The following is a 57,671-nucleotide window of genomic DNA, read 5'->3' on the forward strand; positions in this document are numbered from 1 at the left end:
CGTAGATGAAGCAGAAGATTGTGCACAGGTGACGTGGACGGTTCAGCCGGGAGCGGAAACGGGCGTTCAACTCGTTATGGCAAATCCTGGAAGATTGGGACTTGATGCACAGATGCTGGTTTTCTATGCGGACAAAAACGGCGTTGACTTCGCGGGATATTTGCCAGTGGCAGCTGATTCAACGAGTCCAGGCCGCTTTCGGGTAGTCGGCAACGATGCCTACGGGAAGTGGGAGCGCATATACGCTTTCAAGGATCGTAAGTTAAGTATTGCGCAAGAACTGATCTTGATGCAGTCGGGAAGTGTGTGTTTGGAACGTAGCGGAATCGCAAAGATGAATCTTCCATGTGTCGGATCGACGACTAAGGCAAGCCGCAAAAAGCCTGTCTGCGTCATTCAGCGCGATGGCAGGGCGAAACTGGGCGCACTGCGTGCCTGCGCGTCACTCACGGTGCAGAGGTGACGACATGCTATACCATATCGAAGCGGAATATGACCAAGCTGCGTTATGCCTTGAGCCTCTTACGGACTATGGGCTTGACAGGCGCTGCTTCTTCGGTCGGCGAAGGAAAAAAGGATGATTGACACAGTACTTTCTCCGATCTTCATCGGTAGGATGAATGTCTCGGTTGTCGCGATCGCCCCCTCTACCAAGGGTAGGCTACCGCGTTCTGTATGCAGATATGGGCCTGCCAGGTTGCTCCATCAGTCTCAAAGACTTTTACGGCGGCCATGTTGAAAGCGGAGCTAATAACAATGCGTGGTATTGGACTGATAAACCACCAGTTCGTAGCACCCTTGGTCCTCGCCTATTGATTGAGTTCGCCTGTGGTCAGGCTAATGAGGGGTACGCGGACGCTCAAGACAAAGCGCAAATGTACGGCGCGTCGTGGGACTCAACGAAGGGATGGGCGCCATACTACGTAGACGATTCTGAAAAGAAACTGCTTTCTCCCGTTACACGAATTTATCAGTTGAAGTCCGAGAATTCGAATGGCTTTATACGGACGAGAGATGATATTAACGGAGAGGAACGGCTGCGGGTCCGCTCATATAAATATTGCCTTTTTCACGACGACAAGGCGATTTGCGGAGCGGGACAAACCATGCGCCTTAGTAAACCTGCGCAGGACTATCTACCCTTGATCCTTCGCATTTTGCGCAGCGTCAGATTCGTGGATGTCCCTTCTTCCGAGGACAAGCGAAATGATTGACTTCATCCGACTCAATGACACCACCGACCACGGCGGCGAAGTCATCACCGCTTCAGACACGATGCGCTACGGCGGGCGACGCGTAGCCCGGGCAGACGATCTTGTGAAATGTCCGCTGCACCTTGAGCATCGAACCCAATGCGATTCTTGAGGGCGACAGCAGGATTACCGATCATGGTGTGCCCGTCGCGCGTCACGGGCATCTCACTACGTGCGGTTGCCGGCTGGTTTCCAGTCTGCTCGGCAACGCGTCAAGTTTCGATACAATGCAGGCACCAAGCGCCAGCGTGTGATCGAATCAGTCTGCCGGTCCACGTACAGGGGCTTACACAAGCACCGCTGACGGCGATCCTCCCAGGCCTTCATGCCGGTATGAAATGAGGCGGACTAGCACCTGCAAAGGAAAAGGGCGCGAGTAATCGCGCCCTTTGTCATTCGGCAGTCAGGAGTTCAATCAGCCAGCAGTTCGCGGTCGCCGCCTGCTCGCGCCCGTCAGAACAGTATCGCGCACGTCCTCGTTGAACAGACGCCTGTTACCGGTCGCAATGACGGAAAACACAATGTCATCCACGTTCGCGCTTCGCTCGAACTACTCGACGTACGAGCGAAGGGTCGCCGAGTTGCCGATCGACACTCTGATCCGGCTCATCCAGACGCCGCACCAGCAGCCGTCGATGGTGCTCGCGCCGCCGCCCACTTTGGTGGTGCGCGCATCGACCGGGCCGCGGCGGCTGAAATGAATTTGCAGGGTGATCAGCAGAAAATGCTGTGATCGCCGCAAAAAAACGGCGTGCGCACCACCGGCGCCTCGATTGGCAATTTCATCGATTGCGCTAGAGGCGTAGCATCGATCCATCAATCGACGCGCGTACGCGGCCGCGTGCCTCGCTACGTCAAGGGCAACCTGAAGGAGCAACCGAATGTCTCTCGCATTGACACGCAATGAACTGATTCGCTCGCAGAACCTGATCGACGGAGCATGGACCGGCGCCGCCGACGGCGCCCGCTTTGCCGTCACCAACCCGGCCACCGGCGAGACGATCGTCGAAGTCGCCGACAGCGGCGCCGCCGACGCGCGTGCCGCCACCAACGCCGCAGCTAGCGCATTCCCCGCCTGGCGCGACAGGCTGCCGCGCGAGCGCGCCGAGATTCTGCGCCGCTGGCATGCGCTGATCGTCGCCAATACCGACGACCTCGCGAAGCTGATGTCGATGGAACAGGGCAAGCCGCTCGCCGAGGCCCGCGGCGAAGTCGCTTATGGCGCGTCGTACGTGGCCTGGTTCGCCGACGAAGCGACCCGTATCTACGGCGATCTGATTCCGCAGCAGCAGCGCGGCAAGCGCATGAGCGCGGTGAAGGAGCCGGTCGGCGTGGTCGCGGCGATCACGCCGTGGAATTTCCCGCTGGCCATGATCGCCCGCAAGATCGCGCCCGCGCTCGCGGCGGGTTGCACCGTGGTCGCCAAACCCGCCGAAGACACGCCGCTCACCGCGCTCGCCCTCGCCGCGCTCGCTCAGGAAGCCGGTTTGCCGGACGGCGTGCTGAACATGCTGTCGGCGTCGCGTGAACAGGGCATTGCCGCCGTTGCCGACTGGCTCGCGGACGCACGGGTACGCAAGATCACCTTCACGGGTTCGACGCCGGTGGGCAAGCATCTCGCGCGCGAATCCGCGGGCACGCTGAAAAAGCTCTCGCTGGAATTGGGCGGCAACGCGCCCTTCATCGTATTCGACGACGCCGATCTCGACGCGGCCGTTACCGGCCTGATGGCGGCGAAGTTCCGCAATGGCGGCCAGACCTGCGTGTGTCCGAACCGCGTGTATGTGCAAGCCGGCGTCTATGAGCGTTTCGCCGATCTGCTCGCGAAACGCGTCGGCGCGCTGAAAGTTGCGCCTGCAACCGACCCGCAAGCGCAGATCGGCCCGATGATCAACGAACGCGCGATCGAGAAAATCGCCCGTCACGTGGAAGACGCCGTCAAACATGGCGCGAAGGTGCTAGTGGGCGGCAGGCGCCTGACGGAACTCGGACCGAACTACTACGCGCCGACCGTGCTGACGGACACGAAGGACGGCATGCTCGTCTGCTGCGAAGAGACCTTCGGCCCGGTTGCGCCGCTGTTCCGTTTCGACGACGAAGCCGAAGCGATCCGTCTCTCCAACGACACGCCATTCGGCCTCGCTGCCTACTTCTATACGCAGGACGTGCGGCGTATCAACCGCGTGGCCGCGCAACTCGAAGCGGGCGTGATCGGCATCAATGAAGGCGCGGTGTCGAGCGAAGCGGCGCCGTTCGGCGGCGTAAAGGAATCGGGCTATGGCCGCGAAGGGTCGAAGTATGGGCTCGACGATTACATGTCGATCAAGTACATGTGCCAGGGCGGGCTGGATTGACGGGCCGCCCTCCCGCAAGAGCCTGAACACCTGAACACCCGAACACCCTGCCGCCGAACGCCATCGCTTCCCAGTTGTGAGAAGCGCTCCGCCGAGGCGGCAGTTCTCATTTTGCCCGCAATAAATCCAGTACTTCGCCAGACCCAACGCGTTCGCCTCTCAACAGAACGCAGCCCCCTCGCCGCAACACCCCTCGCGCGAAATACCGTAACCGTCATGCACACGATTCATGACGGCCATTTTTGGCCTGAATTTGACCGCCTATTTCCGCGGTCATATTGTTCGGCCATGCCTGCCGGGCTCGTTTCGCCGCTCCTGCCGAACACCATGACAAGAACGCGCGACCCTCCACATCGTGACCCTCCATCTGCCATGACCCGCCATGAATTCTGACGCGACAGCCGCTCTGACACCTCTGCCCGCAACCCGGCCCACCAGCAAGGTTCGTCGCGCAGTGACGACCGCCGTGCTCGGACAGGTCCTCGAATGGTATGACTTCTTTCTTTACGGCACCGCCGCCGCGCTCGTGTTCGGCAAGCTGTTCTTTCCCGTCGGCAGCGATCCGTTGACGGGCACGATCGCCGCATTCGGAGGCTTTACGGTGGGCTTTATCGCGCGGCCTATCGGCGGCGTGTTGTGCGGCCATATCGGCGATCGCTACGGCCGCAAGACGGTCATGATGCTGACGCTGCTCGTCATGGGCACGGCCACCGTCTGCATGGGTCTGCTGCCGACCTATCAACAGATCGGCCTCGCGGCGCCCGTCTTGCTGGTGCTGTTGCGCATTCTTCAAGGTCTCGCCGCCGGCGGCGAATGGAGCGGCAGCATCCTGCTGATTCACGAAAGCGCGCCCGCCTCGCGGCGTGGCGCACTCGCCGCCTGGAGTCCGTGCGGCGCGGCGTTCGGCTTCGTGCTGTCCACCGCCGCGTTTCTGCTCGTGCAAACGCTCTCGCCCGCCGACTTCCACAGCTGGGGCTGGCGCGTGCCGTTCCTCTGCAGCGCCGTGCTGGTCGCACTCGGTCTGTGGATGCGCCGCTCCGTCGACGAAAGCGCGGAGTTCGCCGCCGTCAAGGCGACGCGCCGCGACGCCCGCATGCCGATCGTCGAAGTACTGCGCCAATGTCCCCGTCAGGTGCTGACCGTGTTCGGCCTGCGCTTCGGTGAAGGCGCGGCGTCGTACATCTTCTTCGCGTTCTCCATTGCGTACGGCCAGTTCATCGGCCTCAAATCGAGTTGGGTGCTAGGCGGCCTGACCGTGTCGATGCTGATGATGATTCCCGTATCGCTGTTGATGGGCCGTCTCACGGACCGCGTCGGCCGCAAGCCGGTTTATCTCGCCGGCGCCGTGGCGATGGTGCTGGTCGCCTATCCGTATTTCACGTTGCTCGGCTCAGGCGTGCTGTGGAAAGTCGTCGCGGCGCTCGTGCTCGCCAACAGCATCACGCTCGGCATTCTGGAAGGCGCGCAGCCCGCTTTCATCAGCGAATTGCTGCCCGTTCATCTGCGCTTCTCGGGGCTCGGCATTGGCCGCGAGATTTCGTCGGTACTCGGCGGCGGCCTCTCGCCGATGGTGGCGACCGCGCTGCTCGCGCATTACCGCAGCGCCGCGCCGGTGGCGATCTATCTCGCCGTGCTCGGCCTGATCACGGTCCTCGCGACCTGTCTCGCGCCGGAAACCTTTCCCAAAGCGCTACGGCTTCAGGCGAAAGCCAAAGAGCACGCCGGGCACGAAAGCGTCTAAGCCCGCTTCTTCCGCACCCATTCACTTTCTTTCGAAGCCGTCATCATGCAAAGCCTTCAGATGAGCACTCTTTCGACTTACGCCTACGAACCTCGTGCGACCGATCACGCGGATCCGTATCCCGACTACACCGGCCCGCTCACACTCGATGCGCTGATCGGCGAGATCGAACGCCGCCGCGACGAGTTCGATCAAATCTCGCATGTGCCGCGCGACATGATCGCGAAGATGAAGCGCGCCGGCATCTTTCGCGCGAGCACGCCGCAGCGCTTTGGCGGCGACGCGCTGCCGCCGGCGCAATTCCTGCGGATGCTCGAACGCATCGCAAGCGCCGACGGCTCCGCCGCGTGGGTCGCGGCGTTCGGCTCGGCGAATACCTACCTCGCCGCTTTGCCGATCGAAACGCAGCAGCAGATTTACGCTGCCGGCCCCGACCAGGTTTTCTCGGGCGGCCTCTATCCGCTGCAACCCGCGACGAAAGCGCCGGGTGGCTTCGTGGTCAGTGGGCAGTGGCGCTTCGCGAGCGGCTGCAAGGGCGCGGACTGGATCGGCGTCGGCATCGGCGGCACGCCCGCCAATTCCGGCGATGCGGGCGCGGGCAAGCCGTTCACCGCCGTGTTTCCCGCGCATGAAGTCGAGATCGTCGAGAACTGGAACGTGGTCGGCATGCAGGGAACGGGCAGCCACGATTTGCGGCTGCGCGAGAAATTCGTCGATACGCAATGGACCTTCGTGCGCGGCGGCGCGGCGCTGATCGACGAACCGCTTTACCGCTATCCCGCCGTCGCGTATCAGGCGCAGGTGCACGCCGCCGTCAACATCGGCCTCGCGCGCGCGGCGCTCGATCTGCTGACGGGCATGTCCGGTTCGACCAAAACCACCACCGGCGCGCCGCGTCTCGCCGATCGTGGCTACTACCGATCAGGCCTCGCGAAAGCGGAGGCCAACTGGCGCAGCACCCGCGCGTTCTTCTACGAATCCGCCGAGGCCGCGTGGCGGACGATCATCGACGGCGATCCCGTCTCGCAGGAACAGGCCAATCTGTTGCGCCTCAGCGCGACGCACGCCGCGCAGATCGGCGCGGAAGTGGTGATGCAGGCGTATCAGATGGCGGGCATCGCCGCGATCTATCGCGAGAACCGTTTGCAGCGCCTCGTGCGCGATTCGATCGTCGTGACACAGCATGCGTTTCTCGGCGAAGGCACGTATGACGCATCCGGCGCGCTGTTCGCCGGCGTGCCGCCGGTCACGCCGTTTCCCTAACGCGGCGCGTCCTGACTCAGGCCATGCAAAAGGAAAACATCGTGACGATCGAAGACACCAGAAAGCGTTTCCGCGATGCGATGGCGTGCCTGCCGGCCGCCGTCAACATCGTCACCACGGACGGGCCCGGCGGCCGCTGCGGCATCACTGCAAGCGCGGTGTGCTCGGTGACGGACGCACCGCCCACCATGCTCGTGTGTATCAATCAGGCCAGCTATGTGCATGACGTACTGCATCGCAACCGCAGCGTATGCATCAACGTGCTTGCCGCCGAGTGCCAGGAAGTGGCCCGTGATTTCGCCGGCATGACAGCGTGCTCGATGGACGAACGCTTCGGACGCAATGCGTGGACCAGCGGCGCTTTGCAGGCGCCGGTGCTCGCGGATGCGATCGCCAGTCTCGAAGGCGAAATCGTGGACATCAAGACGGTCGGCTCGCACTCGGTCATGTTCGCGCAGATTCGCCACATCGCGCTGCGCTCGGATGGCGATGGGCTCATCTATTTCGGCCGCGAGTTTCATCGGCTGACACGGCCGCAAGCGGCGGCGACGTTGGTTGCCGCGCACGGCGCGAGGTGAGCGTGGAAGTCTGCTTCTTTCTCGTTGGCCACGGTACGCCTGCATGTGTGCCCCGCTTCGAGCTACTACCGCCGAATGTAGAGGGATTACGCCGTTCCGTAATCCACGTCCCCACGGAATCGGATGACTGCGATCCTTTGTCGAAGTCCGACGCATCCGCGCGACCTCGCTGCGTGCTGCAATGGTATTTCGACGACCTTGAACTGCTTGAACAAGCGCTGCAACCTAAGGGTGCGATTCACGACGTCGTAAAGGAATTTGCGAGCACGGGTCTCACGTTTGTGCAGCAAGCCATGGCGGTCAGGCAATTCACCACCCCGAATCCAGGCGATCTTGGCGCACGCGCCGAATACTGCACCTACCTCGTCAGCTACGAAGGCGAAGCGCAGGACTTCAACGCGTGGCTCTCGCATTACCTCGCGCATCATCCACCGCTGATGGCGCAATTGCCCGGCATTCGCGAGCTCGAAATCTACACGCGGCTCGATTACCGCTCGGGTCTGGACGTCGAGCGCGCCACGGCCATGCAACGCAACAAAGTCGTCTTCGACGATTCCGCGTCGCTGGCGGAGGCGCTGGCCTCGCCGATACGCGCCAGCATGAAGCAGGACTTCAACGCTTTTCCGCCCTACAGCGGCGCGACGCTGCATTTCCCTATGCGTAGCATTTACGGTAATCTGAAACCCAAATAAACGCCCGCCCTCGCCGCGATCCGAACGTCATGACCAAGTCGCACCCCGGCATTACGGATTTGAACCTGCTGCGCGTGTTCCTGGCCATCTCCGATCTGCGCAGCCTGACCGCCGCGGGCGAGCGTCTCGGACTCACACAACCGGCGGTCAGCCACGCGTTGCGCCGGCTGCGCGCTTTATTCGACGACCCGCTGTTCGTTCGCACGCCCACCGGCATGGTGCCCACCGACGCCGCGATGCGCCTGCACGCGCCGTTGACTCAAGCACTCGGCATCATCAACGACGCGGTCCAGCAAATCGCCAAATTCGATCCCGCCACGGCGCAGCGCGTGTTTCGCGTGTCCATGTCGGATATGTCGGAGTTCTATTTCCTGCCACCGCTTCTGTCGATGCTCGACCGCAACGCGCGCGGCATTCGCCTGGAGATCGCGAATATCTCTGTCGATTCGGTGAGTTCGGCCATGCGCAGCGGCAAGATCGATCTGGCGCTCGGCTACGTGCCTGGTCTCGATCCAGGATGCGTGAGCAGGACGCTCTTCGTCGACGAACATGTTTGCGTGGTGCGGGCCGGTCACCCGCTGCGCAAACAGAAGCCGACCAAGGAGGACCTCGCGAGCCTGCGTTACGTCTATGCGAGCACCAACGCGACCGGCCACCGGATGGTCGAACAGTGGCTCGAAGAATTGAATCTGCGCCGTGATATCGTGCTGCGCCTGCCGCATTTCGTGGTGGCGCCGGAGATCGTTCAGCATACCGACCTCGCCGTGATCTTTCCGCGGAGTATCGCGCAGCGCTTCAATCGCAACAAAGCCTTTCGCATTTTGCCGTTGCCGTTCGCGCTGCCGCCCATCGAAATCCAGGTCCACTCGCACTCGCAATTTTCGGCGGATCCGGGCATCGCGTGGTTGCTCGATGAGATTTACGGCATGTTTCATCAATCGCCTGATAGCGCAAAGACGCGGACGCCGGCTGAACCGTGAAGCCACGCGGCTTAGCTTCGGATACCGAAGCTGGGCACTATCATTGCCGGCAACGATGACAGTCACATCCACCGCTCGTAGGTCCTTCCGCACCGGAAGCGGATGATGAACAACTGACTGTGAGCCTCATAGCGCGATCTCTGAACGCTGCAACACTCCTCGAACCAAGGCTCGCTGTGCGGGCGGCTTTATCTGCGTTACGTGGACGCCGGCGGGTATTTCGTGGACCGCAGGATTCGTGCGGTGAAGGCGGCGCTGATCGAGGATGTGCCTTTGCCGGCCTAACGGTGGCAGCGCGGACTCCCGCCGCCTAATGCCCCGGCTTCAACGCCGCATACGCCCCGGGCGTGATCCCATAAGCCCGCTTGAACAACCGGTTGAGATGGCTTTGATCGTAGAAACCCACGGCCGCCGCGGCCGTCGCCGCGCTCTGCCCTGAGGCAAGCATCCGTTTCGCCGCCAGCAACCTCACCTGGGTCGCGTAGGCGTGTGGCGGCAGCCCGAATTCCTTGCAGAAAGCGCGCGTGAGGTAGTAGCGGCTCAGTCCCACCAGTTCCGCCAGTTCATCGACCGAAATATCGCGCTCGTAATTGGCGGCGACGTACTCGCACACCTGCTCCATCTTGCGCGCCTCGCGCCGGGGTTCTGCCACCTCCTCAGCCGAGCGCCCATAGCGCCCGACCAGCATCCCCATCGCAGCCCACCAGTTCGCCTGACGCTCCATCAGCGAGACAGCGCGCTGTTCGTCCAGGCTCGCATGCGCCTTGACCAGCAGGCCCGCGAGGTGCGGATCCTGATACAGCCCCGGCGGAATCAGCAGTGGTTTGTCGGCGCGCGCGTCGGGAGAGAAGACTGCGCTGAGTGCGCCGAGCCCTTCCATGTCCAGGTAGATCGCGCGATAAATCCATTCGCGCCCCTCCCAGACCTCACCGCTATGGTATTCGCCCGGCCCGAAGACCAGCACGCTGCCGGGGCCGGCAACCTCGCTGCCCGCGCGCGTGTGACATTGGCCCGCGCCGGTTTCGGTCATGACGATGACGAGTTCGTCATGCAGATGCCGGTCGAACTTGTGATTGCCGTAACGGGCGCTTGCGAGACATGCGCCGTCGAGCGCGCCGTCGCGCCAGCAGACCACTTCCGGCTCGCTTTTATCCGATGTCTCCATAGCTCGCGCCCCCTGTTCTTCAAACCAGTTCGATTCTGACCCGGCGATTACGACGGCCCTTGTTCTCTATCTTCGCGATGCGAATGGGCCGCGACTGCGCGGTATTGGTCAGGTGAGTGCCGCCGCATGCCTGCCGGTCCAGATCGCCGATCTCGACGATGCGCACCGTGCCGTCCGGCGTCGGCGGCGGCGCCACCGAGAGGCTGCGGATCAGACCTTGCGTCGCCTTTGCTTCGTCCGCGCCGACGTAATAGGTGCGCACCTCCATCGCGCTGCGGATCACGTCGTTGACGGGTTCTTCCAGCAGACGCAGCGCGTCGTTGTCCGCTTCGGGCAGATCGAAGTCCATGCGCGCGGTGCCGTCGGCGTTGATCTGCGCGCCGGTCACGAGCGCGCCGGCAAAGCGCTGATACACCAACGCGTTGAGAATATGCGTGACGGTATGCAGTTGGGCGACCGTGGCGCGGCGTGGCGCGTCGATGGCCACGTGCACGTTGCCGTCCAGTTCGAGCGGTTCGTCGAGCAGATGCCAGAGCACGTCCCCTTCCGCCGCGACACCGGTGATGCGCACGGCGCCATGCGCGTGCGTCAGCGTGGCGGCGTCCGAGACCTGGCCGCCGCCGCCCGGATGCAAGGCGGAACGGCCCAGCACGACCGCGCCGGGCCGCGCGGCAATCACGGCCGTTTCAAAGTCCAGCAGATCCGGCTGCTCGTGGCAAAGATAATGCGGCACCTTGATGTCCTCGCGGAAATTGATTGAATACGCCTAGGATACCCAGTCCCGCGGGCGGCCGTCTTGGTTAAAAATGCCCTGCGGAGGCTCACCGGGCAAACTCATGTCGGCGGATATGGAAAGGCCACTGCCGAAAGCACTCCGGACAAGGCCCATTTCCCGCGAATTCCAGTATCCTGAACCATCTCGCTGAACGCACCCAACCGCCCCGGCTTTCCTCAATGAATCTATCTTTTGAAGTCCTGCAGGTACTCGATGCAATCGATCGAACCGGCACGTTTGCGAACGCCGCCGAAACGCTTCACAAAGTGCCGTCCTCGCTGAGTTATCTGGTTCAGAAACTCGAACTCGATCTCGGCGTCAAGCTGTTCGACCGCACTGGCCGGCGTGCCACGCTGACGCACGCGGGACGCGTGGTCGTCGAGGAAGGCCGGCGTCTGCTGGAAGCGGCCGAAGCGCTCGAATTCAAGGCGAAGCGAATTGAGCACGGCTGGGAATCCGATCTGCACATCGCCGTCGACGAGATCATTCCGTTCGACCTGCTCTGGCATCACGTCAGCGAGTTCTACAAGCTGAAGCTGGAAACGAAGCTGCATCTGTCGAAAGAAGTGTTGGGCGGCTCGTGGGACGCGCTGCTCACTCGTCGCGCGGATCTGATCGTCGGCGCGGCCGGCGATCCGCCGCCTATTCCCAATCTGATCGCGAAACCGATCGGCTCGCTGAAGCATGTATTCGTGGTGGCGCCGGATCATCCGTTGGCGTCGATATCCGGACCGCTCACGATGGACACCGTCGCGCGCCATCGCGCGGTCGCGATCGGCGATACGTCGCGCAAACTGGCGCCGCGCACGATCGCGCTTGCAGTCAATCAGGAAGTGCTCACGGTGCCGACGCTCGAAGCCAAGCTCGCCGCACAGATCAGGGGCCTCGCAGCGGGCACGATTCCGGAATGCCTCGCCGTCGACGCGCTGAGGCAGGGCGAGCTGGTGCAAAAGGAAGTGATCGGCATGCGCGACGTCACGCACTTCTATCTGGCGTGGCGCGACAACGAGAGCGGCAACGCGCTGCAATGGTGGGTCGATCAGTTGAACCGGCCGGACCTGATCGACGACGTAGTGCAACAACGCATGCTGCACGGTTGAGGTTCGATGACTAGCAGGCTTCGCTGATCTCGTCCGGTGGCGGGTCGTCGAACGACGCCGCATTGGCATCCGCATGCGGGTGCATCCGCGTATCGATTCCTGTTGCAATAGCGGCCGGCGCGCACGCTTCAGTCGCTGCACGCAGTAATGTTTTAGCCGCCTTGAAGTCGTCCCAATCGCGGCCCTCCGTCAGTCTCGCGCAAACGGACTTCAGCAGTTGCACCGCCTCCGCGCTCCGGCCTTGCGCATGCCAAAGCCGCGCGAGGCTGGTCGCGGCCCGCAGTTGCAACGTGCCGCAACCCTGTACCGACGATTCTTCGACCGCCGCGGTCAAACTCGCCTGCGCTTGCGTCGCCGCAGCGCCGAACGGCGACTGGCCAAAGCCGCTTTCCATCAGCAATAGTTCGGCGTGCACGCGTCTGAGTTCGGCCGCATACCACTGGTCGCCGGTTTCGTCGCCCCGCGCGAGCGCAGCCGCCACGGTGGCGATGCCTTCTTCAAGCTGTCCGGCACGGCCTAGCGCAAGGCCGAATTGCGCGACGAACATGGCGCGTGGCGCGGCGTAGCCGAGCGCGTCGAGATCGTCCAACGCGGTGCGGAAGCTGTGCACACGCTGCGCGCTGCTGTCATCCAGCGAATGCAGGTATTCGTCGAAACAGCGGCAGCATGCATGCGCCACACGCAGCCCGCCGCGCGTCGACACGTCCTGCAATAGCGCTATCGCCTGAGCCGCCCGTTTACGATCGCCGGCCAGCAGTGCCAGCGGAATTTCCGCCTCGACCAGCACATAGCACGTGACGATAGCTTGCTCCTGCCGGCACGCTTCGGCAACGCATGCCTCGGCGACCCTGAGCGACTGATCGCGCGCACCCTGCAAGCCAAGCACGCGAGCAAACGTCGCGCGGCCGACCACGCCCTGATCGATGGATTGCCCCAACGGCAGCCGATGTTGCAGACGGCCGGCATGCTGCAAGAGCTGATCGAGCGACTCGCGCGCCTGGTGCTGATCGCCCGCATAGTGCGAGGCAATGCCGAGCAGGCGATGAGCGAGAATCCCGTTGGCGGTATTGCCCGTCTCGGCGGCGAGCAAAGCGAAGCGCTGCGCGAACGCCAGCGCGTTGCGCGCCTCGCCGGACGACTGGCTCGCGTTCCACATGCCCCACAACGCGCGTGCTTCGAACGTCTGATCACCGAGCGCAATCGCGAGCGCGAGCACTTCGGCCCAGATGCCGAGCGTTTCGCGATCCGGTCCATTGACGTAGACAAGCGCCGCACCGAGCGCGGCCAGCAATTGCATGCGCACGCGTAAATGGCGCGGCGAGCGCGAGCCCTGATACGTCGCGTCCACAGCGTCGAGCGCGCGCCGCGTCCACACGCAGCATTCGTCGACCAGCGAAAGCTCATACAGCAGCGACACGAACTTCACGGCCAGCGTTTCACCCAGCGCGGCGTCGCCTTTGGGCGATAGCGCCCAGCCCAGCGCGGCTCGCAAATCGTCGAGTTGCTCGCGCATGCGGTGATGCCAGCCGTGCCGTTCGGCGCTTGCGGCGTCCGCTTCACGCGCTCCATTGGAGGCGTCGCTCGACGGATCGCGTTCGAGCAGGTTGGAAAAATAGCGTGCATGAGCGAGCGTGATGAGACGCCGTTCGCCGTTGTCGTCGAGCTTTTGCATCGCGTAGGCACGCGTGGTTTCCAGCAGCCGATACCTCGCCTTGCCGCGCTCGGCCTGCATCACCACCAGCGATTTTTCGACGAGCCCGGATAACGCCGCGATCACGTCGGATTCGCGCAAGCCTTCGTCGCTTACGAGAGCGATCGCCGAGTCGATCGTGAAACTGTTGACGAAAACGCCGAGCCGGCGCAACGTCGTGCGCTCCGCGTCGTCGAGCAACGCGTGGCTCCAGTCGAGCGTCGCCTTCAAGGTCTGGTGGCGCGGCAACGCAGTGCGATTGCCGCCCGTCAGCATGTTGAAGCGGTCGTCGAGATGATCGGCGAGCGTCTCGATACCGAGGATCGCGGCGCGGGCCGCCGCCAGTTCGATAGCCAGCGGAATGCCGTCGAGGCGGCGGCATACGGTGCCGGTCAAATGGATGCTTCTGTCGTCGGACGAAAAACGCGCGTCGATCGCGCGGGCGCGTGACAGGAACAACTGGACGGCACTGTGTTGCAACACGCACTGACTCTCAGCGTCGCGAGCCGGCACGTCGAGTGACGCCACCCAGTACAGGTGTTCGTCCACGACACGCAGAGGCTCGCGGCTGGTCGCGAGAATCCGCATGGCCGGACTCACGTTCACAAGCGCTTCGGCCAGTTCGGCCGCGGGACCGAGTACATGCTCGCAGTTGTCCAGCACGAACAGGACGCGCCGTTCGCCGAGTTCCTTGCTGATGCGGGCCAGCGTAAGCGGGCCACTCGCGGCGCTCACGCCGACGCTATTGGCGAACATGGCGAGCACGCTGTTCGCATCCACGGCGCACGCAAGCGGCACGAGATAGACACCTTCGGGAAAGTGCGCCAGTAAGCTGCGTGCGATCTCGATGGCCAGGCGCGTCTTGCCGATTCCGCCCGAGCCGACGAGCGTCACATGACGCGTTGAAGCGAGCGCCTGTGCAATGTCGTTGATTGCCTGGTCCCGCCCGATCAGCGACGAGCTATTGGCCGGCAGATTGTTGGGAGTACCGCGAAGAGATGCAATGTCTTCAGCGGCGTGGGACGCGTTATCGCGAGCGGCATTGCCCGCCTGTTCCGCCGATGCGTCTCGCGACACCAGCCGGTAGCCTCTTCCCGACACGGTTTGTATGAGGTTGCGGCTCTCGCCCAACACCTTGCGCAGGGCGGACATATGCACCTGAAGATTGTTCTCTTCAACGATAGTGTCCGGCCAGACCTGCTCGAGCATGGCGCTCTTCGACACCAGCGCGCCGTTCGCGCCGATCAGCACGGCCAGGATGTCGAATGCACGGCTGCCGATGCGCACAGGCTGGCTGTCGAGAAACAGTTCCCGGCTGGCGAGGTCCACCTGAAGCGGGCCAATGCGGATCATTGCCTGAGTATCCAAGACGCTGCGGGAAGAGGAAACACTGAGCATTGATCACTCAGCGTTATGTCCCCGAAGTCTAGACCAACCGCGAATACGCATGCGCGGAAAAAACTGAACCTATCGTTCAAATTTTTTGTACTGAGCAAGCGGCTGCTGGTGACACACCGCGTGCCCGCAGTGGCGCGCTAACGCGAGTCGCCCGTCAAGACAGTGGACGCCATGCAGGCAATGACGGAAGCCAGAATCATGGCGTCCGCATTGGCGGGAACCGCGCTGCGTATTCTCGGCTTGTAGATTGCATCGTCACGGCGAATCGTCGCGCCGCTCAGTGCGCAACGTCCCTTGATGCGGGCGCGGCAGCAGATCCACACCTGGTCGATGTATTGACAGCGGGTCGCGTCACGCCACAGCACGGCGATCGATGTGTCCGACAGACGCTCGAGTATTTCGATCTGAATATGACGCGACGGCGTGTCCGCCGCGCCGGCGACGCGTTTAGACCGCGGCTTGAGATAGGCTTCGCCTTCGGTCTCGTTGCAATAGCCCGCCAACAGCCGGTTGATCACGTGATCCCATACCGGCGCGCGCCGGTCGTCCGGCATCGCCGGCGCGTTCTCGCTGACCTGGCAGCACGCTCCACGACGAACGCGCGTCTCGTACTGAACCGTATCCGTGCGTTGCGTCAAAGGGGTTTCGATATGCATGATGCTGCTCCCGAAGTGTGTGCGGGTGAAACCGATCAGCACTGATGTCACCGGCCGGGTGCGGCCTCGTAGTTGACCGGCACCCAGTCGTATTTGCGGCCGTTTTTTCTGATGTGCCCGAGGCCCGGAAAGGCGACATGCGCCGCGCCGATCAGATAGCGTTTGCTGGCCGCGAGCTCGAACGACGAGCGGCGCGAGCGCTGCGCGTCCGCCGCGCTGGTGTCGTATTCGACCGAAGCCGCGGGGTTCTGCAACTGGATGGACGCGACGTGGATAATGTCGCCCCACACCAGCAGGTCCTGCGACTCGCTCTCCACCAGATAGCCGGTGTGGCCCGGCGTATGGCCGGGCAACGCGACCGCGCGGATGCCCGTTTCGAGTTCGGCGTCGCCACTGAACGGCTTGAAGCGTCCGGCCGCGACGTAAGGCGCGACAGAGGCGCTGGCCGCGTCGAAGAAGGTGCTGAGAAAAGCGGGCGCTTTCGACTTGTTGGATGGGTTCAGCCAGTAGTCGGCTTCAACCTGGCTCACTCGCACAACCGCGTTCGGAAATGCCATCTGGCCGTTCGATACGATGCCGCCGACATGGTCCTTATGCAGATGCGTCAGCAGCACCTCGTCGATCTGCTCGGGCTGATAGCCGGCCGCGCGCAAATTCTCGGGCAGCTTGCCGCAGCAGTCGCCGTACAGCACGCCCGCGCCGGAATCGATCAGGATCAGCTTCGAGCCGGTGTTGACCAGAAACGCGTTGATGGAACCTTGCACCGGCGCCTGCAGAAAATCGCGTTGGAGATCGCGCGCGATTTCGGCTTTCGACACGTCCTTCACGACTGTATCGATTGGAAACGGATGCCTGCCGTCGAGCAGCGCGGTCACTTCAAAGCCGCCGAGCATGATCCGGTAGAAGCCTGGTCCCTGCGTTTTCACCTGAGGCGCGGCGGCGAACGCGGAAGCGCTCGCCATGCTCGCCGCCAGGCTCAATACGAACACGCACCACGTGCTTGCATGCATCGTCCATTTGCGCCGTATCCACTTCATGATTCGGTCCCTGGTGTTCATCGTGAATATGCTGAAAAGCATAGCGGCCACCTGCCAGGCGCACTCGCTAATTTTTATTAATCATCCTGAGTAGTCACCGTCGCGAGCCGGCTCAGATACGCATGAATCTGCGCGACGACCGCTGCGCCGTCGCCCACGGCGGCGGCCACCCGTTTCGCGGATTCCGAGCGCACGTCGCCCACCGCGAACATGCCCGGCACGCTGGTTTCGAGCGGATATCGCGCGCTGGCTTGCGAGAACTCATGCGCGCTACGCGCAAAACCGGTGACGACGAAACCGCGGTTATCCAACTCCACGCCGCTCATGTCGAGCCAATCCGTCTTCGGGTCCGCGCCAATAAACAGAAACAGATGGCGCGATGCCACCACTTCGTCCTCGCCATCCTGTTCGTGCCGCACGTGCAGATGCGTGAGTCCGGCTTCGTCGCCTTCGAGCGCGCGCAGTGTGCAACCGGTGCAAAGCGTGACGTTGGGCAAGGAGCCGATGCGGTCGATCAGATACTTCGACATGCTCGCGTTGAGGTCCTTGCCGCGAATCAGTACGCGAATGCTGCGCGCGAAGTTGGCGAGGAATACCACCGCCTGACCGGCGGAATTGCCGCCGCCCATCAGCACGATGTCCTGGCCTTTCACCAGCTTCGCTTCGATCGTCGACGCCCAGTAGTACGTGCCACGTCCTTCGAAGCGCTCGAAACCCGTCACCGCCGGCTTGCGATACGCGGCGCCGCTCGCCACCACGACCGTGCGCGCGTTGATGCGCTGGCCGTCGAGCAGCGTGAGCAGGAACATGCCTTCGTTGCGGCACACCTCGGTGACCTTGCCGGGAATCGCCAGATGCGCGCCGAACTTCAGCGCCTGCTGGAACGCGCGCGCGGCGAGCGCCTGCCCCGAAATGCCGGTGGGAAAGCCAAGATAGTTTTCGATGCGCGAACTCGCGCCGGCCTGGCCGCCCGGCGCCCTCTGATCGAACACCGCAACCGAGAGTCCTTCCGTCGCGGCGTACACGGACGCCGCAAGTCCCGCCGGTCCCGCTCCGACGATCGCCACGTCGTACACATGCGATTGCTCGAAGGTCGGCACCAAGCCGAGACACGACGCGAGTTGCACTTCGTCGGGCGCGCGCAGCACGTTTCCGTTCGGGCAGAACACCAGCGGAAAATCTCCGGGGCCCGTGGTCATGCCGCCCAGCAGCGTGATGGCTTCGGGATCGGTGCGCGCGTCGATCACCATCGCGGGATAGGCGTTGCGGCGCAGAAAGCCTTGCAGCCTGATGAGCCGGTCATCGTTCCCATTGCCGACGATGATCGGCCCCAGCCCCTGCTCGATGAGCCCGAGCCGCCGCAGAATCAGCGCACGCATGATGTGTTCGCCGAGTTGCGCGTCGGCGACGATCAGCGCCCGCAGCCGCTCCGGCTCGATCACGAGCGTCTCGGCGTCGGTCAATGCCACGCCGTCGATCAACGCGGGCTTGCCGGAGAGTTGCGCCATCTCCGCCATGAAGTGGCCGTCTTCATGTTCCGTGACGAGCGTCGAGCGTCCGAAGCTGTCGCGTGAATAAATGCGCACGCGGCCGCGCAACAGCACGAACAGGCCGAGCGCGATCTTGCCGGTTTCGAAGATCAGTTCGCCGGCCTTGAACGACATCGGCGTGGCGAAACGCCGAAGGCTTTGAATCTCCGCGGGTGAAAGCCGCGGGAACATCTGGTGCTGCCGGTATTCCAGCGACGAATACGGAAACTCGAGTTCGGACGGCGCCGCCGCTTCGACCTGTAGATCAGGCGTGCTCATAAAAAAATAACCTCTTCTGACACGCCTCGCTGACGACGTGGTGCCGATACGGCGTTACCAGCCGAACTTGAGTTCGGCGCCTACATAGTCGGAATTGCGCGCGCCCAGGTCGCGCAGCGACGGTCCGACCTGAAAATGCACGGCTTCGAGCGCGGCGGCGAGATTCGCGGTGACCGCATAATCGGCGCGCAGTTGCGTATAGAAACCGGTCCAGCGGCTGCCGTGTCCCGCCGTCCCCGGCACGACCGCCGAGCCTTGCTGATATACCGCGTCGGCGGTGGTCTCGCGCCATTGCAGCCCCACGCCCGCGAGCAGCGAGAGCTTGCTGTTCGGTTTGACGATCAGCGACGGCTTGACGTGAATCACGTTCGAGTAGCCGGTATAACCGGCGAGCGCGAAGTAGTAGCCGTTCGGAAAGAGCGGATTGAAGGTGCCGATGCGGCCATCTCCCGGATGCGTGTCGCCCGAGGCCGCATCGATCTGCAGACCGAGACGCGGCGTCCACGGCAGCGAAGCCAGCGTGTAGCCGGCGAGCGTGCCCACCGCCCACGCACCGATCGTCTTGTTGCCGACATGGCCCGACTGATACATCGCCTCCGCGTCCCAGTCGATGTGATTGACCGAGCCGGCGTAACGCGCGTCGAACACGTCGCGATGCTCGTTGCCGGTAGCGTCGAGAAAGCGCGCGTTGCTGCGGTTGTAGCGGGAGTAATAGGCGGACAGATCGCCCGGCCCGACTGCCTTGCGCTCGACCCGCACGCCGCTGAAGGTCAGGTCGCGATTGGAAACGTCGTCGAAATCCGAGTTGTCGCGGTACTGCACCGGTTGCGTCGCATACGCGATCCAGCGCCACGGGCCGGTTTCATAGTCGGCCCAGATGGCGTCGAACGCCTGGCGCACGTTCGGGCCGTCACGCACCGAAATGAACCGCTGCAAGTCGAACGCCATCTCCTGGCGGCCGACGCGGAACTTGAAGGTGCCGGGTCCGAGCGGCTCGGTGACGGCGACGAACGCCTGGCGCAGGTCGAGCGGATTCTTGTCGACCGGCGAAACGCTGTCCTTGCCGAACGGCCGCGCGTCCTCGAACTGCGTGAAGATCTGCACGTGCGGGCCGAGGCGCACATCCGCGTGAACTTCGAGACGTTGCAGCACATACGTGTCGTCGTGGCCCGAACCGAGGCCGAAGAGCGGCGCGTCGTTCATTTCGAGCCGCTCGCGCAGCACCATGCCGAGCGAGATATACGCGTCGGGATTGCCGAACAGCGGAATGTATTTCAGCGAGTCGAAGGGCTTCTTCGGCACGCACGGATTGGCGAGCGCCGACCAGTTTTCCTGCCAGCGGTTGAACATGACAGCGGGCCGCGCGCATGAAGTGCCTGCCGCCGTTGTCGTTGCCGTTGTGCTCGGCGTACTGGTCGTGCTGGTATCGTCCGCACCGCCGAGCGCGGTGTCCGCCGCCGACGCCGCCGACGCCGGCAATGCGGCCGCCAGCCCCGCGCTGATCAACAGCGCGCGGGCCGCGCGCAGCGCCGAGCGCCAGCGTAGCCGCTCGCGCGGCCGCACCGCCTGCATGGTCTGCAACGTCCGCTTGAGGCCTGCTTTACTGGCCATCGTGCACTTCGGCGATATAGCCACCCGGGAATTCGAGCACCGCGCTCTTGCCCGCTTCGCGGCTGTACGGCTGCGACACCACCTTCGCGCCGGCCGCTTGCGCGCGCTCGAGCGTCTGCGCGAGATCGTCGACGGCATAGCCGGTCGTTTCACGTCCGAACGGGAACGGCAGCTTGCCGTCCGTGACGAACACCACCATGCGGCCGAAGCCCGACTTGATGCGGATCTCGCGAATCGTCTCGCCGGGACGGCCAATCACGCCGGCATCCGCGCGCGGGTTATCCGACACCACCTTGCCATGCGAAAAATGCACCCAGCGACGCACGAAGTTGTTGGCCTCATAACGCGACACATACACGCGGTTATCCGGCACGCTGTGCAACGGCGCGTAGTTCGGCGCCTTGGTGTGCCAATAGAGCTGCATCGTCAGGCCGCCCGGCCATTGAATGATCGCGTCCTTGCCGATCGGATCGTCGAAGCTGTCGACCAGCACGTCGGCGCCCGCCGCGCGCGCCGCCTTCACCGCCTGGTCGATGTTGGTGACCAGATAGCCGGTGCGTTCATTGCCGAACGGATAGGGAATCGGCGTTTCAAAGCCGAACACCGACAGCATGCCGACCGGCGTCTGCACGTATTGCGACGCGGTCTTGCTCGGCGTCGGCGTGACCGTGAACACCGCGCGCGGCGACGCCTTGCCGCCGAACGTGGCGAGAAAGCTGGTGACGAACGCGTCGAGATCCGCCGAGGCGACGTACACATGGGTCGTGTCGTACTGCGCGCCAACTGAAACGTCGGGCATGCGCGCCGCGAGCGCGGTCTTGCCGCTCGAGACCTCCGGCGGGCCGTTATCGGCGAACGCGGACGAGACCGGCGCGAGGCCGATCAGCAAGGCTGCGCAGAAAGCCGCAATGGGACGAAAGCGTTGAAGCGATGTGAACATGTGATTACCCGATCGTGTTAGCAATATCTGAATAGGCGGCTGGCAGGATCAGCCACCCTCTTTTGTCGCGCCGGGCGTGGCCGGCTTCTGCGCCGGGCTGCCCTGCTGCTGCTCGGTGACCTGAACCGTGGTCGTCTGCGCGAAAAACTGCGCCTTGACGACCGGTATCGCGTGCTCGCCCAGCACCATGCCGAGCAGGCCGGCAAGAGCGATCAACGGCGGTGCCGGCGACTGCACCTTGAGCAGCCAGTAAAGAAGTCCGACGCCGAAGCCGACTCCCAATGAAATGATGTAGCCCATGCTGATTTCCTTTGTATGCACACTTGCGGCGAACCGCGTCGTCAATTCGCCCACTCCGAACCCAGCACCAGCCCGCAGAAATTCAGCCGGCGATAGTTCGGGTCCCACCGGTCCAGCACGTCGGCATTGACGGTGCCGAACGTGGTCTCGGGACGATGCTCCATGCCGCGCGCGTACGCTTCGATGATCTGCTTCTTGAAGCCGGCTTCGCGCGGACAGGCCTGCACGATCTCGTCGCGCTGCTGCGCGGTGAACTCGCCATAGCGGGCGCCGCGAATGTCCATCTGCACGCCCGCGCTCACCAGCGCGACGAGCGGCGACAGATGTTCCGGAATGCCCGGCGTGGTGTGCAACGCGATCGCCGCCCAGACCTCGCCGATCGCGCCGACGGCAACGCCGTACTGGAGCATGAAGTCGCGCGCCTCGTTCGCGCTGTCCACTTCATAGCGACAGGGAGACCGCTGATGCCGCACATTCAACCCGACGTTGTGAAACAACGCGCTTACGTACAGCAATTCCGCGTCGAACGTCAGCTTGTCGCGCACGCCGGTCAACACGCCGAACAGATACGCCCTGAGCGCGTGATGAAACATCAGGCTCGACTCCGTGGCGCGGATCCGATCGGTTGCGGCCCGCGCCAACGGACTGTCGGGAATGTCGACTCCCGCGATGGTCTTCTTCACGTCTCCTCCTCCCTATCCGACATTCGCTTGCGGGCGCGCCTCGCCGACAGACTGTTCAATGCAGCGTAGCGAATTAACCTCATAAAGACTTTGGCGAATCCTTAAAAAGACTTAATCGACGCGGCACGGCTCGCACTCGTTCACAGCGTGAGGTCATGGATGCGCCGGACCCCGTCGCGAATCCATTGCAGCAGACCGCCGGAGCCTGAATCGGCGTCGTTCGGCGATGCCAGCATCAGCTTCTCCGTTTCATGGTGTTCGGACAGCAGCCGGCACATTTCGCGTCCCACTTCGGGACACCGCGCGAGAATCGGCGTCAACGCGGCCTTGTCGAGCTGGAAAACGGTGACTCGCGTCAGCGCATGAACGATCACGCCGGTCTTGACGCCCGCCAGGATGCCCGACTGGCCGATCGAGTCGCCCGGCGCGAGGCGGCGCAGTTCGAGCTCGCCGCTGTCCTTCGGCACGGTGACTTTCGCCACGCCGCTCGCCAGAATGTGCAACGCGTGGCCGCTTTCGTCGGCCGCGCTGTAAATGGTTTCGCCGACGTCGAACTCATGGCGCGTCAGTTGCGCGGCCAACTCCGCGATGCTGTTGTCGTCGAGCGTCTGGAAAATGAGCACGCTGCGCAGCAGGCGCTGCTTTTCATCCGCGGCCTCGTTCACGGGCTCGACCACGGATAGCGGATGCAGCACCACACCGCGCGACGACAGATGCCGGTGCGCGAGATCGAATAGCTCGTTGCGCACGTCGATCTTCCTGCTCAGCGAATCGACATAGCAGACGATCTCGTACTCGATCGCGTCATTGGTCGCCCGCCGGACGCTGACCACCGGCTTCGGCTCGGCAAGCACGTTCTCCGAGCTTGCCGCCGCGTTGGCGAGCGCCTGCAACACCGTGGCGGGCCGCACCGAAGGCTTGACTGGCAGCAGCACGCTGATGCCGTGCGTATGCGAAGGCTGGTTGGCGTTGACGATATTGGTGCGCGCCGCCACGCTGTTGGGAATCACGACGATGTTGCCCTGCCCGTTGAGCAGGCTGGTCGCGCGCCAGTTGGTTTCCACCACCTTGCCTTCGACTTCGCCGATCGTCACCCAGTCGCCGATCGAAAACGGCCCCGTGGCGTTGAGCACCACGCCAGAAAACACGTCGTTGAGCGTGCTCTGAATCGCGAGACCGAGCACGATCGCGAGCGCGCCCGAGGTCGCGAGCAGGCCGCGCACCGGCAGTTCCAGCACGAAGGCAATCGCGCCGACCGCGGCCGCCAGAAACACCAGTGCGCCGAACACGTCCTGAAACAGACGCTCCTTGTGCCAGGTCTCCGGCAGCACGGTGCGATCCAGCAGGATCGTCACGAGCCGCGCGCCTTGCAGCCACCACACCACCTCCAGCAATTGCGCGAGCAGATGACGCACCGGCTCGTCCGGCCACGGCGCCGCGCGCAGCGGATTCATGCCGTAACTGAACAGCACATAGGTCGACAAGCCGAACATCAGCGCGCGCAGTGCGAGACGCCCCTTGTCCGTTTTACGGGTCATGAAACGCCAGGCGAGGAAATCGAGAACCAGAATGCCCAGCCCATACAGCACACCATCGTTCAGGGTCGGCATAAAGGTTCTCGCTGGCCTCGTGGCATCAAGCGGTGAAGGTCAGAACGCGAAACAGCTACAACCCAGCGCGCCCCAGAAGCCGTTCGAATCGCTGACCGGCACATTCTTGCGCCACGCCCAGCCGTGCGCGTGGGCATGCACGCCGCACAGATTGACGCAACCGTCCACGCACGCCACCGCCGTCGGTTTATAGCGGCTGTAGCCGCCGAACTCCGCGACCGGCGACCACGACGGACTGACCGGCAGATCAGGCGGCGCGAGCGGCGCGAACTCGTCGTCCGCATAGACGACCTTGCCGCCCACCACCGTCATGTTCGAGGTGAGGAACTTGATGCGGCTCTCGTCGACCGTGAAGAAGTCTTCGCTGAGCACCGCGAAGTCCGCGAACTGGCCGGGCACCAGAGCACCCTTGCGCTCTTCCTCGTTCGAGAACCAGGCGCTGCCCACCGTATAGCGGCGCAGCGCCTCCATTCGGTCGAGCCTGTTCTCGCTCGCATACATCGAGGTGCCGCCGACCGTCTTGCCCGACACCATCCAGTACAGCGACACAAACGGATTGAAACTCGCGACGCGCGTCGCGTCCGTGCCCGCGCCGACCGGCAGGCCGGCGTCGAGCATGTGGCGGATCGGCGGCGTGCGCTTCACCGCCTCTTCGCCGTATTGATGGATGAAGTACTCGCCCTGATACGCCATGCGGTGCTGGATCGCAATGCCGCCGCCGAGCGCCCGCACGCGCTCGATGTTTTTCTGCGTGATGGTCTCGCAGTGGTCGAAGAACCAGCGCAGCCCGTTGAACGGAATTTCGGCGTTGACGCGTTCGAACACATTCAGGAAGCGTTCGATCGATTCGTTATAAGTTGCATGCAGACGGAACGGCCAGCGGTTCGCCACCAGCAGTTTGACAACGGCTTCGAGTTCGTCTTCGAGCGAGTCGGGCAGATCCGGACGCGGCTCAAGAAAGTCTTCAAAGTCCGCAGCGGAAAACACCAGCATTTCGCCCGCGCCGTTCACGCGCAGGAAGTCATCGCCCTCGCCGGGTTTGGTCATCTTCACCCACCTGGCGAAGTCTTCGATTTCCTTCTTGGCGTTCTGCGTGAACAGGTTGTAGGCGATCCGCACGGTCAGCTCGCTGTGCTTCGCCATGTCCATGATGACGGCATAGTCGTCGGGATAGGCCTGGTAACCGCCACCTGCGTCAATCGCGCTCGTCACGCCGAGGCGGTTTAGTTCGCGCATGAAATGGCGCGTGGAATTGCGCTGATCCTCGGGCGCGAGCTTCGGGCCTTTCGCGAGCGTCGCGTATAGAAGTCCGGCGTTTGGCCGCGCGATCAGCATGCCCGTCGGATTGCCGCGCTTGTCGCGCTGAATCTCGCCGCCGGGAGGATTAGGCGTGTCTTTCGTATAGCCGACAGCGCGCAATGCCGCTGCATTCAGTAGCGCGCTGTCGTACAGATGCAGGATGAACACCGGCGTATCCGGCGCAATCGCATTGATTTCTTCGAGCGTCGGTCCACGGCGCTCGGCGAACTGGAATTCGTTCCAGCCGCCCACCACGCGCACCCATTGCGGCGCCGGCGTGCGGGCCACCTGCTTGCGCAACATGTCGAGCGCGTCGGCGAGCGACGGCACGCCGTCCCAGCGCAGCTCCATGTTGAAGTTCAGGCCGCCGCGAATGATGTGCAGGTGCGAGTCGTTCAGCCCCGGAATGACCGTACGGCCTTTCAGATCGATGTGGCGTGTCGCGTCGTTGGCGTGCCGCATCACGGCATCGCGCCAACCCGCAGCGACGATACGGCCGTTCGCCACGGCGAGCGCATCGGCGAAAGAGCGCTTGTCGTCCTGCGTGGCGATCTTGCCGTTGAAAAAAACGACCTCGGCCGGCGTCGGCGCGGAAGGTGTGGAAGTCATGGCGGTCCTCATGGGAGAGCGCTCCGCCGGGCACGCACGGAGCTATTTCCGGGCAAGCCCGGAAATGAGAAACAGGGAAGCCTGGAGGCGCACGGCCGGCGCGCCTTCTAACGAGTATTCGAACGGATGCCGCGGCCGGCATGAGCCTGGTGGACATGCCGGCCCACGGTCGTTGAACGGCGCGGCATCCATGCGCACCGGCCGGCGTCATGCCGCGCCGGAGCGCTGAGTCAGCCGGTTAGCCCGCTTCGCTCGCGTGCTCGCCGAGAATCGACTTCGCGTAACGCACGCCGATGCCATAGGCGCTGTGCGCCTTCAGGATGTCCATGCAGCCTTCGTACGTTTCGCTGCGTCCCCAGTCGCGTTGCAGTTCGAACATGTACTGGAAGGAGGTCATCGGCACCGCGCCGGCCTGGATGATGCGTTGCACCGCGCGTTCGTGCGCTTCCGTGGTGATGTCGCCGCATGCGTCGGTCGGCACGTAGATTTCGTAGCCTTCATTGATCATCTGGATGGTCGGGAACGATACGCATACTTCCGTCCACAGGCCGGCGAGCACGATCTTCTTGCGGCCGGTCGCCTCGATGGCCTTGCGGAAGTTCACGTCTTCCCACGAGTTCATCGACGTACGGTCGATCGGCGTGTACTCGGGGAAAACCGATTGCACTTCCGGCACCATGTCGCCGCTGAACGACTTGGCGGCCACCGTGGTCAGGATCGTCGGGACCTTGAAGAGCTTCGAGGCCTTCGCGATTGCCTGGACGTTGTGCAGAATAGTGGTTCGCTCATGCGACGTCGTTCCGAAGAACATCTGCGGCTGGTAGTCGATCAGGGCAACCGCACATGAATCAGGGGTCAAGAGTTCTTTAGGCATTACGGGCTCCGTATTGAATGGACAAAGCATGTCTGAGAGACGTGCCGTGCTCGCTTGAACAGCGAGGAAAACTGGAGCCGAGTCTATCGACGGGGCTTCGCGGAGTCCTTGTGGAAGTCCTTAATCGTTCTTAAAAATGATGACGGTGTGGAGTTGATTGCATTCCTGCAAGCGCTAGTGCGAGGTGTCGCAAGATGGTGTCGGCGCGCGCCGGTAGATCGGCGCACACAAGCAAGCGCATTCAGAAGAATTAAGCAATCTGAAGTTCTCTACAGTGGCTCGCACCGTACGATTGAAAACTGCGATGGCCGCCGCAACGGGCGGCAGCGGCAACGCACACGCAGGCAATGCATCCCACTCACAGCATGGAGAGCGTCACACGATGAACACGGTAACCACGAAAGATGGCACGCGAATCTTCTTCAAGGACTGGGGCACCGGCAAGCCCGTTGTCTTCTCGCACGGCTGGCCGCTCGACGCCGATGCGTGGGACGCGCAAATGCTGTTTCTGGTGCAGAAGGGCTATCGCGTCATCGCTCACGACCGGCGCGGCCACGGCCGCTCGGATCAGCCGTCGCACGGCAACGACATGGACACCTACGCCGACGACCTGGCCGCGGTCATCGATGCACTCGACCTGAAGGACGCGACGCTCGTCGGCCATTCGACGGGCGGCGGCGAGGTGGCCCACTACATCGGCCGCCACGGCACCGCGCGGGTGGCGAAGGCTGTGTTGATCGGCGCCGTTCCGCCGCTCATGCTCAAGACCGAAGGCAATCCGGACGGCCTGCCGATGTCGGTGTTCGACGGCATTCGCGCGAACGTGGCATCGAACCGTTCGCAGTTCTATAAGAACCTTGCCGTGCCGTTCTACGGCTTCAACCGGCCCAATGCCGAAGTCTCGCAAGGCACGATCGACGAGTTCTGGCGCGAAGGCATGCGTGGGTCGATTCAGGGACAGTATGAATGCGTCAAACAATTCTCCGAAGTGGACTACACCGAGGACCTGAAGAAGATCGACGTGCCCACGCTGATCCTGCACGGCGACGACGACCAGATCGTGCCGATCGACGACTCGGCCCGCCTATCGGCGAAGCTGGTGAAAAACGCCACGCTGAAGGTTTATCCGGGCGCACCGCACGGCATGTGCACGACTGAAGCGGTTAAGGTCAACGCCGATCTGCTTGAGTTTCTGCAAAGCTGATTACAGCCGGGGTGCCGCTTGTGGATGCAGCCGCACGGCGCAAGTTGAATACGTTGTAGACGCGGCGCGGCAGCCTGGTGGATTCACTTCGCCGGGCGCCGCGCCGCGTTGTTTTTGCCGGCTCGAATCAGCTGATCCAATATAGGTTGTCGGCGTTTTTGCTTTGCGTTTCTACTCCCCGCCGAATGCCGGTTCAGAATTTCCACGCCGTATTCGCAGGGCGCCACGGTTATCGCGACGGCGCACAGGTGTAATCAAAGGATTACCGGTAGCCGCGCCGCTTATGCGCGGCGGTGCGACAAAGTTGGTGTGACTGCATTACGTTCGCGCCAGAGTTGCATCTCGCGGATTCGATCGGTTGTCATCGGACCCGTTGGCGACGGTCACAATTTCGCATAACGGTCATTGAGATTTACGGCAAGTCCTCGGCTTAGTTTTCACTGAGGATGATTGGCTTGCCACTCGTCACGTCTAATTGCGAGAGTAGTCGTGGACCAGGTCCGGCCCTTGAAGCATCGATCATTGACACGTTCCGACTCGATGCTCATGCCAATCGATTGGCAGAGCTTTATCGCCGCCTTGTTCTCCGAGATTGTTTCCGCGAAGATTCGTTGAACGCCCAGTTCAACGAATCCAAAGGTCAGCAGAGCATCGGTGGCGAAGCGGGCAGTCCCCGTCCTATGCCATCGTCGACCCAATTCGCAACCGATCGATGCGTGCCCTGGGGATTCTATTCGTAGGCCACACGAACCCATCAGATCGCCCGAGCCAGCTACGACCGCCAGTTGGTACTTCGTCCTCGGAGCTTCGCGGCTTTGCGAAATGAATATGCCGAGGAGCTCTTCGGCTTTCTCGGGCGCCGAGTCCTCTTCACTATAAAACCGCTGAAATTTCGGATCGCTGCGAAGTGTCTGGTACTGCGATAAGTCATCCCAGCGGAAATCTCGAAGAAGAATCTCTTTAGTAGATATTGAGGTCATGTCGTAGCGCCGATCTTGTCAGTGGGTGAGCGGTCGTAGATTGTTGACGATGTGAGCCGTTGTGTCGACTGTCCGGAGATGGCCCAACTCTGCCCGACGCTGCCGTACGCAGGACTCTAAAACCGCGCGTCAGGCAGAGGACCGCAGCCGACCCTGAACGGTCTCTCAGGTTTGTCGAAACCTGTCATTCACAGCCCTTGAATTTACCGGACGAATAAACCTAAATCAGCGCAAGTTCATTCGACGCACGCCGACGTTCCTCTACCATTGCTTCGATTAAAGAGGCAAGATCATCTGTGGCCGGATCACGAATCCCTGACGAGCGATGCAATTCGAGATCTGCTGGCGGTAGCGGCGGCAACCCTTCAGCGGCACCCAATACGCGCCAGTTGGACGGCAGCGTACAGCGGTCAATGATCGTCGCCGCCGCACCGTGATTCACGGCCACCTTGATGCCGGTCGGGCTCTGGCTCGTATAGATCACGTGATACGAGCGGTCCAGTGCCGCCAGCGCCTCAAGTCCTCGCTGCCGGTAGCAGCAAGTCTCCGGAAACAACGCGAGCGGCACCGAGGCCTTCCGGTCGAGCACGAAATCCTTGTGCGCCGCCCACACCACATTTTCCCGCCCCAGGCTCCGGCCACCCGTCGTCGAACCGTGCCGCACGACGAGTGCGAGATCCAGCTCGCCCGCCTGCAACCGCTCCAGCAATTCGAGCGACATCCGGCAATGGATGTGCGGCCGCGCACCTGGTCGCAGCTCATAAAATTTCTTCAGCAGATCCGGTAGCCACAGTTCGGCGTAATCCTCAGGCAGTCCAAAACGGATCACGCCTTCGCGGCTGCTCCGGTTTAGTGCAGCGATCGCTTCGTTTTGCACCTGAATAATGCGCCGCGCGTGAATCAGGAAGTTCTCCCCGTCGCGCGATAGCGCGAGACGCCGGCTGTTGCGCAAGAACATGTGTGTTTCGAGACGCTCTTCTAGGGTGCGAATCCGCAGACTGATAGTGGATTGTGTGCGATGCAGTTGCTTTGCGGCAGCGGTGAAGCCGCCACTGTCAACGACAGCGACGAATGCACGCACCAGTTCGGGGTCCAGAGAGCTGAGTTTGGACCAATCGGGTCCGCTGATGGCTGCCATCGGAATTACTCGCTTTCCAAAGAAATTTGGCGATCAAAACATGAGGACGTCGGTGAGCTGATTGTTGTCGAAAACAATTCAGCTCACAAATCAACCTTCGAACCACAAAACTGGAGCCGCACCGTGTCAGCCAGCCTGCCTCTTGCCGACGCCGAATGTACCGATCTGGGCGATATAGTCGATACCGAGCGTTATCCGTTGCACGATCCAGACCACCCCCGCATGCGTGAGCTCGTCGCAAGCTGCCGGGCGCATCTTGCCGGCAACGGCAGCGCCGTGCTGCACGGTTTTCTGCGTTCGGCTGCTTTGGAGCAGGCTCGCGCCGAAGGGTTGGCGCTCGCCAGGAAGACGTACTTTTCGAGCCGCAAGGTCAACGCGTATTTCACCGCGGACGATCCGTCTTTGCCCGAGGGCGATCCGCGCCGCGTGTTCATGGACCGTACCAGCGGCTTCGTCACGCGCGACTTGATTCCGGGCGACGCGATCATTCACCGCATCTACGTGGCTCACGCCATGAAACGCTTTGTCGCGGCTTGCCTTGGCGAAGAGCGTATCTGGGAATACGCCGACCCGTATGCAGGCCTTGTACAGAACGTCATGCCGCCGGGCACCGAACAGCCGTGGCACTACGACACCAATGAATTCATCGTTTCGATGATGACGCAACAGCCCAACGCGGGCGGCGATTTCGAGTACTGCCCGAACATCCGTTCTCCTGGCGGCGAGAACTACGGCGGCGTCGGCGCGGTGGTACGCGGCGAAACTCGTGCGCCGATCAACGTCATTACGCTGCAGCCGGGCGACCTGCAACTGTTCAAGGGCCGTTTCTCATTGCACCGCGTGACGCTTGTGCAAGGTGAGATTGACCGTCATACCGCGATCTTCGCGTATTCGAAGAAGCCTGGCGTGATTGGGCGGCTGGAGCGTACCCGCCAGCTCTATGGACGCGTGTCCGAGATGCATCTGGAAGCCGAACAAAAACTGGTCCGTGCCGACAATCTTGTCGATTGAAGTCGCGTTCAAGTCCCTGCCGAAGCCGCTGCGGTAAACCTCGTCGTTCCCAATACTTATAACGCGCTCTCACAAACACCATGACAATTCTTCGCCCGACTCATCGCCCGGAAGATTGCGAACCAACTGCGGAAGAAATTGCGCAGATCCAGCGCGACCGGCTCGCCGCCGTGCGCCGCGAACTCAGGAAGCGCGACCTCACCGCCGCGATCCTTTTCGATCCCACGCACATGCGCTACGCAACCGGTTCGCGCAACATGCAGGTCTATTCGATGCGTAATCCTGCGCGCTATGTGTTCGTGCCCGCCGAAGGCAAGGTGGTTTTGTTCGAATACGCAGGCTGCGATTTTCTGGCTGAAGGACTCGACACGGTTGACGAGGTACGGCCCGCCACGGCGATTTCCTACTACTTCTGCGACGATATGCTCGGCCGCGTTACCGAACGCTGGGCCGACGAAATGGACGAGCTGGTAAAGCAGTGCGGCGGCGGCAAACGCATCGCAATCGAAAGCGCGACCTCGGCAGCGGCGTTCGCGTTGCAGGCACGCGGCTACCAGATCTCCGACGCACAGGAACCGCTCGAGCGCGCTCGGGCGATCAAGGTGCCCAACGAGATCAAGATGATCCGCTCGTCGCTGCGCGCGGCCGAAGAAGGCGTGCGCAAGCTGGAAGCTGCGCTCGTGCCCGGCATCAGCGAAAACGAACTGTGGTCGCATCTGCACAAGCACATCATCGAGACTGACGGCGACTATGTTGAAACGCGGCTCATCAGTTCGGGGCCGCGAACGAACCCGTGGTTCCAGGAAAGCAGTCCGCGCAAGATTCAGGCAGGCGAACTGGTTGGCCTTGATACCGACGTGGTGGGGCGCTTCGGCTATTACGCCGATTTTTCACGCACCTTTCTGTGCGGCGACGGTCCCGCAACACCCGCGCAAAAGAATCTCTACCGCCTCGCTTACGAGCAGGTCCATTCGAACATGGAAAATGTGCGCGCCGGCACGACCTTCCAGGAGTTCATCGCCAAGGCCTGGAAAATCCCCGGTCCGTATCAGGCACGCCGCTACTTCGCCCTCGCGCATGGCGTGGGCATGACCGGAGAATATCCGTACATCGTTCATCGCGAAGACAACGAAGCAAAAGGTTACGACGGCGTGATCGAGCCGGGCATGACGCTGTGCATCGAGAGTTATATCGGCCACGAAGACGGCGGCGAAGGCGTCAAACTGGAAGAACAGGTGTACGTACGTGACGATGGCCATGTCGAACTGTTGTCCGACTATCCATTCGAAAACCGCCTGCTCGCCTGATTTTCAAGCACCTACGGCTGCTTGGTGAGCACAAAGGCGGCCTTCCCTGATCCAGGAGTTGAATATCTATGAATAAGTGGCTGAAAACGGCATTGCTAGTTCTTGCGATGTGTCATATATCAGCGGCCGCTGCCGGGCCGAAGGACACGCCGATCACGATTGGCGTGAACAACTGGGCGGAGAACATTGCAGTCGCGAATCTATGGAAAGTTTTGCTCACGCAGAGGGGCTACACGGTCAACCTGCAACCGGGCGACAAGGCAATCATCTATAGTGGCGTCGCACAAGGAAAGCTAGACCTGACTTTCGAGGTATGGCTGCCGTCGGCCGACGCCGCCCCCTACGACAATGTGAAGGCCCGCGTGGAAAAAATCGGCCCTTGGTTCGATAAAGCGCAACTGGGTTTGGCCGTGCCGGATTACGTAAAGATCGACAGCGTCGATCAGTTGAATGACCAGGCAGCTCAGTTTATGCACGATGGCCACGCTACGATCTTCGGCATCGAATCGGGCAGCGGGCTGATGAAGCTGACGGCGAAGGCGAAGACGGACTACAGCCTGAATTACTCGGTGCTGGCGTCGTCGGAGGCGGCTATGCTACTCCAGTTAGCGCGCGCCGAACAGGGACACGAGCCGATCGTGGTAACACTGTGGAATCCCCATTGGGTGTGGGCGAAGTATCCGATGCACTATCTGAAAGATCCGAAGGGCACATTCGGCGCGCCGGATGCGATTTATTGCATCGCTGCATCACATTTCTCGCATGACTATCCGGATCCGTCGCGCTGGCTGCATCAGTGGAAGATGGATGACCAGACGCTTGGCTCGCTTATGGACGATATTCGGACGGGAGGCGAGGCCACGCCGGAAAAAGGTGTAGCGGTGTGGATCGGCAAGAATCGTTCGCTAGTAGCGCAATGGTTCAAGTAGCCGTGGCGTTGATGTAAAACCTACCCGTTCGTCATGCAATCGCGACGACGCCAGCCATCACGATGTCACGCGACTATTGTCCCGGATCGACGCCATCCCGCCGATCCGGGAGCCGAGGTGGCTGCCCCTGTTGCCGTTCAGATTTACTGCTAGCCATGATCACAGATACTGCTAGCGACGAAAACTTCGAAAGCCTCTCAGGAAAGACAGTGCGCGATTTTTGGCTGAAACAGTCTGCGCTGCATTGTCGCAACAAAGTAAGCGATCGATAAACGACGCCTTTCAGTCATCGAACGTGTAAGAACGTTCTGATAATCTTCGCCTCTCATTCTCGCTCACCAGGAGCAATGACATGCGTTGGATACTGATTGTTGTACTGGCAATCGTATGCCCGTGCTCCGCGCTAGCCGCCCCAGCCGCTTTTTACGCAGGCGTAATCCGTCTCACGGTGGCGGGCGAGGCGGCTCCTTACGACGCGGTCGTCTTTTACCCTACGCTTGAACGTGAGGTTCCGTGGCAAGCGGGTCCGTTCACCGTCGAGGCAACGCGCAATGCTTCGCCCGCACCGGATAGTCGCTTCCCGGTCGTATTGATCTCACACGGGCGAGGTGGCGGCCCCCTCAGCCACCGTGAATTGGCTAGCGTTCTGGCTCGCGCCGGGTTTATCGCCGTCTTGCCGACCCACGTTGGTGACGCTTCAGGTTATCCCCGAGCGCCATCGCAAGCCCAGATTCTGATCGATCGCCCCCGGCAGGCAGAGGCCGCGCTCAATGCAGTCCTCACAGATCCACGGTTTTCGGCAAGCGCCGACGCCGGACGAATCGGCATGATCGGATACTCGGCAGGTGGCTACACGGCGCTGATTCTGGCGGGAGCGAAACCCGACTTTGCGTCCGCCAGTGCATACTGCGCGAGCCACGATGATCCCGGATCGTGTCCGCGTTTAGCGTCCGGCAATGGTACGAACGGCGCCCAGGATAAAACGGCCGTACCCAACCAATTGGTAAGCTGGCAACCGCCCGTTGATCGTCGCCTGAAGGCCTTGGTGCTGATGGATCCATTGGCCATGATGTTTGAGGCGCCTGGCTTGTCCGCTGTACGCGTACCGACGATGCTCTATCGACCGCAGGACGACAGCTATCTTGGTTCTGCGAGAAACTCGCTCGCCGTTATGTCAGGCTTGCCCACACCGCCTGCAACCCACATCGTGCCAGGCAATCACTTCGTTTTCATTGATCCTTGTCCGGCCTCGGTCGCAGTCAGTGCGGCGCTGATCTGCCAGGATGCGCCCGGGATCGATCGGGTGGAGATTCACCGACAGATCGATCAGGAGGTCGTGAACTTCTTACGAGCAAATCTATAACTCATGGGGGATGAACTGACATGGCCCACGGCATGAGCGCCGCATAGTCGTCGGCGGTCGCAGCAAGGGGCAACTTCTCGAACAGCGAGACGGCAACAAAAGTGGGACCGATGTTCACCAATCCGCGAGCGCGTTTGCCAAGTTTCCCCTGCCCTGCGCGTCTGACACGATTATCGACGATTCACGAGATACACTTGAGCGACCGTTCATGGGCCGAACTGTGCCTCATCTCTCGGCACCCGATGCGTGCTGTGACAGCAGATGGTTGAAGAATACCGACTCTATGCTACGAGCGTTGAACTGTGCATCCGAATTCATCTCGGCCAATGGTGGGACCGGCAGCCTTCCAAGCTGAGTTCCCATTGCCGAATTGCGGCCGTCTGCGTATCCGCACCCGACCGTCGCGGAAAAACTCGAGTTTGCGAATTTCATAGCGTTCGTTGTCAAGCTGCGAGACCAGTCGAATCGGCTCCGTCTCGAAACCATGTGTCCATGCAACATCGATAAATATCGGCTGAAACGCCTCGTCCATCTGTTTCTCCCTGTGGGCTTGCCGCTGCTAGCTTTGAAACCGTCATTGTCGACGATTCGTGCAGTGGAGTCGAAGGACCGTTCATGGCCGACACGGGGCAGCACCGCGGCAGACCGATGCTGCACTCATTGGGCGACGAGCTGATAGAACGCCCATACTCCCGCCGAAACTTCCGCCGCAGCAAAGCGAACGACGCCGATGGCTTCCCAAGACTCTATCGCAACTTCCTAGACGGTGAGACTGCGATTCTCGACGATGTTCGCCAAGAGGGCGAATGTCCCTTCATGGCCGATGCTGTTGAAAAAGTCGCTGCCCTGCTTTTTCAACTCGGCGGTGAAAAATCGACCTCTCAGATCGGTCGACAAACCGCTCGCGAATGCCGGCTAAGGGTAAGACGACCCCTAAAAACCTTGTGCGGGAGACGTCAACGACTTTTTCAACAGCATCGGCCGGATTCTGTCCGACGATGCTCGGCGGGAGTCGGCCCCTTCCCGTCCCCAGTTAGTTTCTGCGAATGCCGCCACTGCGCTCCAGAGCGACCGTTCTGCTCCGCCGCCGCTCGAACGCAACTAGACGTCACCGATTTGTGTCCCCGCCTGTCCATGCTCACAAAGGACTGTTCTGCGCATATTGAGCGAGCCGCTTGTCGATCCATCCCCGGTTCCTGGTGGCTTGTCACCCTTACCAGGTGCTATGTTAAGCACTGCGGGAATAATGGCGAAAATCAGTGATGGGACAGGAATAATGGCGAAAATTATCAATCTCTATCGCTATCCAATCAAGGGCCTCTCTCCCGAGCCCTTGACGGAAATGGCCGTCAGCCAAGGGCAAGGACTGTCCTTCGACCGCGCATTCGCGCTGGCGCTCGGCACGACGCGTTTTGATCCGGAAGCCCCCGAGCCGCTCGACAAGGGCCATTTCCTGATGCTGCGCAAGAATGAAAAGCTTGCCGCGCTGGCGACACGGCTGGATCCAGAGACCGGCACGCTGACCATTCGCTATCGCGGTGAGCTTGTGCTTGAGGCGGCGACGACGAGTGCTGCGGGCCGCGAGGCGATCGAGGATTTCATGGCGGCTTATCTGGGCGAAGCGACTGAAGGCCGCCCCCGCCTGGTCTCGGCCGCAGGCCACAAATTCACGGATGTCGGCGTGGTCTCGCCGGTCATGATGAAAGCGATCTCGGTGATCAACCTGGCCTCCGTGCGGGCGCTTGAGGAGGCGACCGGGACTTCCGTGCACCCCCTGCGGTTCCGCGCCAACATCTATCTCGACGGCGTGCCTGCCTGGGCGGAGCTCAACTGGCTCGGTCGGGAAGTCGAGATTGGCGGGGTACGCTTTCGCGGGGCCCTACCGACGCGGCGCTGTGCCGCCATCAACGTCAACCCCGAGACCGCCACACGCGATGCCAATCTGCCGAAAGCGATCATGCAGCATTTCGGCCACGCCGATCTGGGCATTTATCTTGAGGTGCTGAGCGACGGCGTCTGTTCAATCGGCGATGCGGTGACGGTCGCGGCCGCCTGACGAGGCCGGAGGGGTAATCAGGGTTTCGAGATTCTGTTCGTCGGACCAGCGCTTTACTCCCGGCTTCCTTCGGATTCCAGGTTGCCCGCAGCACCGTTACCTTTCGCTAACTTCCCCTTGTCGGGCCCGACGCGGTTTGGCCGAACCCGGAAGTTCGTCGCAAGCCGCACCGCCAACGGCGGCGAACTTCGGCTGTCGATCCGTATCAGCCGTCGGGAACGGTGCGGCATCAAGGGCCGCGGCTGATGATCTTCGGACCTTGCTTCGCTCCGGTTCACAGCCTGTGTGGGCCACGCGATGTCATCTTCAGATCGTCCTCCTCGCGCACTACCATTCCTTTACGATCCGATGATCTTGACGCGATTTGACGGCACTCGGCAGTGCTATGCCGCGGCGCCCAATCGGGCCGCAAACCCTCATCTGCGCGAAATCTGTGTGAGATACGGAATAACTCCGAATCTGACAGGTTCACTCCAATGAGACACCTGTTCATAACAACGGGAGAACCATCGTGCGTACCCCAAGCCCCCGTACCGTGCTGACGATCCTGAGCGTCGTCATTGTTCTGGCGATCTCGGCGCTTTGCGACTCACCTGCCTTCACTGCCGGCTTACAGACCGACGGTACGTCCAACGAAACCCCCTTCCTGGCGGAGAACAATACCGCCATGACAAGGATGATGGACGGCATGTCGACGAGACCGACAGGCAACGTTGATCGCGATTTTGTCGCAATGATGGTGCCTCACCATCAAGGTGCCATCGACATGGCGCAGGCCGAACTGCGTTACGGTCACAACGAACAGTTACGCCGCATCGCGCAAGAGATCGTCGTCGAGCAACAACAGGAAATTGTCGCCATGCGCGTCGCACTCGGGCAGCCATTGCCGCCACCTGCCGCCGCCCCGGACCAGCAAAAGCCGGCGTCTATGCCTGTCGCACCTGTTCACCGGACGTCCGACCACGGCATGCAAATGAACACGCCAAACCCTATGCAGGAGGACCGGCAATGAAACGCCAATCAAGAATCACCATCGCGTTGTCTGCAGCCATGCTGGTGGCGACTCAGCTCGCGTGCGCTGGGCAGGCCCCTGGATCGCAGTCCGATCCTGACATTCCCGTAAGCCATCACGACCGCGTTTACGCCGCTGAGCAGTTTTCGAACACGGTGTCGGTGATCGACCCGGCCGACACCACGCTGCTCGGCCTGATTCGGCTCGGCGATCCCTCGCCGGGCAATTTCAGTCCGTTGTATAAAGGTCAATTACTTGTGCACGGCATGGGTTTCTCGCCGGACCATCACACGATTGCGGTTGTCTCGATCGGATCGAACTCGGTTTCATTCATCGACACGCAGACTAACGCCGTCAAGCATGTCACCTACGTTGGCCGCTCGCCTCACGAGGCTTTCTTCACGCCCGATGGAAAGGAGGTCTGGGTGACCGTGCGTGGTGAAAACTACGTCGCGGTACTTGACGGAAAAACGTATGAGGAGAAAACACGCATTACTGTCCCGGCTGGCCCCGGAATGCAGATATTCTCACCGGACGGGAAATACGGTTATGTCTGTTCGTCCTTCAACCCGGAGATCGAGGTGGTGTCCGTGGCCGACCACAAGATCGTCGGCACGGTCCAGCAGGCCAGCCCTTTTTGTCCCGACCTGGCGGCGACGCCCGACGGCAAGCAGGTCTGGTTCACGCTCAAGGACACCGGCAAGGTCCAGGTGTTCGATGCAAGGCCGCCATTTGCGCTGATCAGGACACTCGACACAGGCCCAATCACGAATCACGTGAACATCGTACATAACGACAAGGGCACGTTCGCGTACGTCTCCGTTGGGGGCCTGAATGTGATCAAGGTGTTTCGAACTGACAACTTTTCGCAGGTCGCGACGATACCTGTCGGCAACTTGCCGCACGGGCTCTGGCCGTCGGGCGACGGCAGCCGCATCTATGTCGGGCTGGAGAACGCCGACGCGATGACTGCGATCGACACACTGAGCAACAAGGTCATCGCGACTGTGCCCATTGGCCAGGCGCCGCAGGCCGTCACCTATGTGCCGAATGCGGTGCCGGAAGGTGATGGTACGCAGAATCTGCAGACGTTGGGCCTCGCTGGTCAGAGCGTCCACCTTGCACTGGTGCCGGTGGGCGCGGGCAAGACGGCGGACGCCACCCATGCACCTACGACTGTCGCGTTGTTCGACCAGGGCTTGGTGCAGGTTCTCCAGGCCGCTGTCACTGGTCTTCAACCGAAGCAGCCCTATGTTCTAGGTCTTGCCGATAACCCCGATGGCACGGGTGACCTGCAAGTGCTCGCGAATTTCATGTCCAATCCGGCCGGCTCGGCGATCGTCAATGCTCTCGGGCAGATTCGCCAACTGGTCACACCAGGAATGGGCCATGCCGCTGACAAGCGCCGCTACCTCGTTGTCGCCCCGCAAGCGTCGGGTAAGCCTGGTGCCCCCGTACAGGTCCAGTCGCCGTAACCGGTTCCGCCGCCACGTCTCGTTCGCGGCGGCGGAACGGTGTGCGGTGCGGCTATCTGATTCTGGTAGTCACGGGAGCGATCCCGTCGCGGCGGCGAATTGAATGACCTGCTCCTGAGTGGAACAGACGCCGGAACGTCTGAGCGACGGTAAGAGGGAACGACGCTTCATGGCCAGGTCCTGCCGGTTGGGGATTCGCAGGACATGACCCGTTCGAATCAGTCCCGCTTCGCAATCACACCTCCGCTACACGACAATCATCTCGGCGGAGTGGTAACGTCGTGTCGACAGAACCCCGCGTTTGTAAGGTCCCTGTGCCACACTTTGATGTCAACCTATCGTCGACGCAGGTGAATGCGATGGATCAGCTACATACTGCCATGACTGCCCCCATTCTTTGCGCCGACTCGGCGGTATGGTTTTCCGCCTATGGGTTCGGCTGGGGATACTGCGCTTTCGCGCTGCCGTTTGAAGTCGTTAGTGAAGAGCTTGGCGCTCGCAATGAAACCGTCCAACAGGTGCGACTCGCGTTCGAGTTGAACAAACGCCGAATTCTAAGTACCGTGCAACAGTATGAAGCAGCATCTGCAACAGGCGAGCGCATAACGCTCTCGGTCGCGGATCTTCAGCGCCGGACGCCCGAACTCGTTTACTTCGGAGCATAAATGCCGACAGACCGCGCTTGGCCGACCTCTGCCTGACGGCGATCGGCCGCGCGCGACCCAAACCAGCCAGTCGAGCTTCAGTGCTCTCAAGGGCAGCTGATGGAAGCTCAGCGGTCATCCACGCTTACGCGGGAGCCAACGTATCTCAGTTGGACGCCAAACCAGAGCCGGCGGGGGCGCCGCCTACGGTTGCGTTGACATGAGTGAGTGGGTCCAGGTCGGCCTGGCCGGTCAGCGAGGTCGCTGGCCTTTGCTCAATTGAACGCTATATGCGTGATTCTGAACATCTCCTTCCACCGCCACAGCGAGATGTCCACCATCGAGCGCGATGTCGCTGTCCGTTGCCGTCACGTTCGGCGCATAGCTGAAATGCGGAACCGTTTGGATGGCATACCAATACGGGTCCGCCGGATGAAACCTGAGATCGACCCGCAGAGTTCTCATATCGATTCGCAAATCGACGGAGTCGGTCAGAAACCCGCCAAAAAACCCCTGGTCGTCAGGTGGCTGCGGAGGCCGGGACGGATCATCAAGCTTGAGCCGCGTGTGGAAAGCCGTACCTTGCAAGGTAGCCGGGAATTCTACGAACGAATTGAGTATTTTGAACGATTGCGGAGGAATGTAGTGCACTGTTCCGTCGTAGGTCACTCCTTGCAGTATGAATGCATCGCCCGCGTCCTCCATAACCCTTGCGACGATGTAATTCTGGACAGACAAGTTGGCCCACTCGACGAGGTCATCAACTGAAAGACTCATGTGCCGCTCCCTGATCTCCAATCTGCTAGGTACATAGGCCGCCGCTTTCGGTGCCGCGTGACCGTTTTATAGGCTGGCTGCGAAACCCTGACAGACAAAAGTCAGGCGGAATATGCCACGTGCCTAGTGGCCAATCCCCTCGATCTCCCCCGGCACTGACGGCGCCGAAAACGCATCCAGCCGACCGGCGGCGCGCATCACGACAGGCGCGCAACACCGCGAGGTGGCTGAAATCCTAGCGAAGCCCGCACCTCGATCGCGGGGCCGAACTTCCGTAAGCGTTAAGGGTTATTGGACGTCTGCCCTCATTCACATGGCCGCGAGTCTGCCGCGGCGCCTGCGGGCAGGCGTCGGATAAGCCTCGAGGGAGGAAACCGCGGAGTGGTCCGGGACGCTCGGGATTCCGGGCGGCTATGGCGATTGATGGTCCGGCATCCTCAGCATTGCTGGAGGAAGGCGGCTCGAACAGGATGCTGGAAGAGCCCAGACGTCGTGACGATGCGATGCACTGGTGCGAGGGTGAGGAAGAAGGGGACGTGCGGGAGGCTGCGTGACGCGCCAGGCACAAATGTCCGCTTGTGGGCCGCGTTGCCGCAAAGCCGACGTTGGGTTGGCAGATCGAGGAAACGCCGCGTTCATGGGCGGCCCTGCATCGGTGGCGCGCGAATCGGTGCGGTGCGTTGGAGGATGTCGATGACGATCATCGGGGCTCCGCAGTGCCGGCAGATGAAGGCGGGCCGGGGCGCGACGACGGGCTGCCCAGATGGCGGGCCGGGTTCGGGCGTGACATGCAGCAGCTCACGCACCTTCGCGAGACTGGCGCGGCGCACCGGGTTGGCGAGCAGCCCGTAGTGACGGATGCGATGGAATCCGTCGGGCAACACATGAAGCAGGAAGCGACGCATGAACTCAGCGGCCTCCAGCGTCATGGTCTTGTAGCGGGTGCGCCCCTTCTCGCGATAGTCCTTCCAGCGGAACGTCACGCCGTGCTCATCGAAGGCCAGCAGACGCTGGTTGGAGATCGCTACGCGGTGCGTATAGCGCGAGAGGTACGCGAGCACGGCTTCGGGTCCCGCAAAGGGGCGCTTGGCGTACACAAACCATTCGCAGGCACGCAGGGGTGCGAGCCACTGAGCGAAGACGGTCGCATCGGCAAGCGCCGCATACTCGCCGAAGAACTGCAACTGGCCGCGCCGGTGAGAATCAGCGAGGGCTTCGAGGAAGCGGCGCCGGAACAGGCGCGAGAGCACGCGCACCGGCAGGAAGAAGCCGGGCCGGCAGCCGATCCAGCGTTCTGCGTCGGACGACAGCCCCCCGCCGGGGACGATGCCGTGCACGTGCGGATGATGCGTGAGCGCCGAGCCCCAGGTGTGCAGGACGAGCGTGGCGCCGATCTGCGCGCCGAGATGCCGGGGATCGGCGGCGATCGTGCGCAGCGTGTCGGCGGCGATGTCGAACAGCAGCCCGTAGATGACCCGCTTGTTGTACCAGGCGATTGCGCTGATGGTAGCGGGCAGCGTGAAGACGATGTGGTAGTACTCGACCGGCAGCAGGTCGGCCTGACGCGCTTCGAGCCAGCGTCGTGCGGCATTGCCCTGGCATTTAGGGCAATGCCGGTTGCGGCAGGTAATGGAGTTCACTCCATTACCTGCCTTATGGGAAGTGTTTTGCTATGGGGAGAAGGCACCCCCTGAGCGAGCACGGAGTGAACTCCGCGCCCGTTCAGCTCTCCATTAAAGCTTGGCCCTGAGCATGGCGATTACCTTATCGGACGGCCGGAACGAACCCCTGCGCAAATGCGGTGGGACGATCGCGTTGAGGGCTTCGAGCTTCTCAGTTGGATCAGCGCGAGTGTAGATTTCAGTGGTCGCCAGATCGCTGTGCCCGAGCCACAGGGAAACCTTTCGGATGTCCTGAGTGCTTCGCAGTACTATCATTGCACAGGTGTGCCTCAAGACGTGCGGTGATACCTGCTTCTTCGACAGCGAGGGGCACTTATGACTAGCCGTCGCAGTGTGGCATTTAAGGACATACGCGAAACCCCAACGGCTCATCGCTTCGCCCCGTGCATTAACGAACAATTCCGGTACTGCGACACTTCCCCGTATCACCATCCAGGCACGCAACGCGTTAGCGGTCGTTTTCCACAGGGGCAAGGCGCGCTCCCGCCGGCCCTTGCCGTGAACACGGATGCTCAACGACGGGAGGACAACATCGGCGGTATGCAATCCCGTCAGCTCCGATACACGCAGGCCGCCGCAGATGGCCAGATGCAGCATCGCCCGGTCCCGAATACCCTCGCGCGTTGACGGATCTGGCGCATCGAGCAGAGCCCGAACCTCATCCTCGAGCAGATATGGCACCAGACGGGAATCGGTTTTCTTATAGGGAATGCCCAGGATTCGTCGCGCTTGCTCAAGAATCGCGGGCTCGCGATACTCAAGGAAGTGGAAGAATGACCTGATTGCAGCCAGCCGGACATTACGCGTCTCAGGCGAATTGTGGCGCGCATCTTCGAGATATTCCAGGAAGTCGCTGATCAGCCTCGCATCGAGCTGCTCCAGTGCTAGCGACGAGGGCGTCACCTTGAGTCGCCTGGCGGCGAACTCGAACAGAAGCTGGAAGGTGCAAGCATAGGAGTCGCAGGTGTGTTGGCTGGCGCCTCTCTCATGGGCAAGGTTTTGACGAAGGAATGCAACAATGTGCGGCGCGATCGGCATCATTTCTGTTCTCCGGTGAGAAACCCCTCTGCGGCGACAGCAATGTCGCGCAGGAGCGCGGGCGTGGCCTCGAGATACCAATAGGTGGCGTTGATGTTGACGTGTCCCATGTAGGTCGCAAGGGCCAACATGTGCCGCCCGACCCGGTCTCGGCCTTCCGGGCTTGCCTCCAGTGCCCTGACGGCGAACGTGTGTCTGAGCTCATGCAAGCGGGGACGGTGGCCGTTGTGGGTGGTGCCGATGCCGGCAAACTTCAGCAGCTTCTGGAACATCCAGTAAGTAACCGTGTATCTGAGCGCGTGACCGTCGTCATCAACGAACACATGGTCGTCACCCGGGCAGGCTCGTCGCCGCAGTGCTAAATACCTCTGCAAACCCGCCACCGCTGTCTCGTGCAGTGGAACTAGACGGGTCTTCTGGAATTTGCTCTTTCGAATCAGCAGTCCTTCGGAAGTCATGTCGGCAAGGCGCAGGTTCAGGGCCTCCGAGATCCGCATGCCCGTGGCTAGCAGCAGGGCAATTAATGTCGCATACGTTTGTGGTTGCAACGTGCCCCGAGGGCCCGATTGCAAGGCTGTGTTTATCAAGCGCTCAATGTCAGCGCAGGTGTAGATGAACGGAACGCGACGCGTCTTTCGGTAACCAAAGTGGCGGGCGGGTGGTAGTTCATGGTTTTGATCCTCCATACGCATGTACCGGGCGAACCGACACACGGTCTTTAGCCTTGCGTCACGCTGGGCCACCGACGCAGCCTCGCCGGCCCAGTCGATTGCTGTCTGCGTGCAAACGTGCATTTCACCGCGTTTGACAGCAAAGCACGCGAAACTGCGCAACAGGTAGTCTGCGTTCAGCAGTTTGAATCCGGCGGCACGCCGCGCGGCAAGATAGGACTCCACGGCCGGCATCATTTCGCCACCTCCGGCCATGGCCGAGCGATTTGGCTGAGCAGCGCTACGTCGACCTTGGCGTAATACGCCGTGGTATCAATGCCGCGATGCCTCAGGATCAGGCCAACCTGGTCGAGGGGAAGCCCGTGGCGCAACATCTCAGTCGCCGCCGTGTGGCGCAGCAGATGTGCACCTTTGGCGGGCGAACTCACCCCGGCCCGTTTTAGTGCGCGCTTCACTATCGAAGATATGCCGTCGCTTGAGATATGCGGCTTGACGGGTGCGATGTTTCTAACAAAGACATGGTCGCTGCCGGCAACCCGAGGTCGCGATTCGAGATACCGCAGAAGTGCCTCGCCAGCATCCTGCGGCAGCGGAAGGCGAACTTCATAGCGCCCCTTTCCCAAGACACGTAGCGTCCCGGAGTCCCACTCCATACCGCTCAAGCGAAGGTTCGCCAGGTCACCTGCGCGAACCCCAAGTCGCACAAGCAGGAGGACGATCGCACGATCGCGAAGACGCCTGCGTGAATCGTCATCGCATGCGGCGATCAGGCGGTCAACTTCGTCAGCGCTCAGACACCTTGGCAGTGACGCCAGGCGCCAATGCGCCAGCGACGGAACCGCCTGATCGAGACCCGGCCGACACAGATCGTGAACCCCGAGGTAGCGTAAGAAGGCTCGCGCGCTAGTGACCCGCTTTTCAGCGGTACCAGCACCACAACTGCAGGCACTGTTCAGCAGGAACGTACGTATCTGCTTCGGATCCCACTGGCTGGCGTCATCGCCAAGCACTTTCAGCATCACTGCGGCATCACGACAGTAGAGCCGAATGGTTGGATCCTTCGCACCCCGGTGCTTTTGCAACCATCGCCGGAAACCACCTACGATTGCCGGTTCCCGAATCTCTGCAATCGAAGGCTTGTCGTCCGGGCAGACGCCGATCTCGATCAGGTATTCGCGAAAGCGTTTGGCGCCGAAATAGACGTGGTGGCCGGTCCTGCCACCTTTTACTTCCGGGCAAGTGCAAGTTGGCAGATGACGAAAGAAGGTTTCCGGGGTTTGTGGACCAGTATCGGCCAGGGTACCGCCGTGTGCCAGCATGAAGCGACCAAGATGGTCGGCAGCTCGCAGGTAACGTATGGCACTGGCCGCGGAATATCCGTCTCGTTCAAGCGCGTCAGCAAAGTCGTCAATGAAGACTCCGCTGGGTCCCGAGCGCAGGCGTTTCAAGGTTTTGGGTGCTACCAGGTAGGTGTCCAGCATCACATCCTCCTATGAGGGTTGCCTGGGAAGGCCCAACCACCATAGCAAAGGAGGACCGCGATTTTATGGGGTGTTAAATGGCGACCGGCCAGATACAAAACCAGATACGCCCGGTAGGTTTCGCGCCGAACCTGATCTGCAACTCCCCGTTAGACAGAACTTCCCATAAGGCAGGAGTTGTAGGCGATCTCGGTGCGCGCGCAGCCGGAACAGCGCAGCACATGCCCGCCCAGCGCCGCGCTGCGGCACTGTTCGATGGCTGACATGACCTTCAGCTGCCCGAGGCTCAGGTGGACTGTGCGACGCCACGCCGGCCCGCGTGCGCGGAAGATGTCCGCGACCTCCGGCATGAGGTACTGCGCCGGGTCAGTTGGCGGGCAGGCGCTCCAGCGGACTGGTGACTTCGCGCAGCAGGTCGGTGGCTACCTGCGCGTAAAGCGCGGTGGTTTCCAGCTTCTTGTGGCCAAGCAGCACCTGGATCACGCGGATGTCGACCTTCTGTTCGAGCAGGTGCGTGGCAAAGCTGTGGCGCAGCGTGTGCATCGACACGCGCTTGTCGATCTGCGCGGCCTCGGCGGCCGCACGGATGGCACGGTTGAGTTGCCTCGGCGTGAGGGGATCGATGGGGTCGAGCCCGGGAAACAGCCACCCGCCGTCGGGCATCCTGCCCTGGGCACGGGCCACACGCCACCAGACGCGCAGGCGTTCGAGCAGCACCGGTGAGAGCATCGCGTAGCGATCCTTGCGGCCCTTGCCCTGCTCGACACGCAGCGTCATGCGCTGGCTGTCGATGTCTGTGACCTTCAGCGCCACCACTTCGCTGACGCGCAGCCCGGTGCCGTAGGCAACCGAGAGAGCCGTCTGGTGCTTCGGGTTGCCTGTGGCGGCGATGAGCCGCCGTACTTCATCGGGGCTGAGCACGACCGGTAACGTACGGGGCACGCGCACGGGCTGCATCCGGGCCATCAGTTCGGACTCGTGGAGCGTGGTCTCGAAGAAGAACTTCAGCCCGGTGATCGCGGCGTTCAGTGATATCGGTGACGTGCCATGATCGACCAGATGCAGCTGGTAGGTTCGCAGGTCCTCGACCGTGGCGGTATCAGGCGAGCGCCCGAGGTATCGGGCGAACTCGCGGACGATGCGCAGATAGTTGGCTTGCGTCTTCGGGGAAAGCTGGCGCATACGCATGTCGTCGATCATGCGCTGGCGCAACGGGCTGACGGTCGGTTGAGAGGAGGTCATGATGCGGCTCCTGCTGGAGAACGAGGCGGATTGCCTCATTCGCCAACATAAACCGCGCGACCGGCCCCTCCCTGACCTCCAGCGTCGGACCGCAGCCCCCTACCGCGCGAGCGGTTTCGTTCGTCGACCCATTTCCGCCGCTGGAACCTCGCTAGATCAGTGACCTCTCATACAAGCCAAACGGTCATTTGCAGGCGAGGTCGCTTGCAGCATTAAAGCTCACTGAGTAGTGGATTCCCCGATGAAAAGAAAACGTTCTCAAAATCGTCGACCGTAAACTTGTCGTTTTTAGCCTGATCCAACGAACCGAGGTAGCTACTCTCTGTCGCTGCAATGACCTTGAGTGCAGCACTAATTGATGTATTGGACCCCATTACTGCTGCGAGGCGCATCACTCCCCCCAGAAGCACGTCGAAATACGAATGCAAATTTTCAACGAGAACGTCAAGATTTGCATGCGTTATCGCGCTGTGCATCAATGTGTTCCGGGCGATATAAATTCTCCTGAGCTGCCACTCAAGCCGCCTGCGGTGCCTAAGTAATTCTGCCTTTGTCGTTGCGCGAGTTCGAAAGGTCGCGTTGAGAGTGAAAATTAAGAATCTGAGAAGTGGCGAACACGAAGCGTGAGAAAGGATATTCTTGGCAATCGGCAAATATTCGTCGCACAAGATAAGCGCGGCGACTTTTCTCTCAAATGATCCTTCAATTTCAACGCTTTCGACAAGTGCTTCTATGTCGCTGCCTGCGTTGGCCAAACCGGCAGCAGCATAAAGAAATTTTTTCTCTGCATATATCAAAGTCTGTGCTGGCAGGACATGGTCCAGCACCGTTCCGATACGCGGACTTTCGTCAATCGTCTGGGGCACGAATCCTTCCAGCGAAGCCCACAGATCGATAAGCTGGTTTTGGATCGAACTAGAATCAAGTGCCTCTTTGTGTAAGCGAACTGCCGACATAAATGAATTTTTCGACGGGCTTTTTAGATTATCGATCGCCGAAATTAGCTCGTTCACACGTGAAGTATCAATTTGCTTAAGGGAGCGTTGCGTCTGGCCTCGCAACATGACGTTTATGGGTTTGCGGATACGGATCTCCGATTGCGAAGCCACATCCTTAACAATGCAAGAATGGGCGTAGTGTGCAGCCGGAGCATGATTTAGATACTGCCAAACACCATTGCTGGTATTGATTTTTCGATAGAAGGATTCGCGTGCGTCAAACGGATCGTACGCCGTTATGTTATCGGCCACGACGTATTTTCCAAATCCAGACCCGGAAGACGATCCGATATTTTCAAATTCGAGCTGATTTAATTTTGCAAATCCTTCAGGAAGATCGCAATAGGTAAACCGACTGGTAGAGCGTGCGCCCTCAGGAATATTTATATCGCAACGAGTGACAACTCTGAAGTGTTTTTGATCGCCAGAAAATTCGCTGAAGAATAATCTTAGAATTTCATCGACGTCAATTGGGTCGGCTTTCGACAATTTGGTTGCAAGATGCTTTTTCGAAGCATGCCGAATGTGTTCTCGGCTATATCCAATTGATTGCAATTCGATGACATAGATCTCGCTAACTAAAGATATGACTTGTTTCTCGCGATGATCCTTTACGACAGAAATCAAATGGTCTTGTGCGCAGTTCTTATACTGGACAAGGAGGCCAGCTACCGCGTTCAACGAGTCTGCAGCGTCAAGCAACAAGCGCGGCTTCTGTTGGGCGACCATGTTGCGCACTTCCTCCACTATTTTTATCAGAAGCGGTTTGTGCCCTAGTAGCGGGAGAACAGGGTCAAGTCGAGTACTGTCGAGCAGTTCGTCGAAAAGGGGAATAAGCGCCGTCGCTCTTTGCGTCGTCGCGTACGCGTGTCTAACTAGCCTTTCAAGCTCTACGGCGCGACTGCGAGTGTTTAAGCCCGATACCTTGAAGGAGTCATCCGTCGAATGGGCAAGCAACTCTTTTATCCTTTCGGAGAAAAATACGAGGCCTTCAATTTTTTTTAAGTCGTGGGCTTTGTTCACTCGAACGCTTTTCATTTTCTGTACCCGAGAAGTGATGTCTAATCGCAAAGGTAGTGCCTGATGCGTTTCGGCGCAGTTTGACCCTGAGCGGCCCTTGAGCCCAATGCTACCTGGCTGCCTGCTCTCAAATGGAACTGTCATTCAAATCGTCATGCCAAACTGTATATGCCGGATCAACGCAAATAGGCCCATCACGCGCGCACGACGTTAAGCGGCGATAGGTTGTTGCACTCGGACGCACGGCTTCAGGATGGGTCGCCAATTGATCGCATTTATCGTCCGCAATTTGAGAGATTGGTGCGTAATTGCACCAATTGCTGGTTGAGTTGTTCCGAGTATTTGCGCAGTTCATCTGCTCGATGCATATCAGCCTGCATAAGGTCGTCTCCTTTCTTTATCGACGAAATGTAAGGAGAAAGAGCGCTTTGGATGTTTTGCTCCACATTGCGCTGCTCTGTTATTACATTGTCCTCATCAAGGGCGAATCGTTGACACACTGAATTCGACATAGTGAGCTGTGCTGCCTTGACGTCGGCGAGTTGCTTTTTTATTGACTCGAGGTCTGATTTAGCAGTCTTCAATTCGTCGGCTTCTGCGGTGTAGCGATCTTTCGTGACGTACTCCTTGTCGATGTCGGTTTTATAAATATAAGAACCGCTGAGGACGACATCCGCATTGAAGACACCAGATACGTACTTGTATGCACCGAGCCCCGCGATGGAACCGATGAGAAAGAAGACTATCGCGATTGCCGGACTCTTTTTTAGATCTTCAAGAACAGAGATAAGGGTGCTAAGCATGCGTTTTCTAAAGTTTTTAGAGAATTTAAGGACAAGCAAGGGCGACCGGCGCCGCATTTATAGTTATCGGCAATTGCAATATTTTCTTAAGGTGCAACCTAGACGAGAGGCTACTTTCGCCAAGGTAACGATCTACATGTACCAACGAGTTCCATGATGCACGAATCTGCAGCTTGGTCGCTCCATGTCATCATCGTCAGCAATCCGCCACGTTGCGGTCCAAAAAATTCCCGGTCTTAATTTCTACTCCGTTGAAGCGTCGCCGGATCCCGGCGACAAATGACCGATCGCAGAATGAAGCGGTCACCTGAATGTCCGAGCGACGCACGAGTGAAGGTCTCTTCATGGCCGACTTCTGTCCGACTCGGCCTCGGCGCGGTAGATGCTCACGCGACCAGACAATGTAGTCCAGTCATACCAACCTTGTCGCTCAGTCGCACAACTGCGGCGGCAGTCGCACTCACTCTGTCGCCCTACTGCATCGATATCCGTTACGCCAATATGTCAGCGCAAAAATAAATCATTTCGGCAAGCCGAAAAAAAATAAAACGGCTGCGCCAACAATATGCAGCGCGACACCACGCCTGAACGCTCCAGAGCCCACGCGTCCGCATCAAATGTGTCCTTCTGCCTACTATTAAAGCACCGACCATTCAACTCCGCACTTTCACATTCCGCGCCGATTAAGCCATAATCCCGCTAGCTTACATTTTTTAATTTTCAGGTAAATTGCTGAAAGCAGTGCGACCGCTGCGCGACGATCGAGGTGACCCATCATGTTGAACGCCACACTGACCGCCACCCCCGCCCCGGCCGCACGATCCAAGGACTCGCTGGGATGCCTCTCGAACCAGCTCGGCCGGGACCTCGAACTCGACACGGGCGAGTTCAAGTTTTATCGCAAGTCCACCGCGGACGACAAACCAAGCGCGGTCGCCATGCACGGTTCCGATCGCGGCTTCCTGATCGGCGTGTCGCTCAAGCCTGGCCACCGCCGGCGCATTTATTCGGCGCACCGTTGGACGACCCACGACTTCGGCCAGGATAGCGTCTATATCCGCGACTTCGCGGACGACTATCAGGCCGATCTGCAACGCGGATTCGATTTCGTGCTGATCGAACTGTCGCGTGCTTTCATCGCGAACGCCTGTTATGAGCGCAACGGTTCAAACGTGCCGCGCCTCGCCACGCTCGCCGGTCGCCACGATCCAACGCTCGGCCACTTCGCGCAGATCCTCTCGCTCACGCTGGATCGCAAGAGCGACGCAAGCCCGCTCTTTGTCGAGCAGTTAGGTCTCGCCATCGGCACACATCTGCTCGATCGATACGGCGGCACGGCGTGCTCGTCCTTCAGCAAGACCCGGCGCCTTTCGAGCTTGCAGGAAACCCGCGCCAAAGACATGTTGCTCGCCAAGTCGCAAGGCAACGTGTCGATCGAAGAAATCGCCAACGCATGCAACCTCTCGCGCAGCTACTTCATTCGCGCCTTTCGCGAAACCACGCATCGCACGCCGCATCAATGGCTGCTCGAACGGCGCATCGACCGGGCTCGCGATCTCCTGAGAAATTCAGACTTTTCCCTTTCCCAAATCGCCATTGCGTGCGGCTTCTCCGACCAGAGCCATTTCACGCGGACCTTCTCGCAACTGGTCGGCACGCCGCCAGGCACATGGCGCAGACAGGCCGCCGGCTGAGCGGCCGGACGTCGAACACACGCCACTGACGGCGCCTGCCGCCTCCTGAACCATGCCGCTATTGCAACGAACGAACGGCATTCGCACGCACCGATAGACTTTCCTACAAAGCATCGCACTAACCGACAAGACGCGCGTGATTTGCCAAGGTACTTTCGAGCCCATCGACGATGGCTGTTCGAGCCTGCGCCGCCGCAGCGAAGACATGCAAGGCGCTCACTGACCACCGAGCGGCACATCGCCCTCTCACGCTCATTGTCCCGGGACTTGAAAACGACATGATTGAACTAGGCCGCTTTCAAATCGATCTGGAAATGCGCATCGTGCGGCGGGACGGCGAAGCGCTGCATCTCGGCTCACGCGCCTTCGACATTCTCGCCGTCATCGTGTCCGCCGCCGGCCGTCTCGTCACGAAAGACGAGTTGATGAATGCGGTCTGGCCGAACACCGTGGTGGAAGAGAACAACATCCAGGTGCATCTGTCAGCGTTGCGCAAAATTCTCGGCGCGGACCGGCATCTGATTCTCACCGTGCCCGGCCGCGGCTATCAGCTTGTGCATCGGCAAAAGCCGGCCCCTGTGCGGCCCGCCAATCAGGTTTGCGCCGGGCGTCCTTTGCCTTCGCCCAAAAGCCGCCTCGTGGGCCGCGACGCGGCAGTCGAACAGCTCCGCGCGATGCTGCAGGACGCGCACGTGCTGACGCTGGTGGGCGCGGGCGGCATCGGCAAAACCAGTCTCGCGATCGAAGCCGCGCGTCAAGCCGAAGAGAATTTCGCCGAGCCAACCTGCTTCGTCGAACTGGCCACGCTGACCACGTATGACGGCGTACTCGGCGCCATTGCGGAAGGCTGCGGAATGCTCACGGAAGACGCGACGCCCGCCGTCACGCAACTCGCCGCGGCGCTCGCGCACAGGCATCGGCTACTGGTGCTCGACAATGCCGAGCATGTGATCGGTTTCGTGGCCGAAATCGTGGAAGCATTGACAGCGGAAAGCGATTTGCTGCGTGTGCTCGTGACGAGCCGTGAACCGCTGCGCATCATGTCCGAAACCGTATTTCGCGTGGATCCCCTGGACGTACCGCACTTACATTGCACCGATGCGGAGATCCTGCAACAGTCGGCCGTAAATCTGTTTCTGCTGCGCGCCAACTCATTGCAGTACAAGGTGGGGGCCGAGAGCGCCGAATTGCGGCTGGTCGGCGAGATTTGCCGCCGGCTGGACGGCATTCCACTCGCGATCGAACTGGCGGCGGCGCGCGTCGCGGCGCTCGGCGTGGAGGGCGTGCATCGGCGGCTGGACGATCGCATGGCGATTCTCGCGGGCGGCTACCGCACCGCGCTGCCGCGCCATCAGACCTTGCGCGCCACCTTCGACTGGAGCTTCGCGTTACTCGACGAAGACGCGCAGTGTCTCTTCCGGCGGATCGCAGTGTTCGGCGGCGTGTTCACGTTCGAGGCCATGTGCGCGGTCGTGTGCGATTCCACGTTGACGATCGCGAACGCGATCAGCGGGATCAGCGAACTGCTGGCCAAATCGCTCGCCAACGTCGAGTTCGACGGGCCGGTCGCCAAGTACCGGCTGCCCGAATCGACGCGAGCCTACGCGTTGGAAAAACTGCAGGCCGAAGGCGAGCGCCCGGCGTTCGCTTCGCGCCACGCGCGCTATCTGTCTACCTGCTTCCAGATGCGCACGGCGCCGGCCGTGCCGCGCGACGCCGAGCGCGCCACGGTTCTCCACCACTCGTTCGACGACGCGCGCAGCGCGTTCGACTGGGCCTTCTCCCCCGAAGGCGATGTGTGCCTCGGCGTCGATCTCGCGTCCAACCTCGCCGATGCGCTACTCGACGGCGGCATGATCGCGGAGGCCTGCGCACGCGCCGAACGGGCGGTCGGCGTACTCGACCAGCTTCCGGCCGGGACGGCGAGCGCCGCCTGCGAGATGCGGGTGCGCGCGGCGTTGGCGACGGCCTTGCCGTCGGTTCACGGGTGCGTGGCGCGGTCGGCCGAACTGTGGCGCGATGTTTTTGCGCTGGCGATCGCGAGCGGCGACCGCGCGTTTCAGGCGCGCGCGCTGTGGGGCCTTTGGAACATGATGCTCTCCAGCAGCAACATCCACGAATCGATGAAGTTCGCGCGGCAATTGCAGCGTCTCGCCGAAGACGAAAGCAATGCATGGCAAGCCGTTCTGGGCGACCAGGCGGTAGCCATATCGCAGCACTGTCTCGGGCAACACGCGGAGGCTAAACGGAGACTGCTGGGCGCGCGCGAACGCTTTGCGCAACTTGAGGGCGAGTCGCAGCGGGACAGCGCGTTCGCCGTCGATCCGCTCGTCTATTGCAATGGGACGCTCGCGCGGATCGCCTGGCTTCAGGGCCGGCCCTGCGAGGCCATGACGCTGATCGATACGCTCGTGAGCCGGGTTCGCCCGGAAACGATGGAGCCATCGCTCACGCACATGCTCGGCGCCGTGGCCGCGCCGCTCGCGCTGCTGTCGGGCGATCTGAGCCGCGCCGGGGCGTACCTGGAGATCATGCGCTCGCAGGCAGCGCTGCATCGCTTCGACGCGTGGGTGGAGTATTGCGGCTGCCTGAGCGCTTACCGCGACATCCTCGACGGACAGGTGGCGCCGGCGCTGCCGATCCTGGCCGCATCGCTCGATGCGTTGATTGCGCGCGGCTTCAGGCGCCTCGTTACGTTGTTTGTCGTCGTGCATGCGGAGGCGCTCGTGAGCGTGGGACGAACTCGCGAAGCGACCGGCCGGCTGGACGACGCGCTGGCGTTTTGCCAACATCACGGTGAACTGATGTTTGTGCCGGAAATCTGGCGTGTGCTCGGGATCGCCGCGCACGCTGAAGCCGGTGTGCAAGCCGGTGCCGGCGAAGAATTCGGCGACAGGCTCACTCAAGCGCTCACCTGTTTCGCGACGGCACTTGAAATGTCCCGCGCGCAGGGCGCGAGAATGTGGGAACTGCGCGCGTCGTTGGCCATGGCGGTACTGCTGCGCGACCAAGGCCGGAATGACGAAGCGATCGAAGTGCTGGAACAGATCGCACCGTATTTCGACGCGTCAGCCAGTGCCGCCGATGTGCACTCGCTGTTCACGATGATCAGGGCGCTGCGCTCACGTCACGGCAAGACAGGACAACGAGCGGCGTTCGCAGAGTCTGGCGAATCAGTTGATGGATAACATCGAGAGCTTCGTCAACGATACGCCGATGAATCTGGCGAGCGAGGCGTATTGAGCTTGCTAGCCGCGCCGCCTGTATGTCGAGCGACGCAGCTGCCTGCCTTGAACGCCGCTTACGCCTGACGGAAAATCGGCGCGCCCCACGGCGCTCCAATCGTGCCGCCGTCCACGACGATTTCCGCGCCGGTCATTCCCGACGCGTCACTGGAAGCAAGGAACAACACGGCCGCCGCGACTTCTTCCGGAGCGGCGAGGCGCGCCATCGGAACACGCGGCGCGAGCGCCTGTTCGGTGCCGTCGAGCGTCGCGCCCTCGCGCGCGCCACGCGTCCAGATCGGCGTGCGCGTGCCGCCCGGGATCACTGTATTCACGCGAATACCACGCTGCACCAGTTCCGACGCGAAGACCTTCGCCATACCCGTGATACCGGCCTTGGTGGCCGAGTACGCCGACGAGCCAGGCGAGCCGAGTTCACGCATCACCGAGCCGTTCAGCACGACTGCGCCACCCGCGCTCATCAATGGCAATGCGGCTTGCACGGTCAGAAAGACCGCCGTCAGATTCGTGCGGAGAATGGCCTCGAACGCCGCGGCTGTCGTGCCGCCGAGCGGCGTCGGACCCGAGATGCCGGCATTCGCGAACACGATGTCCAGCGAGCCGAATTTGCTCTTGATCTGTTCGAACAACGCGTCGATGTCTGCTTCGTTATCCAGATTGGCCCGCACGCCCAGCGCGTTGTCGCCGAGTTCGGACACGGCCTGATCCAGCTTCGCACCGTCGCGGCCGGTGACCACCACCTGGGCGCCTTCGGCAATCAGCAGCTTCGCCGTGACGAAACCAATGCCGCTATTCCCACCGGTAATCAACGCTGTTTTTCCTGAGAAACGCATCAGCTCTCTCCTTGATTGCGCCGCGAACGCGCCGATAGTCACGGCCGTGCGACGCCTGTAACGGTTAAGCGGCCAAAAGCACCGCCGCGTGCGGACATCCGCGAAAGATGCCCTCACCCAAATTCTGCATGTTGATCATCATGCACATTTTCAGTATTATGCTCATCATGCAGATTGTCAAGAGGGGTGATGGAAATGGGCTACTCGCAGGCGCAAAAAGCAGAAAGCCGGCAGCGTGTGCTGGAAACAGCGGCGCGGCAGATTCGGGAAGATGGCATCGAGGCGCTCGGCGTGGCGGACTGCATGCGACGCGCCGGTCTCACGCATGGCGCGTTTTACGGTCACTTCGAGTCGCGTGACGCGTTGATCGTCGAGGCGCTGGAGTATGCCGTCGCGCTGAGCGAGAAACGGATCGCCGCCACTCTCGCGGCGGCAAATGCGAACGGCTCGGCGAAGAAAGAACCGTTGCGCGTGATCGCCGAAATGTTTCTCAGCGAGAAACACATCAAGGATCCGGGCAACGGTTGCGCGTTGTGCTCGCTTGCGGGCGAAGCGCGGCACGCGGCGCCGGCGGTTCGCGAGAGTTTGACGCAATACGTGCACAAACTGGCGTCGCGCATCGCGCAGACGTTGGCCGGCGATAGCGAAAGCCTGGCGCTCGGCATTGTCGCGACCATCGTCGGCGCGGTGACGCTGGCGCGTGCGGTCGACGACCCTGAAACAGCCAGATCAATTCTGGCGGGCTCGCTGGATCTGATCGTGGCGCAAGGCGCCGAAGCCTAGCTTGGAGCGGCGCCGGCATAGGCCAGCGCCGCCCTTCTGTCGCCTCAATGCGCGTCGGAAACTACGAGACGTGCGTCAGCGCTTCAATGATCGTCGTCGCGATCGAAGCCGCACATGCGGTCCGACTCGCCGCGGTCGCGGCGGTGGTCGCCGTGATGATCGTCATCCACGCCGGGCAATTTTTGCGCAACGTAACCGGGCAAGTCGCTCGGGTCCCACGCGAAGGCGAAAAACTGATTCGGGTTCGCGATACCGGCCGGGTGGTTGGTATCGGTAACCGTGCCTAAGAAGTCGTTGTCGTTGGCGACGAACAGCGTGTGCTTCTTCACACCGCCCACCACGACATCGGGACCGAATGCCAGACCTTCCAGCTTCGCCGGAATATCGTTCGCGTTGTAGCCGTGGGCGGTGAGCGCGGCGACCAGGTCCACAAACAGCGTCTTTTGCACCGCATACGGCGCGAGGCCGGCCTCGCCGCTTGCGTTGCTCACGTCCTGAGCGCCGTTCAGGTCGATATGGAACACCTTCTTGAACACGGCCGTCGAGTTATCGCCCAGGCCCTGGCCGTCCCGCTCATCCATCAGCATTTCGTGATCGTTGACGGCCACCACGTCGCTAATGGTCGGATATTTGGGTTTGGCTGCCGTGCCGATGTTCGTCAGCGGATACGCGAACTGGGTCGTCTTGCCGGTGCGCACGTCGATCCTGACGATGCGCGTGTACGCGCCTTTCGTGCCGCCATCCTGGATCAACGGGCTTTGCATCGCGCCGAACAGCGTCTTGCCGTCCGGCGAGATCGCGAGACCTTCCATGCCCTTGTTGGCGACACGGCCCGAGGTGTTCTCCGAGATTTCGTCGTTGCCGATCGGGCTCAGTGTGGCAACCGCGAACGCATCCGGCAGCTTGTACGTGTCGATCCGGCGGCCACTGCGGCGATCGAAACGATACACGTAAGGGCCGTACTCGTCCGAGATGAAGACGCTGTCGCCGTCGTTGCTCACGCGCACGCTTTCGGGATCGAAGCGCGCGTCGCGGTCGTTCGTCGACAGGCGTGTCGGATCGAAGTTGTCCGAGCGGCCGGTGAAGTAGTTGGTGTGATTGCGGCGGTTAAGCGCGGGTGCGCCGTTGGGCACGCCCGCGGCAGCGCCTGTGCCGTAGACCAGCCTGTCGTCGGTGTGGAGCAGCGTCGTGGCGAGCAGGGTCGGCGCCATCGTGTACGGAAGCGACGCACCGCTCGCGCCGGGTTTCAGGCGCAGACGCAAAGTCTGAAAACGGTTGATATACGAAGCGGTGTCGTCGATCGCCGGGTTGTACGACACCGCATTCGGGCCGCGGTCCGGCACGGCGACGAACGTATGGCATCCCGCGTAAGCGATGGCTGAACCGAGACCGCCGAGCAGATTGCCCGCCACACCGTTCTCCAGCGGCGCCGCGGTTTCCTTCGATAAGTCGCTGGCGAGGCCGCTGAGTTGGCCGACCGCGATGAGATCGATGCCGGCATGCGCGGCCGTTGCGAAGAAAAGCGACGAAGCGATCGCCGTCAGAGCAAAGATTCTTGAACGGGACACGGTGTCTCCTTGATTGGAAGGCTTGTTTGTCGACGGATCGGGCGCGCGGCGTCGTGCATGGGCGCTTTTGTCCGCGTGGATGTGCGAAAGACGTTGAAGGCGGGCCGGCCCGCGGCCCGTCGGCCGATTGAAGGCCGCCGGTAATACTGCGTGAGGTTCGTGACCGAATAATGACGTCTGGAACCGGCCTTGAGACAAAGGCGGCAGCATTGCACCGCGCCGGAAGGGTCGATGGGTGCCCGCGCCCTTACCCGATCACCAGTCCTGCGTCGGCCAGCGAACGGCGCAAACCCAACTTCGG

Annotated in this window: 48 protein-coding genes and 3 pseudogenes (2 of these 51 cut by a window edge); 22 read left to right on the top strand and 29 right to left on the bottom strand. The window is 61.4% G+C overall.

Annotated features, from left to right (window positions below; genetic code table 11):
• From B0G80_RS33320 to B0G80_RS33365, 9 genes and pseudogenes are all read left to right on the top strand, one after another.
• Nucleotides 1–463, top strand: the 3' portion of a protein-coding gene (locus B0G80_RS33320; protein WP_116122087.1) for a hypothetical protein. Its footprint begins 206 nt before the window's first position; 463 of the gene's 669 nt are visible here — the last part of the coding sequence; its start codon lies off the left edge, out of view; it ends in the stop codon at nucleotides 461–463.
• A 743-nt stretch (nucleotides 464–1,206) separates the two neighbouring features.
• Nucleotides 1,207–1,507, top strand: a pseudogene (locus tag B0G80_RS33330) (PAAR domain-containing protein).
• A 267-nt stretch (nucleotides 1,508–1,774) separates the two neighbouring features.
• Entirely contained in the window at nucleotides 1,775–1,954 is a 180-nt protein-coding gene (locus tag B0G80_RS33335; RefSeq protein ID WP_258879106.1) for a hypothetical protein, read from the top strand.
• A gap of 180 nt (nucleotides 1,955–2,134) precedes the next feature.
• Nucleotides 2,135–3,607 (top strand): NAD-dependent succinate-semialdehyde dehydrogenase, encoded by a 1,473-nt coding sequence (locus B0G80_RS33340; RefSeq protein WP_106282541.1) that lies wholly within the window; start codon nucleotides 2,135–2,137, stop codon nucleotides 3,605–3,607.
• Nucleotides 3,608–3,989: 382 nt separating this feature from the next.
• Entirely contained in the window at nucleotides 3,990–5,348 is a 1,359-nt protein-coding gene (locus B0G80_RS33345; protein ID WP_116122089.1) for an MFS transporter, read from the top strand.
• Nucleotides 5,349–5,393: 45 nt separating this feature from the next.
• Nucleotides 5,394–6,611, top strand: coding sequence for an acyl-CoA dehydrogenase family protein (locus tag B0G80_RS33350; RefSeq protein ID WP_116122090.1), 1,218 nt, complete (start codon nucleotides 5,394–5,396; stop codon nucleotides 6,609–6,611).
• Between the two features lie 23 nt (nucleotides 6,612–6,634).
• On the top strand, nucleotides 6,635–7,189 hold the full coding sequence (hpaC, locus tag B0G80_RS33355; RefSeq protein WP_116122091.1) for a 4-hydroxyphenylacetate 3-monooxygenase, reductase component: 555 nt from the start codon (nucleotides 6,635–6,637) through the stop codon (nucleotides 7,187–7,189).
• 2 nt (nucleotides 7,190–7,191) lie between these two features.
• The gene (locus tag B0G80_RS33360) at nucleotides 7,192–7,881 is read left to right on the top strand and encodes an EthD family reductase (protein ID WP_408968754.1); all 690 of its coding nucleotides are present in this window, start codon (nucleotides 7,192–7,194) and stop codon (nucleotides 7,879–7,881) included.
• A gap of 29 nt (nucleotides 7,882–7,910) precedes the next feature.
• Nucleotides 7,911–8,861: a LysR family transcriptional regulator gene (locus B0G80_RS33365; RefSeq protein WP_116122093.1), complete on the top strand. Its 951-nt coding sequence runs from the start codon at nucleotides 7,911–7,913 to the stop codon at nucleotides 8,859–8,861.
• Nucleotides 8,862–9,171: 310 nt separating this feature from the next.
• Here B0G80_RS33365 and B0G80_RS33370 read toward each other — a convergent pair whose 3' ends face one another.
• Both B0G80_RS33370 and B0G80_RS33375 read right to left on the bottom strand, forming a co-directional pair.
• Nucleotides 9,172–10,026, bottom strand: a complete 855-nt coding sequence (locus B0G80_RS33370) for an AraC family transcriptional regulator (RefSeq protein WP_116122094.1) — start codon at nucleotides 10,024–10,026, stop codon at nucleotides 9,172–9,174.
• Nucleotides 10,027–10,045: 19 nt separating this feature from the next.
• Nucleotides 10,046–10,759, bottom strand: coding sequence for an alanyl-tRNA editing protein (locus tag B0G80_RS33375; RefSeq protein WP_116122095.1), 714 nt, complete (start codon nucleotides 10,757–10,759; stop codon nucleotides 10,046–10,048).
• Between the two features lie 221 nt (nucleotides 10,760–10,980).
• On the opposite strand from B0G80_RS33375, the gene B0G80_RS33380 reads away from it, so the two are divergent.
• Entirely contained in the window at nucleotides 10,981–11,901 is a 921-nt protein-coding gene (locus B0G80_RS33380) for a LysR family transcriptional regulator (protein WP_116122096.1), read from the top strand.
• A 10-nt stretch (nucleotides 11,902–11,911) separates the two neighbouring features.
• Here the strand turns inward: B0G80_RS33380 and B0G80_RS33385 are convergent, their stop codons facing one another.
• From B0G80_RS33385 to B0G80_RS33435, 11 genes are all read right to left on the bottom strand, one after another.
• Nucleotides 11,912–14,944, bottom strand: coding sequence for a winged helix-turn-helix domain-containing protein (locus tag B0G80_RS33385; RefSeq protein WP_116122097.1), 3,033 nt, complete (start codon nucleotides 14,942–14,944; stop codon nucleotides 11,912–11,914).
• A 182-nt stretch (nucleotides 14,945–15,126) separates the two neighbouring features.
• Entirely contained in the window at nucleotides 15,127–15,645 is a 519-nt protein-coding gene (locus B0G80_RS33390) for a DUF3331 domain-containing protein (RefSeq protein WP_116123812.1), read from the bottom strand.
• Between the two features lie 47 nt (nucleotides 15,646–15,692).
• Nucleotides 15,693–16,682: an MBL fold metallo-hydrolase gene (locus B0G80_RS33395; RefSeq protein WP_181920211.1), complete on the bottom strand. Its 990-nt coding sequence runs from the start codon at nucleotides 16,680–16,682 to the stop codon at nucleotides 15,693–15,695.
• A 77-nt stretch (nucleotides 16,683–16,759) separates the two neighbouring features.
• A complete protein-coding gene (locus tag B0G80_RS33400; protein WP_116122098.1) occupies nucleotides 16,760–18,490 on the bottom strand; it encodes an FAD-dependent oxidoreductase in 1,731 nt (576 codons plus the stop codon).
• 54 nt (nucleotides 18,491–18,544) lie between these two features.
• Entirely contained in the window at nucleotides 18,545–20,101 is a 1,557-nt protein-coding gene (locus B0G80_RS33405; RefSeq protein ID WP_116122099.1) for an alginate export family protein, read from the bottom strand.
• On the bottom strand, nucleotides 20,091–21,041 hold the full coding sequence (locus tag B0G80_RS33410) for a VOC family protein (protein ID WP_116122100.1): 951 nt from the start codon (nucleotides 21,039–21,041) through the stop codon (nucleotides 20,091–20,093). The genes B0G80_RS33405 and B0G80_RS33410 overlap by 11 nt, the downstream gene beginning before the upstream one ends.
• A gap of 48 nt (nucleotides 21,042–21,089) precedes the next feature.
• Nucleotides 21,090–21,341: a DUF1427 family protein gene (locus B0G80_RS33415; RefSeq protein WP_116122101.1), complete on the bottom strand. Its 252-nt coding sequence runs from the start codon at nucleotides 21,339–21,341 to the stop codon at nucleotides 21,090–21,092.
• A gap of 41 nt (nucleotides 21,342–21,382) precedes the next feature.
• A complete protein-coding gene (locus B0G80_RS33420; protein ID WP_116122102.1) occupies nucleotides 21,383–22,024 on the bottom strand; it encodes a phosphohydrolase in 642 nt (213 codons plus the stop codon).
• A gap of 140 nt (nucleotides 22,025–22,164) precedes the next feature.
• Entirely contained in the window at nucleotides 22,165–23,634 is a 1,470-nt protein-coding gene (locus tag B0G80_RS33425; protein ID WP_116122103.1) for a mechanosensitive ion channel family protein, read from the bottom strand.
• Nucleotides 23,635–23,673: 39 nt separating this feature from the next.
• Nucleotides 23,674–25,542, bottom strand: coding sequence for an amidohydrolase (locus tag B0G80_RS33430; protein WP_116122104.1), 1,869 nt, complete (start codon nucleotides 25,540–25,542; stop codon nucleotides 23,674–23,676).
• 238 nt (nucleotides 25,543–25,780) lie between these two features.
• Nucleotides 25,781–26,416: a hydrolase gene (locus B0G80_RS33435; protein ID WP_106286221.1), complete on the bottom strand. Its 636-nt coding sequence runs from the start codon at nucleotides 26,414–26,416 to the stop codon at nucleotides 25,781–25,783.
• A 304-nt stretch (nucleotides 26,417–26,720) separates the two neighbouring features.
• Between B0G80_RS33435 and B0G80_RS33440 the strand changes: the two genes are divergently transcribed.
• Complete coding sequence (locus tag B0G80_RS33440) at nucleotides 26,721–27,620, top strand: alpha/beta fold hydrolase (protein ID WP_408968762.1); 900 nt, start codon at nucleotides 26,721–26,723, stop codon at nucleotides 27,618–27,620.
• A gap of 437 nt (nucleotides 27,621–28,057) precedes the next feature.
• Here B0G80_RS33440 and B0G80_RS33445 read toward each other — a convergent pair whose 3' ends face one another.
• Together B0G80_RS33445 and B0G80_RS33450 are read right to left on the bottom strand one after the other, a co-directional pair.
• The gene (locus B0G80_RS33445) at nucleotides 28,058–28,600 is read right to left on the bottom strand and encodes a GNAT family N-acetyltransferase (RefSeq protein WP_116122105.1); all 543 of its coding nucleotides are present in this window, start codon (nucleotides 28,598–28,600) and stop codon (nucleotides 28,058–28,060) included.
• A 220-nt stretch (nucleotides 28,601–28,820) separates the two neighbouring features.
• A complete protein-coding gene (locus B0G80_RS33450; RefSeq protein WP_106286229.1) occupies nucleotides 28,821–29,738 on the bottom strand; it encodes a LysR substrate-binding domain-containing protein in 918 nt (305 codons plus the stop codon).
• Here B0G80_RS33450 and B0G80_RS33455 point away from each other — a divergent pair.
• From B0G80_RS33455 to B0G80_RS33470, 4 genes are all read left to right on the top strand, one after another.
• Nucleotides 29,625–30,749 carry a hypothetical protein gene (locus B0G80_RS33455; RefSeq protein WP_219907333.1) on the top strand — a complete coding sequence of 375 codons (1,125 nt, stop codon included), beginning with the start codon at nucleotides 29,625–29,627 and terminating at the stop codon, nucleotides 30,747–30,749. The two genes, B0G80_RS33450 and B0G80_RS33455, sit on opposite strands and share 114 nt — an antisense overlap.
• A gap of 80 nt (nucleotides 30,750–30,829) precedes the next feature.
• Nucleotides 30,830–32,056 (top strand): Xaa-Pro peptidase family protein, encoded by a 1,227-nt coding sequence (locus tag B0G80_RS33460; protein WP_116122106.1) that lies wholly within the window; start codon nucleotides 30,830–30,832, stop codon nucleotides 32,054–32,056.
• Between the two features lie 68 nt (nucleotides 32,057–32,124).
• Nucleotides 32,125–32,985, top strand: coding sequence for a glycine betaine ABC transporter substrate-binding protein (locus tag B0G80_RS33465; RefSeq protein ID WP_116122107.1), 861 nt, complete (start codon nucleotides 32,125–32,127; stop codon nucleotides 32,983–32,985).
• 352 nt (nucleotides 32,986–33,337) lie between these two features.
• On the top strand, nucleotides 33,338–34,348 hold the full coding sequence (locus B0G80_RS33470) for a dienelactone hydrolase family protein (protein WP_116122108.1): 1,011 nt from the start codon (nucleotides 33,338–33,340) through the stop codon (nucleotides 34,346–34,348).
• A gap of 286 nt (nucleotides 34,349–34,634) precedes the next feature.
• Here B0G80_RS33470 and B0G80_RS33475 read toward each other — a convergent pair whose 3' ends face one another.
• Both B0G80_RS33475 and B0G80_RS46160 read right to left on the bottom strand, forming a co-directional pair.
• Nucleotides 34,635–34,880 (bottom strand): DUF6881 domain-containing protein, encoded by a 246-nt coding sequence (locus B0G80_RS33475; protein WP_116122109.1) that lies wholly within the window; start codon nucleotides 34,878–34,880, stop codon nucleotides 34,635–34,637.
• Between the two features lie 227 nt (nucleotides 34,881–35,107).
• On the bottom strand, nucleotides 35,108–35,245 hold the full coding sequence (locus B0G80_RS46160) for a hypothetical protein (RefSeq protein WP_181920113.1): 138 nt from the start codon (nucleotides 35,243–35,245) through the stop codon (nucleotides 35,108–35,110).
• Between the two features lie 379 nt (nucleotides 35,246–35,624).
• On the opposite strand from B0G80_RS46160, the gene B0G80_RS33480 reads away from it, so the two are divergent.
• The 4 genes from B0G80_RS33480 to B0G80_RS33495 all read left to right on the top strand — a co-directional run bounded on the left by B0G80_RS33480 (nucleotide 35,625) and on the right by B0G80_RS33495 (nucleotide 39,556).
• Complete coding sequence (locus B0G80_RS33480) at nucleotides 35,625–36,404, top strand: MOSC domain-containing protein (RefSeq protein WP_116122110.1); 780 nt, start codon at nucleotides 35,625–35,627, stop codon at nucleotides 36,402–36,404.
• 511 nt (nucleotides 36,405–36,915) lie between these two features.
• Nucleotides 36,916–37,416 (top strand): DUF305 domain-containing protein, encoded by a 501-nt coding sequence (locus tag B0G80_RS33485; RefSeq protein ID WP_116122111.1) that lies wholly within the window; start codon nucleotides 36,916–36,918, stop codon nucleotides 37,414–37,416.
• 38 nt (nucleotides 37,417–37,454) lie between these two features.
• Entirely contained in the window at nucleotides 37,455–38,891 is a 1,437-nt protein-coding gene (locus B0G80_RS33490) for a YncE family protein (protein ID WP_408968767.1), read from the top strand.
• A 359-nt stretch (nucleotides 38,892–39,250) separates the two neighbouring features.
• Nucleotides 39,251–39,556, top strand: a complete 306-nt coding sequence (locus tag B0G80_RS33495; RefSeq protein WP_241974887.1) for a hypothetical protein — start codon at nucleotides 39,251–39,253, stop codon at nucleotides 39,554–39,556.
• 231 nt (nucleotides 39,557–39,787) lie between these two features.
• Here B0G80_RS33495 and B0G80_RS33500 read toward each other — a convergent pair whose 3' ends face one another.
• The 9 genes and pseudogenes from B0G80_RS33500 to B0G80_RS33540 all read right to left on the bottom strand — a co-directional run bounded on the left by B0G80_RS33500 (nucleotide 39,788) and on the right by B0G80_RS33540 (nucleotide 49,247).
• Nucleotides 39,788–40,312 (bottom strand): hypothetical protein, encoded by a 525-nt coding sequence (locus B0G80_RS33500; protein ID WP_116122113.1) that lies wholly within the window; start codon nucleotides 40,310–40,312, stop codon nucleotides 39,788–39,790.
• Between the two features lie 635 nt (nucleotides 40,313–40,947).
• Nucleotides 40,948–41,952: pseudogene (locus tag B0G80_RS33505) on the bottom strand (IS91 family transposase); the annotation flags it as partial.
• A 93-nt stretch (nucleotides 41,953–42,045) separates the two neighbouring features.
• On the bottom strand, nucleotides 42,046–43,035 hold the full coding sequence (locus tag B0G80_RS33510) for a tyrosine-type recombinase/integrase (protein ID WP_116120080.1): 990 nt from the start codon (nucleotides 43,033–43,035) through the stop codon (nucleotides 42,046–42,048).
• Nucleotides 43,032–43,940, bottom strand: coding sequence for a tyrosine-type recombinase/integrase (locus B0G80_RS33515; protein WP_116120079.1), 909 nt, complete (start codon nucleotides 43,938–43,940; stop codon nucleotides 43,032–43,034). Before B0G80_RS33515 ends, B0G80_RS33510 begins: the two co-directional genes overlap by 4 nt.
• Nucleotides 43,937–45,184, bottom strand: coding sequence for a tyrosine-type recombinase/integrase (locus B0G80_RS33520; RefSeq protein ID WP_220377483.1), 1,248 nt, complete (start codon nucleotides 45,182–45,184; stop codon nucleotides 43,937–43,939). Before B0G80_RS33520 ends, B0G80_RS33515 begins: the two co-directional genes overlap by 4 nt.
• Before the next feature lie 170 nt (nucleotides 45,185–45,354).
• Nucleotides 45,355–45,534: pseudogene (locus B0G80_RS33525) on the bottom strand (transposase zinc-binding domain-containing protein); the annotation flags it as partial.
• A gap of 16 nt (nucleotides 45,535–45,550) precedes the next feature.
• A complete protein-coding gene (locus B0G80_RS33530; protein ID WP_116122114.1) occupies nucleotides 45,551–46,426 on the bottom strand; it encodes a site-specific integrase in 876 nt (291 codons plus the stop codon).
• Nucleotides 46,427–46,638: 212 nt separating this feature from the next.
• A complete protein-coding gene (locus B0G80_RS33535) occupies nucleotides 46,639–48,447 on the bottom strand; it encodes a hypothetical protein (protein WP_116122115.1) in 1,809 nt (602 codons plus the stop codon).
• 272 nt (nucleotides 48,448–48,719) lie between these two features.
• On the bottom strand, nucleotides 48,720–49,247 hold the full coding sequence (locus B0G80_RS33540) for a hypothetical protein (RefSeq protein ID WP_147309951.1): 528 nt from the start codon (nucleotides 49,245–49,247) through the stop codon (nucleotides 48,720–48,722).
• A gap of 776 nt (nucleotides 49,248–50,023) precedes the next feature.
• Between B0G80_RS33540 and B0G80_RS33545 the strand changes: the two genes are divergently transcribed.
• Nucleotides 50,024–50,941 (top strand): AraC family transcriptional regulator, encoded by a 918-nt coding sequence (locus B0G80_RS33545; RefSeq protein WP_116122117.1) that lies wholly within the window; start codon nucleotides 50,024–50,026, stop codon nucleotides 50,939–50,941.
• 278 nt (nucleotides 50,942–51,219) lie between these two features.
• A complete protein-coding gene (locus B0G80_RS33550) occupies nucleotides 51,220–54,129 on the top strand; it encodes a winged helix-turn-helix domain-containing protein (RefSeq protein ID WP_116122118.1) in 2,910 nt (969 codons plus the stop codon).
• A 113-nt stretch (nucleotides 54,130–54,242) separates the two neighbouring features.
• On the opposite strand, the gene B0G80_RS33555 is transcribed toward B0G80_RS33550, so the two are convergent.
• Entirely contained in the window at nucleotides 54,243–55,019 is a 777-nt protein-coding gene (locus B0G80_RS33555) for an SDR family NAD(P)-dependent oxidoreductase (RefSeq protein WP_116122119.1), read from the bottom strand.
• 189 nt (nucleotides 55,020–55,208) lie between these two features.
• Between B0G80_RS33555 and B0G80_RS33560 the strand changes: the two genes are divergently transcribed.
• Nucleotides 55,209–55,802 (top strand): TetR/AcrR family transcriptional regulator, encoded by a 594-nt coding sequence (locus B0G80_RS33560; RefSeq protein WP_258879107.1) that lies wholly within the window; start codon nucleotides 55,209–55,211, stop codon nucleotides 55,800–55,802.
• 83 nt (nucleotides 55,803–55,885) lie between these two features.
• Here the strand turns inward: B0G80_RS33560 and B0G80_RS33565 are convergent, their stop codons facing one another.
• Nucleotides 55,886–57,370: an esterase-like activity of phytase family protein gene (locus tag B0G80_RS33565; RefSeq protein ID WP_116122121.1), complete on the bottom strand. Its 1,485-nt coding sequence runs from the start codon at nucleotides 57,368–57,370 to the stop codon at nucleotides 55,886–55,888.
• A gap of 247 nt (nucleotides 57,371–57,617) precedes the next feature.
• Nucleotides 57,618–57,671 carry the final stretch of a LysR substrate-binding domain-containing protein gene (locus B0G80_RS33570; RefSeq protein ID WP_106283205.1) on the bottom strand. The gene runs 918 nt beyond the window's last position, so only the last 54 of its 972 coding nucleotides appear in the window; its start codon lies off the right edge, out of view; the stop codon is at nucleotides 57,618–57,620.

The organism is Paraburkholderia sp. BL6669N2, from assembly GCF_003387275.1.
Lineage (GTDB): Bacteria > Pseudomonadota > Gammaproteobacteria > Burkholderiales > Burkholderiaceae > Paraburkholderia.

Excerpts from the sequence above, each read along its gene's own strand:
- B0G80_RS33335 (WP_258879106.1), top strand. The coding sequence starts at position 1,775 with ATGTCATCCACGTTCGCGCTTCGCTCGAACTACTCGACGTACGAGCGA.
- B0G80_RS33340 (WP_106282541.1), top strand. The coding sequence starts at position 2,135 with ATGTCTCTCGCATTGACACGCAATGAACTGATTCGCTCGCAGAACCTG.
- B0G80_RS33345 (WP_116122089.1), top strand. The coding sequence starts at position 3,990 with ATGAATTCTGACGCGACAGCCGCTCTGACACCTCTGCCCGCAACCCGG.
- B0G80_RS33350 (WP_116122090.1), top strand. The coding sequence starts at position 5,394 with ATGCAAAGCCTTCAGATGAGCACTCTTTCGACTTACGCCTACGAACCT.
- hpaC (WP_116122091.1), top strand. The coding sequence starts at position 6,635 with ATGCAAAAGGAAAACATCGTGACGATCGAAGACACCAGAAAGCGTTTC.
- B0G80_RS33365 (WP_116122093.1), top strand. The coding sequence starts at position 7,911 with ATGACCAAGTCGCACCCCGGCATTACGGATTTGAACCTGCTGCGCGTG.
- B0G80_RS33370 (WP_116122094.1), bottom strand. The coding sequence starts at position 10,026 with ATGGAGACATCGGATAAAAGCGAGCCGGAAGTGGTCTGCTGGCGCGAC.
- B0G80_RS33380 (WP_116122096.1), top strand. The coding sequence starts at position 10,981 with ATGAATCTATCTTTTGAAGTCCTGCAGGTACTCGATGCAATCGATCGA.
- B0G80_RS33385 (WP_116122097.1), bottom strand. The coding sequence starts at position 14,944 with ATGATCCGCATTGGCCCGCTTCAGGTGGACCTCGCCAGCCGGGAACTG.
- B0G80_RS33390 (WP_116123812.1), bottom strand. The coding sequence starts at position 15,645 with ATGCATATCGAAACCCCTTTGACGCAACGCACGGATACGGTTCAGTAC.
- B0G80_RS33395 (WP_181920211.1), bottom strand. The coding sequence starts at position 16,682 with ATGAAGTGGATACGGCGCAAATGGACGATGCATGCAAGCACGTGGTGC.
- B0G80_RS33400 (WP_116122098.1), bottom strand. The coding sequence starts at position 18,490 with ATGAGCACGCCTGATCTACAGGTCGAAGCGGCGGCGCCGTCCGAACTC.
- B0G80_RS33405 (WP_116122099.1), bottom strand. The coding sequence starts at position 20,101 with ATGGCCAGTAAAGCAGGCCTCAAGCGGACGTTGCAGACCATGCAGGCG.
- B0G80_RS33410 (WP_116122100.1), bottom strand. The coding sequence starts at position 21,041 with ATGTTCACATCGCTTCAACGCTTTCGTCCCATTGCGGCTTTCTGCGCA.
- B0G80_RS33415 (WP_116122101.1), bottom strand. The coding sequence starts at position 21,341 with ATGGGCTACATCATTTCATTGGGAGTCGGCTTCGGCGTCGGACTTCTT.
- B0G80_RS33425 (WP_116122103.1), bottom strand. The coding sequence starts at position 23,634 with ATGCCGACCCTGAACGATGGTGTGCTGTATGGGCTGGGCATTCTGGTT.
- B0G80_RS33430 (WP_116122104.1), bottom strand. The coding sequence starts at position 25,542 with ATGACTTCCACACCTTCCGCGCCGACGCCGGCCGAGGTCGTTTTTTTC.
- B0G80_RS33435 (WP_106286221.1), bottom strand. The coding sequence starts at position 26,416 with ATGCCTAAAGAACTCTTGACCCCTGATTCATGTGCGGTTGCCCTGATC.
- B0G80_RS33440 (WP_408968762.1), top strand. The coding sequence starts at position 26,721 with ATGGCCGCCGCAACGGGCGGCAGCGGCAACGCACACGCAGGCAATGCA.
- B0G80_RS33445 (WP_116122105.1), bottom strand. The coding sequence starts at position 28,600 with ATGACCTCAATATCTACTAAAGAGATTCTTCTTCGAGATTTCCGCTGG.
- B0G80_RS33450 (WP_106286229.1), bottom strand. The coding sequence starts at position 29,738 with ATGGCAGCCATCAGCGGACCCGATTGGTCCAAACTCAGCTCTCTGGAC.
- B0G80_RS33460 (WP_116122106.1), top strand. The coding sequence starts at position 30,830 with ATGACAATTCTTCGCCCGACTCATCGCCCGGAAGATTGCGAACCAACT.
- B0G80_RS33465 (WP_116122107.1), top strand. The coding sequence starts at position 32,125 with ATGAATAAGTGGCTGAAAACGGCATTGCTAGTTCTTGCGATGTGTCAT.
- B0G80_RS33470 (WP_116122108.1), top strand. The coding sequence starts at position 33,338 with ATGCGTTGGATACTGATTGTTGTACTGGCAATCGTATGCCCGTGCTCC.
- B0G80_RS33475 (WP_116122109.1), bottom strand. The coding sequence starts at position 34,880 with ATGGACGAGGCGTTTCAGCCGATATTTATCGATGTTGCATGGACACAT.
- B0G80_RS33480 (WP_116122110.1), top strand. The coding sequence starts at position 35,625 with ATGGCGAAAATTATCAATCTCTATCGCTATCCAATCAAGGGCCTCTCT.
- B0G80_RS33490 (WP_408968767.1), top strand. The coding sequence starts at position 37,455 with ATGCTGGTGGCGACTCAGCTCGCGTGCGCTGGGCAGGCCCCTGGATCG.
- B0G80_RS33495 (WP_241974887.1), top strand. The coding sequence starts at position 39,251 with ATGGATCAGCTACATACTGCCATGACTGCCCCCATTCTTTGCGCCGAC.
- B0G80_RS33500 (WP_116122113.1), bottom strand. The coding sequence starts at position 40,312 with ATGAGTCTTTCAGTTGATGACCTCGTCGAGTGGGCCAACTTGTCTGTC.
- B0G80_RS33510 (WP_116120080.1), bottom strand. The coding sequence starts at position 43,035 with ATGATGCCGATCGCGCCGCACATTGTTGCATTCCTTCGTCAAAACCTT.
- B0G80_RS33515 (WP_116120079.1), bottom strand. The coding sequence starts at position 43,940 with ATGATGCCGGCCGTGGAGTCCTATCTTGCCGCGCGGCGTGCCGCCGGA.
- B0G80_RS33520 (WP_220377483.1), bottom strand. The coding sequence starts at position 45,184 with ATGCTGGACACCTACCTGGTAGCACCCAAAACCTTGAAACGCCTGCGC.
- B0G80_RS33530 (WP_116122114.1), bottom strand. The coding sequence starts at position 46,426 with ATGACCTCCTCTCAACCGACCGTCAGCCCGTTGCGCCAGCGCATGATC.
- B0G80_RS33540 (WP_147309951.1), bottom strand. The coding sequence starts at position 49,247 with ATGCTTAGCACCCTTATCTCTGTTCTTGAAGATCTAAAAAAGAGTCCG.
- B0G80_RS33545 (WP_116122117.1), top strand. The coding sequence starts at position 50,024 with ATGTTGAACGCCACACTGACCGCCACCCCCGCCCCGGCCGCACGATCC.
- B0G80_RS33550 (WP_116122118.1), top strand. The coding sequence starts at position 51,220 with ATGATTGAACTAGGCCGCTTTCAAATCGATCTGGAAATGCGCATCGTG.
- B0G80_RS33555 (WP_116122119.1), bottom strand. The coding sequence starts at position 55,019 with ATGCGTTTCTCAGGAAAAACAGCGTTGATTACCGGTGGGAATAGCGGC.
- B0G80_RS33560 (WP_258879107.1), top strand. The coding sequence starts at position 55,209 with ATGGAAATGGGCTACTCGCAGGCGCAAAAAGCAGAAAGCCGGCAGCGT.